Raw genomic sequence first — 48,224 nt, 5'->3', positions numbered from 1 at the left:
GCAAGCTCGACGCCCGAACCGTCCGGCTTCACCCGGATCTTCACGTTGTAATCAACCACCCGCTTCACGGGGACGAGAATCTTCATGGAATCCTTCCTTCAACACTGCGCCCAAAGAACATGGCCTGTTCAGCGCCACTCCGTTTGTCGAATGGCGACATGGATACGCGTTTTTTCCCCAAATACAACGCTTGCGCGGCGCAGAACGGCAAATCGGCTCAGGGGGCATAAATAATGCTTACGTTAACGTCAATACGGTAGGTTGCTGACAAACATAGTTTGCCTCACCTACCGATTCTTTCCCGGAACCCACAGCACATCGGCGCGTCCCTGATCATTCGCATGACGTGCGGCGACGAACAGGAAATCCGAGAGGCGGTTTATGTATTTCAAAGCCGCCGGGCTGACGCGCTCGCCTTCGCTGCGTGAAAGAGCCACCATCAGCCGCTCGGCGCGCCGCGCGACCGTGCGGGCGAGGTGCAGATGCGCGGAGGCGGGGCTGCCGGCAGGCAGGATGAAGGATTTCAAGCGTTCGAGAGCGGCATTGAGCGCGTCGATATCCTGTTCGATGCGTACGACCTGGCTGTCGATGATGCGCAGCGGCTCGTAGGAGAGCGGTTCGTCCGTTTCCGGTGTCGAGAGATCGGCGCCAAGATCGAAAAGGTCATTCTGGATGCGCATCAGCATGGCATCGAGTTCAAGCATATCGTTGGTGTGCAGCCGGACAATGCCGATGATGGAGTTGGTTTCGTCGATCGTGCCGTAGGCTTCGACGCGCAAATCGTGCTTCAGCCGGCGGGGGCCGGCGACCAGACCAGTGGTGCCGTCATCGCCGGTCTTCGTATAGATCTTGTTGAGCTTGACCATAATGATCCCGTCGTCAGGTCGGACGGCCGCCGCCGGTCAGCCACAGCGTCAGCATGATCAGGATGACCGCGATTGCCTGCAGCAGCACGCGAAGCTGCATCAGCCGATTGGAGAGGTTAGGATTGTCGCCCTTCATCATGTTGAACAGGCCGCGAATGAGAACGATCACGACCAGGCCCATGAGGATGATGGCGGCGATATAGGTAACGGTAGACATTGCTTCGGGCCTTCGTCGTTCAATCCAACCGGCGCATCAGACGATAGAAAAGGTTAGCCGGCAACAGCCTTTTCAAAACAACCCCCTGTTTTGCTGGCAGGGTCACCACATAATGCGGACGTGGATTTCTAGCGTTCAACGCGGATTTTAACACGTCATAGACCGCTTCGGGTCCCAATTTGTGCCTGTTGACTGGGCCTGTGCCATTCAGCCGCGCCAATTGCCGCCGATATTCAACCGCATGGGCCGAATGTTCGAGATCGATATGCTCCTCGATCTTGGCGAGCGCATTGGCGGTAAAGCGCGTGGCGATCGGGCCGGGCTCGATCAGGCTGACATGAATGCCGCTATCCTGCAGCTCCATTCTGAGCGTGATCGTCAGGCCCTCCAGCGCGAATTTCGAAGCCGTGTAAGCGCCGCGGAAGCGATAGGGGATCAGGCCGAGAATGGAGGATACGTTGACGACGCGGCCCTGGCCCTGCCTGCGCATCAGCGGGATGACCTGCCGCGTCAGCTCATGCCAGCCGAAGAAATTCGTCTCGAACTGCTCGCGGAGCACATCGGTAGAAAGGTCCTCCACCGCACCCGGCTGGCCATAGGCGCCATTATTGAACAGGGCGTCGATGCGGTCGCCGGTCCGTTCGCGAACGGTTGCCACCAGTGCGGAGATCGTTTCCGACCGGGTATAGTCCATCAGCAGCACTTCGATACCATCGGCTTCGAGGGAAGCACGGTCGGCCTCCTTGCGCACGGTTGCGAAAACCCGCCAGCCGTCCGCCTTCAATGCACGGGCGCAGAAAGCGCCGATGCCGGAGGAGCAACCCGTTGCGATGATAGTGCGTTGATCTGCCATGGAATGATTCCTGTACAAACGGGGAGACGTTTCCCATATTCAAGGACCCGACACAATCGACAACCGGCGGACGAAAACCGGGCTCAAGCGGAGATGGAATGCCGACATTCGTTCGTACGCTCTATAGGGTCGTCTACGACGCGGTGTTTCATTTCGTCGAGGATGACGGTTTCGCGATGGCAAGCCATGTGGCGCTGTCGACGCTGCTGGCCGTTTTTCCGTTTCTGATCTTCGGAACGGCGCTTGCGAGTTTCCTCGGGGCCAGCCAGTTTTCTTCGACAGCGGTGCATCTGATTTTCGATACTTGGCCGGAAGCGATCGCAAAGCCCCTGGCGGATCAGGTGGTGCAGGTTTTGACCATTCCGCGCGGCGGGCTGCTGACCGTTTCCGTGCTGGCCGCGGCCTATTTCGCTTCCAACGGCGTCGAGGCGCTGCGCATCTCGCTCAACCGCGCCTACCGCGTGCCGGAAAACCGGCCCTGGTATTTCAACCGCCTTGCGAGCCTCGGCTATGTGCTTATGGCGGTTCTGATCTTTGCCCTTCTTAGCATCATGCTGGTCGCCGTGCCGCTTGTGCTGAATTATACGCGGGAGTGGGTGCCGCAGCTTGCCGATATTCTGGTTGTCGTTTTCAGTTGGCGTATATACGGCACCGTCTTCCTGCTGCTTGCCGGACTGCTGATCCTGCATCTGTGGCTGGCAGCCGGACGACGGCGGCTGTTCGATGTCATCCCCGGCGTGTTCCTGACATTGCTCTGCTGGTCGCTCGGCGCCGTGATCTTTGCCTATTACCTCGCAACCTTCGCCAATTACACGGCCACCTATGCCGGCCTTGCCTCGGTGATGATCGTGCTCGTCTTCCTCTACATGCTGGCGGTGATCTTCATCCTCGGCGCGGAGTTCAACGCGGCGCTGATGAAGTTCAAGGTGCGGCGCATGCTGTTCGGCAAAGGAGCGGGTGGCCCCGAAGCGGCTAGAGAACGGTTGGAAAACCATTCAGAGACCGATGCGGCGACGAAGCTCCGCCGGTGACCAGCCCTGCCGGCGGCATTCGGCAATGCCGGTATCGCGCTCGCTCTTCGAGAGCTTCTTGCCGTCCTCGCCGACAATCAGCCGATGATGATGGTAGAGCGGCTGCGGCAGGCCGAGCAAGGCCTGCAGCAGGCGATGGACCGAGGTGGCGTGAAAGAGGTCGAGACCGCGAACGACATGGGTCACGCCCTGCGCCGCATCGTCGACGACGACGGAGAGATGATAGCTCGACGGCGCGTCGGAGCGCGACAGGACGACATCGCCCCAGGCGGCAGGATTGGCAGGAATATCGCCCCGCTCGCCATCGCCGCTTTCCTGCCAGTGCAGCGGCCTCCCGATCGCGAGGATGGCTTTTTCCATGTCGAGCCGCCAGGCGTGTTTGAGACCGGCGCCCAGCAATCGCTTCCTTTCCTCATCGTTGCGCAGGCGATCGTCCGGCGGATAAAGCGGCGTGCCGTCGGGATCCCTCGGCCACGGATTTCCGTCGATTTCGCCGGCTGCGACCCGTGTCTTCACCTCGCCACGCGTCAGAAAAGCGGGATAGACGAGGCCGCGCTCGATGAGCGAACGCAAGGCGTCTTGATAGGCAGGGAAATGGTCTGACTGCCGGCGCACGGGTTTTTCCCAGGAGAGGCCCAGCCAGGCGAGATCGGCAAATATGCCCGCTTCGAATTCGGGTGTGCAGCGGGCCTGATCTATGTCTTCGATGCGCAGCAGGAAACGGCCGCCGGCCTCATCCGCCATGTCGTGATTGAGGATCGCCGACAGCGCGTGGCCGAGATGCAGCGGGCCATTCGGGCTCGGTGCAAAACGGAATATCGGCTTTTGACGGGGAATCGCGTTCATGCTTTCTTCTGCCACGAATTTTAATCCCGGACTACGAGACGCCATGCACATCATCCGCGGTGAAGACGATATCAGGCAAGGCCTGGCGGCGCTGGTCGAGCTCGATCCGCGCCTGCGGCAGATTGTCTCCGAGGCCGGACCCGTACCGCTGCGCCTGCGCGAGCCGGGCTTCGAGGGGCTTGCCCATATCATCGTGTCGCAGGTCGTATCGCGGGCAAGCGCCGATGCGATCTGGGGGCGGATGATGGCGAGGATGGGACGGGTGAGCGCCGCGGCATATCACGGGCTGGAACCGGATGCCTGGCGCGCCTTTGGTTTGTCGCGGATCAAGGCGGATACCTTGCAGCGCGTTGCGGAGGCCGCGGTCAGCGGCCGCCTCGATCTTCACTCACTCAGCGCCGAAAGCCCGGAAAAGGCGCTTTCCGAGCTGACCGCCATCAAGGGAATCGGCCCCTGGACGGCGGAGGTCTATCTGATGTTCTGCGGCGGTCACGCAGATGTGTTTCCGGTCGGAGACGTCGCCCTGCAGGCGGCCGTCGGCATGGCTTTTGGGCATGAAGTCAGACCCCTGCCCAAGGCTTTGGCCCGGGAAGCGGCCGTGTGGACGCCCTGGCGCTCGGTCGCGGCCAGGCTTTTCTGGGCCTATTACGCCGTCAAAACCCGACGCGAGGCGCTGCCCATCGCTTGATGGACTGCTCCCGTCGATTCGACGCTATGCACTGAATTTATTGGACTTCACAATCCTGTAACAACCGGCCTAATATACAGATGTAGATGCCGAATCGATCAGGAGGGTTCCTTGACGATTGCAGTCTCACCGCAGTCTTTGCCAGCGCTCGTACTGAACGCTGACTATCGGCCGCTGAGTTATTACCCCTTGTCGCTCTGGTCCTGGCAGGACGCGATCAAGGCGGTCTTCCTTGACCGTGTGAATATCATTGCAGAATACGATCAGTCTGTATCGTCGCCGAGCTTCTCGATGCGGCTGCCAAGCGTCGTCTGCCTCAAGACCTACGTTCAGCCCTCCCGTAACCCTGCTTTCACCCGGTTCAACGTCTTCCTGCGCGACCGGTTCGAATGCCAATATTGCGGCGCTCATGACGATCTGACCTTCGACCACGTCATCCCGCGCGCCCATGGCGGCGAAACAACCTGGGAAAACGTGGTGGCTGCCTGTTCGCCCTGCAATCTGCGCAAGGGCAGCAAGCTGCCGAAGCAGGCCGGCATGTTCCCGGCGCAGAAGCCCTATCAGCCGACCGTGCAGGACCTGCACAACAACGGCCGCCTGTTCCCGCCGAACTATCTGCACGATAGCTGGCTCGACTATCTCTACTGGGATACGGAACTGCAGCCGTAAGGTTGCTCTTCTCTTTAGCGATTAAGTTCGCGGAGAGTGCGGCACCCCCCTCTGTCACTGTCGTGACATCTCCCCCACAAGGGGGGAGATTGGTAACTTATAGTACGCTCTCGCCTTAAGCGGATATCTAACCCGCAGAGACCAAGGTCCTGATTTTGGGACAGCGAGCAGCAAATTCCCAACAATCTCCCCCCTTGTGGGGGAGATGTCACGACAGTGACAGAGGGGGGGTCACAGCTACGGCACATGAGAGATCGCGGCCTCTGCCGACGATCATGCAGCCTTCTTCACGCCCATAAACGCAATTGCTGCCAGAATGACGCTGGCGATCACATTCCAGCCGGCCATCGACAGGCCGAGGACGCGGAGTGCAGCTTCCGTGCAGGAGGGGCCCTTGATGGTGCTGAGTTCGTTCAGCAGGTCGCCGGCGTTCTGCGTCATGCTGCTGGCTGTGGTGGAACAGGTGGTCGGGCCGGCCCAGAAGTGCCATTCGACGCCGGCGTGATAGACGCCGATGCCGCCGCCGACCACCATCATGATGCCGGCAATGGCGAGCAGCGCGCGGGTGATCCAGGAGGGCAGGCCGGCAGCCGCCGTCAGAGCGGCGACGATCGCGACGGGAATGCCGTAATAATAGGGCTGGCGCTGCTCGAGGCAGAGGGCGCAGGGAATATAGCCGCCGATATATTGGAAGCCGAGCGCCGAGCCGATGACGATGGTCATGCCGATCGCAAGCAGCGCGGAATAGGTGAGACCGGCGCGAGAGGTCAAAGTCTTAGACATGCAAGGGCTCCGTCTTCAGTGCGCCAGCACATAATGGAAGAGAATGTAGAGAAGAATGAGGACGGCGGCGGCCGCCATGGTGATCTGCCCCAGGCGCTTCTCGATGAAGTGCCGGATCGATTCGCCATAGCGGCGCAGCAGAAAGGCCAGGAAAAAGAAGCGGGCGCCGCGGGCGACGATGGCCGAGATGATGAACAGGCCGAGATCGATATGGGCGACGCCGGAGAGGATGGTGACCACCTTGATCGGCGGCAGATGCGCCAGGCCCGACGTGACGAGCAGCAGAACGACCCACCCGTAGGTGACGCCGGCGCTCATCTGGTTGAAGGCGTCGAGCTTGCCGTAGAAGATCAGGATCGGCTTGGCGATCGTCTCGAAGGCGTAATAGCCGAGCGCCCAGCCCGCAATGCCGCCGAGCACGGAGGCCACCGTCGCCGTCAGCGCATAACGCCAAGCGCGCTCGGGCTTGGCAAGAGACATCGGCAGGAACAGGACGTCGGCGGGCACGAGGAAGACCGAGCTCTCAACGAAGGCGATAATGGCCAACCAGATTTCCGCCGATTTGCGGCGAGCCAGCGACATGGTCCAATCGTAAAGTCTACGAAGCATTCTGCCCCCTTTTGCTGCGTTGCACACCTTTAGGGGGCAGGATTATGGCTGTAAATGGTCGGGGGATGACGGAAAGGGCACAAAATTGAAAATTTTCGTGATGCTTGGGCATCATGGCGACCTAAAGCGCATGGTAGATTTTCTTTAATGTCGGCGATCTATCATTCCTCGTGAATCGGGGGCGCGTCCTATGACCTGGTGTGATAAGCTTGCATCTCAGCCATCTGTTGGTTTTCAGCTTGACCCCTTTTATGGGGGTGGTGAAGCGATTCTGACAAAGTTAGCGGCGCTCATGATGACATGGGGAACGCCTGAACAGCCAGAATTTGTCGTTACGCCACAGCCACAAGACGTATTCAGGGTCGATATTCAGCGAGAGAATGGTTTCCTCTATTCCTTCGACGCCCTAAAGGCATCGGTTCAATTTCAGCATCGAATGCAGCTCAAGGCGATTAGTGGTGGTCTGCCAGTCGCGCAACTTATATCGAGCCCGAAGGTCTTTTCGTCGCTTTTGTCGGATGCGACTGAGATGCTTATTGAATCAACCCTTTTGCTTCCTGAGGCTGGTCGCCGCCATGTAATGAGGGTTGGAGTCGTATCTACGACAACCGTCTCCGAAGATGACCTACCCCCTGGCATCCTACGCTTTATTGAGTATCTCGGACGTCCATGGGCGGGAAAGCTTGAGGGCTTCAACATGGCCCTTACTGCCACCGTCCACGAAGATGAAAACGTGCGCGAGCGATGCATTCATCGAATAGCCAAAGCGGAAGAAGAAGACGGACTGTTGACTATTGTCTTCGACTGGCAAAGATTTCTGAAAAAGAAAATTCCTGTCACTCGGCGCGAGCTCGAACGGGCTTGTCAAGCTACACAGAAGACCGCTCTCGAATACTTTGAAGAGCTCGCTATTGGGAACGCCTTCGATGAGACCGCTTGAAAAGCTTGGCGAAGCCGCGAACGTCCAGCAGCCAGAAGGAGCTGGATCGGCCGAGATATCGTCTGACGCCACTGGCGCCGAATTCCAGATGCCCAATCTCGGCTCAAACTCTGCCTACGCTGTCACTGCAAAAGTGGCAGGACGGTTGAACGCGACGGCTGTATCTGCTGAAGAACACGATGCGTTGCTCAATGAGCGCCAAAAGCTGCTGGACAGGAAGTTCGAAGGAACTCTCTCGCGCGCCGAGGAAAATCGCCTTGCTTATGTGCGTTGGTCACTTGATCGAATTGAAGACGCCAAATACGGCGCAACGTTAGACGTCCTAGAAGAGCATGTTGCTCGATATGAAAACCTTTTAAGCGAGGTTACCAGCTTTCGCGCCCAACTCGCCAGCCAAAGTGGTCGGCGTCGCTGAATGTCAGACGATGAGTTGACGCAAGTTCAGCGATCAGATGTCGATCTCGTCATAAGATCAGGCGTGCCCGATGGTCGGCCCTATGATGAATACAAGCAGACACTTCGGCGAGACTTCCTTTATTCCTGCGCCTATTGCACGATGTCGGAGGCGGAAGCTCAAGCCATAAGGTTCACGATCGACCACTATGAGCCCAAGAGTGCCAGACCCGATCTGGAGTGCGTATACTCCAATCTCATGTACGCCTGTGATGAATGCAACACCCGGAAGGGACCCCGCACCGTCCCAGAGGTCGCGCGTGCTGACGGCATAAGGTTCTTTCGACCTGATCAAGATCAATTTGCGGACCATTTTGCCCGGCAAGGCCTTTTGCTCAAAGGCCTCACCAAACTGGCAGAGTTCACCGTCGACGCTGTTGATCTGAATCGGCTTAGCTTGCGGCGCATCAGAGAACTTCGAATTCGTCTGTCCAATTGTGAGGAGCTTGTTGCCGCTGGCATCCGTGGATTGTCTACATTTCGCATCGATCAACTGCCACCGCATATAAGGAAGCGGGCGCAGGAAGCCATCCAACAGTTATCAGATGCGAACGATTCCATGGAGGCCGCTATTAGGAAGATATTGCATGAGTATGCAAAGTCGGCTCTGATCGATGAAAATCCTGACGGCGAGCAAGAGCGGCAAGAGCGATTGCAGCGATTGAGAGGAACGGAGGCCTTATATCCAGAAGCATCTTGGCGAGCATCAAGTAAAAAATGATTTGCGACGAACACCATGTCCCCATCGAGTATCGCCGAACCCTCGCCGCGACTAGCGAGTGAGTGCGCCAACTGAGCGCTCGCTTTGACGATACCAAGAGCAGGCGCCATTCTCAGGGAGATACGTGCGCGCGGAGCCCTCCTGATATCGCGAGCTGCCAATGCAATCGCTTAGCCTGTCCGATGGTGCCCCATGCCGGAGTCGAACCAGCACTTCTTTCGAAACTCGATTTTGAGTCGAGCGCGTCTACCAATTCCGCCAATGGGGCAACGGATCGTAACGAGGCGGGTGTCTAACATGTGATTGGCCGGGCGCGCAAGACGGGTTGCGAAGGAATGCGTCTTGTTTTCCGGGGCTTGCAATTCGGCCCATGGCGGCAGCAGGCGCCATGGGCCGTTTTGCTCTCAAGGGCTGGCGTCAGTGGGCCAGTGCCGGGGCCTTGTCCGTCGAACCGGAGCGGTTGATGGTCAGCGCCAGGATGGCTGCGAGCACGCAGAAGGCGCCGGCGGTGAAGAAGGCGGGTAGGTAGGTGCTGAGTTCGGTGCGCGACAGGCCTGCACCATAAGCCGCTGTGGCGGCGCCGAGCTGGTGGGCGGCGAAGACCCAGCCGAAGACGAGGCCGGCTTTTTCTCGGCCGAAGCGGTCGGCGGCGATCTTGACGGTCGGCGGCACGGTGGCGATCCAGTCGAGGCCGTAGAAGACGGCGAAGATCGACAGGCCGTAGAAGGTGAAGTCGCTGAAGGGCAGGTAGATCAGCGACAGGCCGCGCAGACCGTAATACCAGAAGAGCAGCCAGCGATTGTCGAAGCGGTCGGACAGCCAGCCGGAGCCGATCGTGCCGAAGAAATCGAAGATGCCCATGACGGCGAGCACGCTGGCGGCAGCCACCGGCACGATGCCGAAATCGCCGCAGAGCGTGACGAAATGCGTCTGGATCAGGCCGTTGGTCGAAAGGCCGCAGATGAAGAAGGTGGCGGCGAGGATCCAGAAGGTGGAACTCGTCGAAGCTTCCTTCAGGATGACGAGGGGCGATGCCAGGGCCGCCTTGAGATTCTTGGTGGCGGGCGGCGTCGGCGAGACGTGTATTTCACCGACGAGCGGCAGATTGACGTCGGCCGGGCGGTCGCGCATCAGCAGCAAGACGACCAAGGCGGCAACGACGATCATGGCGCAGACGAAGAGCACGGTGGTGCGCCAGCCGTAGCGCTCCGTCAGCTCCGCCATCAGCGGCAAGAAAACGAGCTGCCCGGTGGCGGAGCTTGCCGAGAGCATGCCGACGACGAGGCCGCGATGCTTGGTGAACCAGCGGGCCGATACCGTTGCGGCCAGCACCATGGCGGTGAGGCCGGTGCCGAAGCCGATGATGATGCCCCAGCAGAGCAGCAACTGCCAGACCTGCGTCATGAACAGCGAGCCGACGAAGCCGACGCAGATGGTGATCAGCGCGAAGACGATGACCTTGCGGACACCGAAATGATTCATGAACGCGGCGGCGAAGGGACCCATCAGGCCGAACAGCAGCAGGCGAACGGCAAGCGCGGAGGAGATGGAGGATGTGCTCCAGCCGAACTCGTCTTCCAGCGGCTTGATGAGCACGCCAGGCGCGCCCATGGCGCCGGCAGTGACGAGCATGGTGAGGAAGGTGGCACCGACGACGACCCACCCATAGTGGATGTTGCGCCGGGCAAGCGTCGAAGCAAGGACTGTGGAAACCATGTGGTGCGTTCCAATAAGGTTGCGTGACTTAACGTCTGGATCAGAAGAGCTGCGAGAGCGCTCGATCGCGGACGGCGAGGAGTGCCGTGTCCGCTTCTAGCGCCATGCCGCTCTCCCGGCTTGAACGTTTGTGTAAAGGCATTTACATGATTGCTGTCATATTTGTTGCGTATTGATGATGGTCATCATATAAATTGTCAATACAGATTTATTGATGCTCTGATGGAGTTTTTTGATGAGAGTGAGCCGGGAAAAATTCGCTGAGAATCGCGAGAAGATCCTTGCTGTGGCAGGGGAGCTCTTTCGCGAAAAGGGTTTCGACGGCATCGGCGTCGCCGACATCATGAAGGCGGCCGGGCTGACGCATGGCGGCTTCTACGGCCATTTCGAGTCGAAGGACGAGTTGGCTTGCGAAGCCAGCAAGGCGCTGGTGGCGCGCTCGCAGGAGCGTTGGCAGGAGGTGGTCGAGGCAGCGCCGGAAGCGCCGCGCGACGCATTGCTTGCGCATTATCTCTCGCACCGCAATGTCGTCGAGCATGGCACCGGCTGCGTCTTTGCGGCGCTGACGCAGGAGGTCAGCCGTTACGGGCCGGAAATGCAGTCCACCTTCACCAACGGCTTGATGGGAATGGCGGCGATCCTCGAAGAGATCACGCCCGGAGAAACGCAGGAGGAGCGGCGGCGCAAGGCGCTGGCCGATCTCTCCACAATGGTTGGCGCGGTCATTCTTGCCCGCGCCATGGATACGCCGACGCTTTCCGAGGAGCTTCTGGCGGCAACCCGGCAGGAGCTCGCTTCGCGCTGACGATCAGTCGCGGAAGGCGAGCAGGCCGCTCGATTCGACGATCTCGGTGATTTTACCGTCGGGGGCCACTTCCAGCAGCTCGGCGCGCAACGCCGCCTCGAAATCGGCGAGCTTGTCGCCAAGCGCCTGCGGCGAGGTGGAAGACATCGAGAAGACTCGGCCGACAATATCCTCGATATCCTTCTGATATTCGTTGACGATGCCGATGCGCTCGAGGTTGCGGAAGGGCGAGGCGAGCAGCATGGCCTCATGCGGCGCCCAAGCCTTGCTCTTGCGCAGCAAACGCTGCTCATGGCGCTCCGGCGAAAAAGTTTCCGTCAGCTTATCAACGATGCTGCGCCAATCCGGGGTCGCCTCTATGTGTCTGTCGCCGAACAGCACGACCGCGCCGCCGGGCTCGATCAGTCTGTCGAGTGCCGCAAGGGTCGCCGGGCGATCCATCCAGTGGAAGGAGCGGCCCATGACGCAGAGGTGCAGCCTGCCGATATCCGGTCCGAGATCATAAGAGGAACCCTGATGCAGGGTGATCTTGGCGCCGGCTTCCCTGGCGCCGGCTTCAGCGGCGGCGAGCATTTCCGGCTCCGGGTCCATGGCTGTGACGGCGGCGCCCTGAAGCCGCGCAAAGGCGATGCCGAGCTGGCCGGGACCGCAACCGAGGTCCAGCACATGGCCGCCAGCCTTCAGGCCACTTCGCTCGGCGACACGGGCAATCAGGCTGTCCGGATAGGGGATGCGGTAGCGCAGGTAATAGGCCGCGGTCGATTGAAAGCGCCGCGCTTCGAAGGGAACTGTGATCATGGATTATCCTCGGGGCTAAGGAACTCTGATCTGTTAAGCCTCAACTGTGACCCACTCGTGAAGTAACTTCTGCGCGATTTGCCGCGAGCTTAACGCCATCGTTATTTTCTGCGGCTCAGGGCTGGAGGGGCTCTGTTGGCTTCAGAGGTTGGGACTGCCCCTCACCCTAGCTCTCCCCGCGTGGGCAGGGAAATCGCAAGTGCAGGATTATTGAAAAGTAGAGCCGCGGTTCCTCCTTCTCCCCTTGGGGAGAAGGTGCCCGAAGGGCGGATGAGGGGGACGTGCGGCAAAGTAAGGCCTCACGTAAAACAATAGTATTTTGCTCGGGGCGACACCCCCTCATCCGGCCCTTTGGGCCACCCTCTCCCCGCCGGGGAGAAGGAGTAACCCTCGCGGCAAACCGGCTATCATTCGATTCTTCAATAATCTCGCATATGCGATTCCCCCACATGCGGGGAGAGGGGCAAATAGATGCGGCATCGTCGGCCCAACCTGACCAGCGCCAAATCCTAGATCACTTGAAGCCGGCAACACCATGCGGGATGTACGGCGATTCCAGCGCCTCGATTTCCTCCGGCGTCAATTTCACCGACAACGAGGCGACGGCGTCGGCAATGTGGCTTGGCTTGGAGGCGCCGATGATGGGTGCGGTGATGGCGCTCTTCTGTAGGAGCCAAGCGGTGGCGACCTGGGCGCGGGCGATGCCGCGGGCCTTGGCGATGGTGCCGACGGCCTCGACAACCCTGCGGTCGGCGTCGACTGCTTGGGTGTAAAGCGTCTTGCCGAATTCGTCGCTTTGCGTGCGGGCCGTCGTCTCGTCCCAGTCGCGGGTAAGGCGGCCGCGGGCAAGCGGGCTCCAGGGAATGACGGCGATCTTCTGATCTTCGCAGAAGGGCAGCATTTCACGCTCTTCCTCGCGATAGAGCAGGTTCAGGTGGTTCTGCATGCTGACGAATTCGGTCCAGCCGTTGAGGCGCGAGGTGTAGATCGCCTTGGCGAATTGCCAGGAATACATCGAGGAGGCGCCGATATAGCGGGCCTTGCCGGCCTTGACGACGTCATGCAGGGCTTCCAGCGTTTCCTCGATCGGTGTCGTATAGTCCCAGCGATGGATCTGGTAGAGATCGACATAGTCGGTGCCGAGGCGGCGCAGGCTGTTGTCGATCTCATCGAAAATCGCCTTGCGCGACAGGCCGGCGCCGTTCGGACCGGGGCGCATGCGGTTGAAAACCTTCGTTGCCAGAACGATATCGTCGCGGCGGGCGAAATCCTTGATGGCGCGGCCGACGATCTCTTCCGACGAGCCGTTGGAATAGGTGTTTGCCGTATCGAGGAAATTGATGCCGGCCTCGATCGCCTGCTTGAGCAGCGGTCGGCTCTCCTCTTCCTTCAGCGACCAGGCATGCGTGCCCTTGCCGGGATCGCCATAGGTCATGCAGCCAAGGCAGATGCGGGACACTTCAAGACCGGTTTTGCCAAGCTTCACGTATTCCATCGATAGTCTCCATCCTGTTTAGGGTCTTACACGGAAACGCTCCGCCGCCGGACTGGAGGCAGAGTGGATGCGTTATTGCAGGCAGACTAGCGGAGCGCCGCTCCGCCGATTAGCGCAATAATTCGCAATAGGCTTTGAAGCGCGGCTAAACAACGACGGCGATTTCCGCGGAGACCGAGGCGACAATTGCAATTGTTTCCTTGAATCGCGGGAGCGACAGGTGTTAGCTGCGCCGCAGCATTTTTCCTGGATTCTGATATGAAACTGCCGCCGCGCAATAGCTATGAGGCCCTTTATCGCGATTTTCACTGGGACATTCCGGCGAAATTCAATATCGGGCGCGCGGTTTGCGACGACTGGGCCGAGCGGGAGCCGGACCGGGTCTGCCTGGAGGATTTCAGTCCGGACGGCAGCCATCTCGCGATGACCTATGGCGAGTTGCGGGACCGTTCCGCCGCATTTGCCAATGCGTTGACGACGCTCGGCGTGCGACCAGGCGATCGGGTGGCGCTGCTTCTGCCGCAGAGTTTCGAAACCGTCATCGCGCATGTCGCCATCTACAAGATGGGAGCGATTGCCCTGCCGCTGGCGCTGCTTTTCGGTGCCGAGGCGTTGGAATACCGGCTGGCGATTTCGGGGACGTCGGCGATCGTTACCAATCAGTTCGGCCTGTCGCGGCTGCGGCCGATCCGCGATCGCTTGCCGGACCTGGCGCATGTGATCAGCATCGATGGCGCCGGAGAGGGGATCGCCGGTTTTGCCGAACTCGTCGCGGCTCATCCGCCGCTTTTCGAAACGGCCGATACCGGGCCGGACGATCCGGCGCTGATGATCTTTACTTCAGGGACCACCGGGCCGCCGAAGGGGGCGTTGCATGGGCATCGCGTCTTGCCCGGGCATATTCCCGGCATGCAATTCGCCCATGAGGGTTTTCCGCAGGCGGGGGACAAGCTCTGGACGCCGTCGGATTGGGCCTGGGCGGGCGGGCTGCTGAACGCGCTGCTGCCGAGTCTGATGCTCGGTGTGCCTGTCGTCTCTTCGCCGGCGCAGAAATTCGATGCGCATATGGCCTTTCGCATCATGGCCGAAATGGGCGTGCGTAATGCCTTCATTCCGCCGACCGCCTTGCGGCTGCTGAAGTCGGTCAGCAATCCCCGGGCGCTTTACGATCTCAAACTGCGCACCGTCGGCTCGGCCGGCGAAGCGCTCGGGCGCGAGACCTATGAATGGGCGCGTTCCGCCCTTGGGGTCACCGTTAACGAGTTTTTCGGCCAGACCGAGTGTAATTTCGTTCTCTCCTCCAGCGCCGCCTTCGGCGTCAGCCGTGGCGGGTCGACCGGCAAGCCGGTGCCCGGTCATCGCGTCGCGATCGTCGATGCGGATGGCAGACAGATGCCGGTCGGCGAAAGCGGGCAGATCGCCATCCAACGGCCCGATCCGGTGATGTTCCTCGGCTATTGGCGGGACGAGAAGGCGACGGAGGCGAAATTCGCCGGCGACTGGCTGTTGACCGGCGATGTCGGCCGGCAGGATGCGGATGGCTATATTTCCTTTATCGGCCGCGACGACGATGTCATCACCTCATCGGGCTATCGCATCGGTCCCAGCGAGATCGAAGACTGTCTCGGCGGTCATCCAGCCGTGCAACTGGCCGCCGCCGTCGGCAAGCCGGATGCGGTGCGCACGGAGATCGTCAAGGCCTATGTGGTTCTCGCGCCCGGCTTCGAGCCAAGCGAGGCGCTGGCCGCAGAAATCCGCGACTGGGTGAAAACGCGGCTCTCCATGCATGAATATCCGCGCGAGATCGAGTTTGTTGACGCCCTGCCGTTGACGACATCGGGCAAAGTCATACGCCGCCTGCTGCGTGACCGCGCCGTGGCCGAGGCTCTGGAATCAAACCGGATGTCTAGCGCTTCGTAAGCGACAGTATCTTCTCGCGCAGCAGCTTCGCCATGTTGCGGGTGCTGCGGTACATATGCAGTTGCGTTGCCACCTGCCGCACGTCGCGGTCACCGTTCTGTGTCAGGCCGATGATCAGCGTGCCCATGTCTTCGCGCTCCTGCCAGAAGCGGCTCATGATCGGATGATCCGGCACGGCGCAGGAGTCGGAACGGACGATATTGGCGTCGTCGAGATGCCACTCGGTCAGCTCGCCCATCAGCAGCTTGCCCGGCGAATAGCGGGCGTAATCCTCGTTATAGGCTGTCTTCCAGGTGTAGGCTTCGCCGCCCATCATCAGCACGATCATCGAGGCGATGGCCTTGCCGTTGAGGTCGATGGTGTGAATGCGCACGGCATCGACGGCGGCAAGGTTGGAAACGGCCTCGCGGGCGAAGGCCGCATGATGGCGGTCGGTGACCAAGGCGCTGCGCTTTTTGCCCTTCCAGCCGCTCGCCTCCAGCGCCATGAATTCCTCCATGCGCAGGTGAATGTCGCGGGCCTGGCGGGCGACGCTATAAACCACCTCGCCATGATTTTCCAAAAGACGCCATTGGCGGCGCATTTCGCGCAGATGCGCGTTCGAAATCGTTCGCTTGAGATAGGCGAGCGCGTCCTCGCTGCTGTCGAGCATCGGCCGCTGATAGGGATTGGCGACGGTGAGGGGCAGGTTGCGGCCGATGGCGACCGCCTTTGCCATCTGCGCGAAACGGCCGTTCAATCGGATATCCGGCAGCACCAGCGTGGTCGGCAGGTGCAGTTCGCGCCGGGTCAGCGCCTCGAAGAGATTGTCGAGCGTCTCGCCGGCCTCTTCGGCATCCACCAGCGGCGTGCCGAGCGGACCGAAGGAATTCGACCAGACGCGGATAATCGAAGGACCGATCGCAAAACCCGGCTTGTCGACGGTAAACGGCATCAGGAGGCGCATGCGGCTGCGGGCGCCGTTGTCGTCGCGCATCAAGGCAAGGCGAATCTGCCGATCCTCCAGGCGCGGCATGGCAGGCGCCAGGAAGCGACCGGAGAAGAAGACATTCGGCTCCATGGCGCGATTGGAAAGGAAATCCAGTTCGTCCTGCAGCTCATAGCCGAGCTTGCCGGGATAGAGGCAGACTTCGCGGCCTGTCCGGCCGACTTCGACGCGCGCCTCGGCCTTCGGCGGTTCGAAATGCAGCGCTGCGAGCGTGTGCGTCAGGGCATTCACTTGGCTGTCGGTGCTTTCGGTAAAAGGAGGGCGCGCCATGGTCAGAGTGCCCCTTTCGTTGCCGACATCGCTGGCCGGCGGATGAGGGCGAAGAGCACGATGCCGAACGCACGGCGCACGGCGATATGTAGCAGCACGGCCTCGATCGTCATGGCGCTGGCCGCAGCAATGGCCGCGCCCTCGATGCCGAAATGCGGAATGAGAGCGACGTTGAGGCCGATATTGGCGATCAGCGCCGCAGCGTAGAGATAGACGCAGAGCATTTGCCGATCCGCCATCAGCAGCAGGACCTCGGCCGGCCCCACCAGCGCCTTGGCAAGAACGCCAGCAAGCAGAATGGCGATGACCACCTGGCCTTCGGTAAAGGCAGCGCCGAACAGCGAGAGCAGAAATTGCCCGGCCGCGAATACGGCAAGACCGACGGCAAGGGCCGGGAAGAAGGTCCAGCGCGCGGCTTCCGTCGCGAAGGCTGCCAGTTTTTCCCAGTCGTTCTCGGCGATGATGGCGGCAAAGCGCGGGCCGATGGCTGCCTTGACGGCGAAATAGATGAAATGCACCAGCGCCATGATCTTGGCAGCGGCGAAATAGACGGCGACTTCAGCGGGGTCGAGAAAGATGCCGACAACGACGACATCGGAATTGGTCAGGAGATAACCGACGCCCTCGACCAGAAAAACTGGGAAAGCGACGGCAAACCAGGCATTGAACTCGATCGTTTTCGGGCCGTTTGGATAGTGGCGGCGCAGGCGGAGGGTGACGGCGCAATATTGGCAGCACACGGTGACGAAAGCGGCGGCAAGGGCAGCCGCCATCGCCGTCACCGCACTATGGGCCGCGCCGGAAAGGATGGCGGCCAGCATGAACAGCAGGATCAGCGTCGGGCGGATAAGGAAAGTCGGGCTCAGCGCCATGACCGGCCAGTGATTGGCGCGCGCCGTCCCGTCCAGTACGTCGCCGAGCGCGATCATCGGTACGGCAATCAGGCCGAGAAAGATCGGCATGACGTAATAGTTTTCGATCATGCCGCTGAACGCGTAGAGCGCCGCCATGCCGATCAGCGCCAGTCCGCCGGCAACCGCCAGGACGAAGCGGCGCGCCGTAGCGGTCACCCCGCGAATGGCATCGTGATCGCCGCTCGCATCATATTGCGGCAGGAAACGGATGATGGCGGTCGGGAAGCCGAGGCAGGCCAGATTGCCGAACAGGATCATCAGCACCCAGACGAAGACGAAGACGCCATATTCGAAACGGCCCATCATCCGGGCGAGAACGATCTGAGAGACGAAAGCCAGGGCAGCGCCGGCAATACGGATGGCGAAGGCGACCAGCGCCATGCGCTGCGAGATGGCCTTTTCGTCATTGCCGGTGAAGAGAGGCGCGAGTTTGCGCAGATATGGCGACAGCACAGTCCGCAGCCCGGACGGCAGCATTTTCTCTGCTGTTTGAAAGACCGCCATGTCGATACGCAATACTTAAAACATGATCTAACCTAACGACAGTCTTCGCAGAGGGGGGTTAAGAATCGGTTCCTCGAACGGCGAAAAGCGTGTGAAGACGGGGTGGGCGCATCAATAAAAATGCCGCCCGAAGGCGGCATTTATGGATTGATAGGAAAGCTGCGAAGCCGTAAACGGCCTCATTGCTCCTAAACGCGCTGGCATTGCTTGCCTTAGCTGGCCGTGTGGAGGGTAATCCAGCAACCGGCCATTCGATGGCGTCATCGCGTCTTATCCGATACGAGCTGGCCGCCCTTGGCCCAGTGTTCGCGAGCAATCTCGCTGATCAGCACGTCGACGCTATCGGGCGGGCATGCAAGCGTCTCAGCGGTAACCTGAGTGACCTTGCGGACGAAATCACGCTTTTGCTCGAGTGTTCGGCCTGGATGCATTTCGAGGTGAATTGTTGGCATTGGAAGCTCCTGTTTGGCTTGCCTTCTCGGCTTGAGACGGCTGAGGCAAAGGAACTATGGCCGCTAGCTTCTCTGGAATAAACGTGCTCTATGTTCATTCATTTAGAACCTATAGGTTTATAATATGGACAAGTTATCCGCTATGGCCATGTTCGTGCGGGTGGTTGAACAGGGCAGCTTCAGTGCAGCCGCCGACGCTGCCGGAGTGTCACCGACCATGGCGGGCAAGCAAGTGCGGGCAATAGAGGCGCGCCTCGGAGCTCGCCTGCTGCACCGGACCACCCGGCGTCAGCAGCTAACGGAAATCGGCCGCCTCTATTACGAGCGCTGCAAGCAGGTCTTAGCCGACGTGCAACTGGCCGAGGCGAGTGCAAGCGAGTTGCAGGCTGAGCCTCGCGGCCTCCTGCGAATCGTCTCTCCCGTCACGTTCGGAAGTCATCGCCTGATGCCGGCACTTTCTGATTATCTTGCCATCTATCCTGCCGTGAGTGTGGACGTCATGCTGAACAACGGGCTGCCGGATCTGTCACGGGAAGGGTGTGAACTGGCAATTCGGATCGGCGAGGTCGCCGAGCTCGATCTGGTGGCGCGCCCTCTGCAGCCGTATCGAAGAATAATGGCCGCGTCCGCCGCCTATCTGGAGCGACGAGGTACGCCGGTGCACCCAAAGGATTTGTCCGATCATGATTGCCTTGGCCTCTCCTACTGGCGCCACCGGGACCAGTGGCGCTTGTTCGGCCCGGATGGGGAATGGCGGTCCGATGTGAGCGGGCGATTGTCTGCCGATAATGGTGACGCATTGCGCGTCGCAGCCTTGAATGGGGCGGGCATCGTGCTTCAGCCGGAAGTGATGCTTGCCGACGATCTCGCCAGAGGTCGACTTATCCAGGTTCTGCCCGAATGGACGCCTGTCGCCTCGCCGATGTACTTGCTGTATGCATCGGACCGTCGGCCTACCGCGAAGCTGCGCAGCGTGATTGATTTCTTGCTGAAACGTTTTGGCGCGCCTGCCGAATAGCTGCCCGTCATATATGCTCCAGCAAAATCGCACAAAAAATGCCGCCCGAAGGCGGCATTTTGATCATGTGGGGAAAGGCGAGATCTCAAACGACTTCGCTGCTTTCGAACGCCCCATGGCAATGCTTGTATTTCTTGCCGGAACCGCAGGGGCAGGTTTCGTTGCGGCCGACGCGGCCCCAGGTTGCCGGATTCTGCGGATCGCGGTTTTCCGGGGCAACGACGTTTTCGTTGACAAGGCTGAGCGGCGCAAATTCGTCTTCACCGGTCGTGGCATCGATATGGCGCGCCTGCATCGGCAGCGTCTGCGGCTCGGCCGGCTGCTGCACCAGTTCGACGCGCGACAACTGCGCGGTCACAGCCTGGCGCAGGTTGTTCAGAAGCGACTGGAAGAGTTCGAAGGCCTCTGCCTTGTATTCCTGCAGCGGATCGCGCTGGGCATAACCGCGGAAGCCGATGACCGAACGCAGATGGTCGAGGTTGACGATGTGCTCGCGCCAGAGATTGTCCAGCGTCTGCAGCACGATGGAGCGTTCGACATAGGTCATGATTTCGGGGCCGAAGCGCTCGGCCTTTTCCGTGGCGGCCTTGTCTGCGGCTTCCGTCAGGCGGGTGCGGATATCGTCTTCGGCGATACCCTCTTCCTTGACCCAGTCATGCACCGGCAGGTCCATGTCGAAGAAGTTGGCGACGGCGGTCTTGAGACCATCGGCATCCCACTGCTCGGCATAGGCGCGCTCGGGAATGTACTTGGAAACCAGATCTTCGATGACCTCGTGGCGCATGTCGCCGACGGTTTCGGAAAGATCGGTTGCGTCCATCAGCTCGACGCGCTGCTCGAAGATGACCTTGCGCTGATCGTTCAGCACGTCGTCATACTTCAGAACGTTCTTGCGGATGTCGAAGTTGCGGGCCTCGACCTTCTTCTGGGCGCGTTCCAGCGCCTTGTTGATCCAGGGATGGACGATGGCTTCGCCTTCCTTGAGGCCCAGCTTCTGCAGCATGCCGTCCATGCGGTCGGAGCCGAAGATGCGCATCAGGTCGTCCTGGAGCGACAGGTAGAATTTCGAGCGGCCGGGGTCGCCCTGACGGCCGGAACGGCCGCGCAACTGATTGTCGATACGACGGCTTTCATGGCGCTCGGTGGCGATGACGTAGAGACCGCCGGCGGTGAGCGCCTGCTGCTTCAGTTCCTTGATCTCTTCGGCGATTTTGGCGATCGCCGCGTCGCGCTCGGCACCGGGCTCCATCTCGTCCAGATCGCGTTCAACGCGCATTTCGAGGTTGCCGCCGAGCTGGATGTCGGTACCGCGGCCTGCCATGTTGGTGGCGATCGTGACCGCGCCGGGAACGCCGGCCTGCGCGACGATATAGGCTTCCTGCTCGTGGTAGCGGGCGTTCAGAACCTGGAAGTTGCTGAAGCCCTGCTTGCGCATGCGGTCGGCAAGAAGTTCGGACTTTTCGATCGAGGTGGTGCCGACGAGCACCGGTTGGCCGCGCTTGTGGGCGTCCAGAATCTCGGTGATGATCGCGTTATACTTCTCGTCATGCGTACGGTAGACTTCGTCGTCCTCGTCAATACGCTGGATCGGCAGGTTGGTCGGCACTTCGACCACGTCGAGGCCGTAGATGTTGCCGAATTCTTCCGCTTCCGTAGATGCCGTGCCGGTCATGCCGGCGAGCTTGTCGTACATGCGGAAGTAATTCTGGAAGGTGATCTGCGCCAGCGTCTGGTTTTCCGGCTGGATCTGCACCCGTTCCTTGGCTTCCAGCGCCTGGTGCTGGCCGTCCGAATAGCGGCGGCCCGGCATCATGCGGCCGGTGAATTCGTCGATGATGACGACTTCACCGTTGCGGACGATATAGTCCTTGTCGCGCTGGAAGAGCTTGTGGGCCTTCAGGGCGTTGTTGACGTGGTGAACGATCGCGACGTTTTCGACGTCGTAGAGCGATTCAGCCTTCAGCAAGCCGGCGTCACGCAGCATGTTTTCCAGCTTTTCGGTGCCGTCTTCGGAGAAGTTGGCCGAGCGCTGCTTCTCGTCGATCTCGTAATCGTCCTTCGACAGGCGCGGAATGAAGGCGTCGATCGTGGTATAGAGATCGGAGCGGTCGTCGAGCGGGCCGGAAATGATGAGTGGCGTGCGCGCTTCGTCAACGAGGATCGAGTCCACTTCGTCGACGATCGCAAAATTGTGACCGCGCTGCACCATCTGGCCGCGGTCGTATTTCATATTGTCGCGCAGATAGTCGAAGCCGAGTTCGTTGTTGGTGGCGTAAGTGATGTCGCAGGCATAGGCGTCGCGGCGTTCTTCGTCCGACAGGCCGTGAATGATCACGCCGGTGGTCAGGCCGAGAAAGCCGTAAATGCGGCCCATGTGGCCGCTGTCGCGCTGCGCCAGGTAGTCGTTGACGGTAACGACATGCACGCCCTTGCCGGCAAGCGCGTTGAGATAGACAGGCAGGGTCGCGACCAGCGTCTTGCCTTCGCCCGTCTTCATCTCGGAGATCGCATTCGAATGCAGGATCATGCCGCCGATGAGCTGCACGTCAAAAGGTCGCATGCCGAGAACACGCCGCGAGGCCTCGCGCACCACGGCAAATGCCGGTACAAGAAGGTCGTCCAGCGTCTTGCCGTCGGCAAGCTGCTGGCGGAACTCGACCGTCTTGGCGGCCAAAGCTTCGTCAGACAAAGCGCGCATCTGTTCTTCGAGCGCGTTGATCGCAACGACATTCGGCTGGAATGACTTGACGCGGCGGTCGTTGGACGAGCCAAACAACTTGCGGGCAATTCCACCTAGGCTGACCATATGACTGGTCCTTTCTGAGATTTCATCCTGTCGTTTTCTGCTTCATCCGCCCCTGAAAAAATCGGGAGTATAGCACAAAACGCCCGGAAACTGTTCTGGACGCGAGGTTGCGTGACAGATAAGAGGGGGGTCGATTGATGTCAACGGGATTTGGCCGATACAGAAAGGCCACATTCTCCTGCTGAAGGCTTTTTACGCCGGATTCATTACTTCGAGCCGGTCGAGACCACCGAAAGGTTATTTTATGTTGAGCTACAACAAACTTGCTGCGGTTGCGTTCGCAACATTCGTCACCTTGCAGGCGCCGGTCTTTGCCGCTGACGCCAAAGATCCCGTTGTCGCCAAGGTCGGCGATGTCGAAATCCATCAGTCCGAGCTCGATCTGGCGATCGCCAACCTCGACCCGCAGCTTGGCCAGCTTCCCGACGACCAGAAGAAAGTCGCGGCACTTTCGGCTTCGATCGACGTCAAGCTGCTCGCCAAGGACGCGGCTGCCGAAAAGCTCGACCAGACGCCGGACTTCCAGTCGCACATGGCTTACCTGCGCGACCGCGAGCTGCACAACGCCTATTTCAAGGCGCATGTCGCGGATGCCATCAAGGACGATGAGGTCAAGGCCCGCTATGACAAGGAAGTAGCCGCCCTGCCGAAGCAGGAAGAAGTCCATGCACGCCACATCCTGGTGAAGACCGAGGATGAAGCCAAGGCAATCATCAAGGAACTCGACGCCGGCAAGGATTTTGCCGAACTCGCCAAGGAAAAGTCGACCGACCCGAACAAGGGCGACGGCGGTGACCTCGGCTATTTCGCTCGCGGCCGCATGGTCAAGGAATTCGAAGACGCAGCCTTCGCGCTGCCGGTCGGCACCTACACCAAGACCCCGGTGAAGTCCGACTTCGGCTGGCACGTCATCAAGGTCGAAGACAAGCGCGTCGCTCCGCCGCCGCCGTTCGACCAGGTCAAGGACCAGGTTCGTCAGCTCGTCATGCGCGACAAGTATCTTGAACTCCTGAACAAGGCCAAGCAGGAATCGAAGGTCGTCATCAATGACCCGGCACTGAGCAAGGCCTATGATGATGCGCAGAAGCAGCAGGACCAGGCGCCGGCAGACGACGCGGTCGCCCCTGACGCTCAGCCGCAGCAGTAAGTCGCAGCAGTCAAACCATCAGGGCCCGGTTTTCCGGGCCTTTCACTGGAGCCGGATGATTTTAGGTCGCATCGACCTAAAATCTGAATCCGCTCCAGAATCAAAGAAGCAGAGGATGATGTCATCCGAAAAGCGCCTACACTTTTCGCATCATGCTCGTTCAGGTGGCCTCATGTCCGGTTGCGTCTCTCCGCTTGCTCCCAAATCCTTCGTTTCCATGCCGGCCCTGCGCGGCGTGCGCATGACCACGGCATCCGCCGGTATCAAATACAAGAACCGGACCGACGTCCTGCTCATGGTCTTCGACAAGCCGGCCGCCGTTGCGGGCGTCTTCACCCGCTCTAAGTGCCCGTCTGCTCCCGTCGATTTTTGCCGTAAGAACCTCGCGCACGGCAGCGCCCGCGCGGTCGTCGTCAATTCCGGCAATGCCAACGCCTTCACCGGCCTCAAGGGTCGTCAGGCGACCGAACTCACCGCCGAGTCGGCGGCCGCTGCCGTCGGCTGCGCCGAAAACGAAGTCTATCTCGCCTCGACGGGCGTGATCGGCGAGCCGCTGGATGCCACCAAGTTCGCCGGCGTGCTCGACACCATGGCGAAGGACGCGACCAGCGATTTCTGGTTCGAGGCCGCCAAGGCGATCATGACGACGGATACCTATCCGAAGGTTGCCACCCGCAGCGCCGAGATCGGCGGCGTCAAGGTCACCATCAACGGCATCGCCAAGGGTGCCGGCATGATCGCGCCGGACATGGCGACCATGCTGTCCTTCGTCGTCACCGACGCCGACATCTCTTCCGCTGCCTTGCAGACCCTTCTGTCGGAAGGCGTCGACCCGAGCTTCAATTCGATGACGGTCGACAGCGACACGTCGACCTCGGATACGTTGATGTTGTTCGCCACCGGTGCGGCTGCCGCTGACGGCCAGGCTCGCATCGAGCGCGCCGACGATCCGAAGCTTGCCGCTTTCCGCACGGCACTGAACGAACTCTTGAAGGATCTCGCCATTCAGGTGGTTCGCGACGGCGAAGGCGCCACCAAGATGCTCGAGATCACCGTGACCGGCGCCGAGAACGACGCTGCCGCCAAGCGCATTGCGCTCTCGATCGCAAATTCGCCGCTGGTCAAGACCGCTGCCGCCGGCGAGGACGCCAATTGGGGCCGCGTCGTCATGGCCGTCGGCAAGGCCGGCGAAATGGCTGACCGCGACAGGCTCGCCATCTGGTTCGGCGATGTCCGTGTCGCCGTCAATGGCGAACGCGACGCCTCCTATTCCGAGGAAGCGGCCTCCAATGTGATGAAGCAGCAGGATATTCCTGTGAAAGTCGACCTCGGGCTCGGCAATGGCCAGGCAACGGTCTGGACCTGCGACCTCACCAAGGAATATGTTGCCATCAATGGCGACTACCGGAGCTGATATTCTTCCAATGCATGCGCAGTCCACGATGAACAAGCTGCCTTTGGTGCGCAGGCTCGAAGCCGTTGGCTTTCGGGCATGGCCTGCCTCGTCCGTGCAGTATGACGGCAGTTGGCAGGTCCGGTTGACGGCGGGCCATCCGTCGAAGCGGCTGAACTGCGTCGTGCCGCTCGATCCCTCCGACCGTCGCGATCTGGAGATCCGGCTGGCGAAGGCGCAGCGCAAGTTCGAGGCTTATGGCCGGCCGATGGTGGTGCGCGAGACGCCGCTGGCCTCGCCGATGCTGATCGAGCTGTTGCAGCGCCAGGGCTGGACGCGGTTCGAAGAGACCATCGTCATGACCGCCGATCTCATCGATCTCGAACTCCCTGATACGCTGGATCATCTGCCGAGCCACGATGTCGGCCGCTATGTCGACGCGAGCCTTTTGGTGGACGGGGCCGACCCGATCCTGAAGCCCGCGCTTGCGGAAGTGGTGAGCGGGATCAAGCCGCCATCGGGTCTTTTCGTCATCGAGAATGACGAAGCCGGACCGGTGGCGACGACGCTTTGTGTCCAGGATAACGACCTTGCCGGCATCATGTCGGTATCGGTGGCGGCCGAGCACCGGCGTAAGGGATTGGCGATCGAGATTCTGACATCAGCACTGCGGTGGGCGCGCATGCGCAGCGCCCGGACCGCCTGGCTTCAGGTCGGTGCGTTCAACGAACCGGCGCTGGCGCTCTATGCTCGGTTCGGTTTCCGCGAGGCCTATCGTTATTGCTACTGGCGCTCGCCGGGGGAAGTATGAGCGAGACCGGCCGCAAGATCATTCTCGTCGCTGCCTGCGCGCTGATCGACACCGATGGCCGCATTCTTCTGGCGCAGCGGCCGGAAGGCAAATCGCTTGCCGGCCTCTGGGAATTTCCCGGCGGCAAGGTCGAGGCGGGCGAGACGCCGGAAGAGACTTTGGTGCGAGAGCTTCAGGAAGAGCTTGGAATCCAGACGAAGATCGCATGCTTGGCGCCGCTGACATTCGCCAGCCATACCTACGAAACCTTCCACCTGCTGATGCCGCTTTATATCTGCCGTCGCTATGAAGGCATTCCGCATGGCCGTGAGGGCCAAGCAATCAAATGGGTGCGGCCGCAGGCGCTGCGCGACTATCCAATGCCGCCGGCGGATGAGCCGCTGATCCCTTTCTTGCAGGATCTGCTCTGAGGTATCCTTGAGCGATGGCGCGGCTACGGCCTTTGCCTATAAACATGCCTTTGAAGCTGGCCGGTGGCGACTTCAGCTTTCTTCGATCAGCGCGTCGGTTGCGGATGTCTCCGAGCATTTCGGCAATGGCAAACCGCATATGAAGAGCTGTGTGAGCTGAGGTAGCGAAAGCCCTCGCATGGCACTTGCAAAGCGAGTGCTGGGTGGGCCGTGCAGTATCTCATCCCATAACGGGATCGTTACTACAGTTGTTGTTTGCGAAATCACAACCAGCTAAATGTAGTTAATTCCAATTAATATAATTATATCAATAGCTTATCTTCCGTAAAGCCCTGTCCCGCGACTCAACGCATATCTAATTTACATGTGGATATTAAGGGATCGTTTATGACCTTCTGGCATTGAATGATCTCAATCAAGCGGTTGGGTGTGCGTTAGAGAAGGCTTGACATTATGGACGACGATTTCTGGAAAGCTGTTCAGGAAAAAGAACAGTCATATTCCTCGTCGCGCAAGACGGGCGCGTTGAATATCGCCTTGCTGTTTGGAACGGCGGCGGTGGCGCTTTCGCTTATCCTGACGCCGATGCTTTCCGACAAATCCAAGTCCAGTGTGCTCGCCAGCGCGCCCGATTTCGACAATATTACTACTGGCTCCATTCCGCAGACGGAAAACGGCAAGCGTTACACGATCCGCCGTAGCGTGCTGCAGCAGGAGCCAGGTTCGGTCTGCATCGTCCAAGGCTATGGCGCCGACAGCGGCTGCTGATCATTTATATTGGTAAAGCCTATCGGGTGCATGAAGGCGCCGGATACGCTCGTTTTCAGATGTTGGGAGTTTGAAGCGTATGCGTTCCGTACGGCGTTTTTTTCGTGACAAGACCGGTGCCACGGTCATCGAATATGGCCTGATCGCAGCGCTGATGTCGGTGGCGATCATCAGCGGCGTCGGCGCTTTCGGCGGCAGCCTGTCGGCGATGTTCAATTACATCTCCAACACGGTCACCAACTCGCCTGCCAATTGACGCGGCTCGCCCAGGCGAGTGAGCCGGGTTCGATCCGTTCACTGTTTCAGCTTGTGCTCTTCGACCCTCAGCGCATCGGCTAGCCGCGCCTTGGCCGAGCCGGGCCGCAGCGGTTTCTGCTGGCTTTCATGCGGCGTCCAGCCGGACGCGTAGATGATCGAGAAGGTCGCCCTTATTCTGCCGTCGGGATCGGAATAGCGCTCTGCATAAAGCTCGGCAGCGCGCAGAAAGAAGGCGCGCGTCAGCGGTTTGCGGCTGCGATCGGCCAGCGGATTGGTCATGCCCATGGCCCGCAGGTCGCGCATGAGGGCAAAGAGATTGTCGTAGCGCACCGTGTATGTCTCGGCGTCGATCACCGGCAAAGTGAAGCCGGCGCGTTGCAGCAGCCCGCCGACATCTCGGACATCGGCAAAAGGAATGACGCGCGGGCTGGCGCCGCCGGTGAGTTCGATCTCGGTCGCAAGCAGCACGTCCCGCAGTTCCTGCAGCGTGCCGGAGCCGGGGATCGCGGCCAGAAACAGGCCATCGGCTTTCAGCGCGCGGCGGATCTGGATGAAGACGCCCGGCGTATCGTTGGTGAGATGCAGGCTGAGCGGCGACAGGACAAGGTTGACCGACTCTGCTTCGAGCGGCAGCTCTTCCAACGGGGCCTTGATCAGATCCTCACCGCTCACCGCAAAACCAGCTTCGCTTTCGATGCGCCTGATATGGCCGATCTTGCCGGTCGCGAAGGCTTCACGCGCGGCGATCCCGGTTGCACCGTGCAGCTCGACCGCCTCGTCGAAACGTCGCTCGATGACGGCAAGCCGTTCGGCGAGTTCGTGCGCGGCGATCTCCAGCAGGAAGGTCGCTTTCTGGTCTCCCTGGGCAAGCGCGCGGCGCCTGCGGGCGGCGAGCAGCGATTGGTCGAAGACGATTTCCATGGCGGTTTCCTGCGATCATTATTTCATTGATGGGCGTAATTTCATTGATGGGCGTAGCGGCCACGCGCGTTTTCCCTTCGCAAAGGCGCCAGGAAAAAGCTAGTGTCAACCATATGGGGATGATGGGACGCGAAATCACGGTATCGATGCTGCGCGCCGGCTTGATAAAGCCGTGGTCGGCGCTGGCCGATCTCATTTATCCGCCGGCTTGCGCCGGCTGTGGCACGTCGACGGGCGCGCATCGCAGCCTTTGCCCCGCCTGCTGGTCCGGCATCCGCTTCATCGAGCGGCCCTATTGCGAGGTGCTGGGCAGTCCATTTTCCCATGATCTCGGCAGGGGGATTGTGAGCGCCGAGGCGATCGCCGATCCGCCCGTCTTCGACCGGCTGCGCTCGGCTGCCATCCACGACGGGGTGGTGCGCGATCTCGTGCTTGGATTGAAATATCGCGACCGTACCGATCTGGCGCCGATGATGGCCGGTTGGATGCTGCGGGCCAGCGACGGTGCGATTGCCGCCTGTGATGCCATCATTCCGGTGCCGCTGCATCGGACGCGGCTCTTCTCACGCAAGTACAATCAGGCGGCGGAACTTGCCCGCCATCTGGCGCGGCTTTCGGGCAAACCGTTGCTTGCGGCGACATTGCTGCGCACCAAGCGGACGAGCCAGCAAGTCGGCCTTGGGGCGAGAGCGCGCCAGGACAATGTTCGCGGCGCTTTCGCAATCCCAGAAGGCAGGGCTGGCGATGTCTTCGGCCGTCGAATCGTGCTGGTCGATGACGTCTATACGACCGGTGCCACGGTTACCGCGGCGACACGCGTTTTGAAAAAAGCCGGTGCGGCCGACGTGACGGTTTTAACCTTTGCAAGGGCTGTGGGCGATCCTATATGACAGTAAACCTGTCTTTTTTCGGAGTGGATCATGGCATCCGTCGTCATTTATACGCGTGAATTCTGCGGCTATTGCTCTCGGGCAAAATCGCTGCTCGACTCCAAGGGAGTCGATTATGTCGAACATAACGCAACCTATTCGCCCGAGCTGCGCGAGGAGATGATTTCGAAGGCGAAGGGTCGTTCGACCTTTCCGCAGATCTTCATCAATGGCGAGCATGTCGGCGGGTGTGATGATATTCATGCGCTTGATCGGGCCGGCAAGCTCGATCCGCTGCTTGCTGCCTGAACCGGGCAAACGGGGAGAGAACAATGACCTTCAAGGCCGCCGCCATTCAGATGTGCTCCGGTGTCGATCCGGTGAGGAACGCCGCCGACATGGCGCGGCTGGTCCGCGAGGCAGCGGCAAAAGGCGCCGTCTATGTGCAGACGCCGGAAATGACCGGGGCGGTGCAGAAGGATCGGCAGGGTCTGCGCGCGGTGCTGCGCGACGAAGCCAATGATGTCATCGTCAAGACGGCCGCGGAGCTCGCTCGGGAACTCGGCATCCATGTACACGTCGGTTCGACCGCGATCGCACTTGACGACGGCAAGATCGCCAATCGCGGTTTTCTCTTCGGCCCGGACGGCAAGCTGCTCAGCCGCTACGACAAGATCCACATGTTCGACGTTGATCTCGACAATGGCGAGAGCTGGCGGGAAAGCGCGGTCTATCGTCCCGGCTCCGAGGCGCGCATTGTGTCGCTGCCCTTTGCCGAGCTGGGCTTTTCCATCTGCTACGACGTGCGCTTTCCGCAGCTCTTCCGCGCTCAGGCGGTTGCCGGGGCCGAGGTGATGACGGTACCTGCCGCCTTCACTAGGCAGACGGGCGAGGCACACTGGGAAATCCTGCTGAGGGCGCGGGCTATCGAAAACGGCATGTTCGTCATCGCCGCCGCTCAGGCGGGCACGCACGAGGATGGCCGCGAAACCTTCGGCCATTCGATGATCATCGATCCCTGGGGCAAGGTGCTGGCCTCGGCTGGAGGCACGGGCGAAGCGGTTGTCATCGCCGAGATCGATGTCGCCGCCGTCAAAGCTGCCCACGACAAGATTCCCAATCTTAAGAATGCGCGCGAATTTTCGCTGGAGAAGATCGCGACGCCGGCGGCTGGAGGCGTCGCTGCTTGATCCGCTATTCGCTGAGATGTGACAGTGCCCATGAGTTCGAGGGCTGGTTTTCGGAAAGCGCCGATTTCGACCGGCAGGTCGCAAGCGGCTTCCTGACCTGCCCCGTCTGCAATTCGGGTGCGATCTCGAAACTCCTGATGGCGCCGTCGGTCTCTACCGGGCGCAAGAAGGAGGAGCTGCAGACGCTTGCCATGGACACCGCCCGCAAGGAAGCCCTGAATAAACTCAAGGAAGCCGTCGACGCCATCAAGGCCAATGCTGAGGACGTCGGCACCAAATTCCCCGAAGAGGCCCGCAAGATCCATTATGGCGAGGCGGATGCGAGAGGCATCATCGGCAAGGCGACGCCGGATGAGGCGCAGGCGCTGGTCGAAGAGGGTATCGAGATCGGCGCTATCCCGGTACTGCCGGACGATATCAACTGATGCTGCGGACCGGCAAGCATCTTGCAATGTATAATTTCGGGCTGCATGTCGCGCCCTATAATAGCCCTGCTGTCGAAGGGTTTCGCCTGCGGGAGGCTGCGAATTTCGAGGCTGCTGCCCGCTCCCATGGGTTCATCGGCCGCTCCGGCTATGATGGCGACCCGGGACCGGCATGTTGGGGCAAGCAGGTCTTCCCGCGCTTCATCGAGGGCAGCGGCTTTGCGACAGCGCCGTCTTCTTTGTCTCTATGGACCGACATCGAATCGCTGATAGCCTTTACCTATGGCGGTGTTCATGCCGATGCGCTGAAGCATGCGCGGCACTGGAACGTGAAGCAACGTTGGCCGGCGCTTGTTCTGTGGTGGGTGGATGCCGAGGTCATTCCGGAATGGAAAGACGGTGCCGAACGGCTGGAACGGCTTCACGACCAGGGGCCGAGTGCGGCAGCGTTTTCGTTTAAGCAGCCTTACAACGCCGAAGGAAAGATGACGGCGATTGACCGCGAACGGGTAAAGCGGCTCGCCGCTGAGAACGCTGCAGGACAGGACGATTTATTGAAGCATGTGTCAGCGCTGAAGGTTTGAGTACGACTGGTGCTCGCCAAACCGGCTGCCTCCGCCATGGCCCATTTCAACGGTTGGATTCCTCGCAATATCTTTGGATAGTTCCGAGCACCGTGCAAGACGCGAGATACATATATCGTAGCGTCTTCAATTTCATAAAGATCAGATAGTTTCCAAAGGCATCTCGCCAAGCTCAACACATGCGTTATGAAGTTCATCCACAAAGGACAACGCTCTTTCAGGATTATGCTTGGCTATTGCGCGGCCGATGGCGGCCAGATCATGATATGCGGCATCAGAAATCGCGATTTTCATTTAGCGCGCAATTTGTGCGGCCGAGTTCCGCGCGAAGCTTAGCAAAAGCTTCATCCAGCGGCATGAATCGTCCCGCCTTGATATCCTCGTGTCCTACCGTTAAGGCGTCGGCGAGTTCCCGTTCCTGTCTCATCCGGTCATCTTCATAACGCTCACGCAGGATGTTCTCTATGTATTCGCTGTCTGAGGCAAATGAGCCGCGCTTAACTTCGTCGCGAACGAATTCTTCCAAATTCGGCTCCAAATTAATCACGATTTGTGCGGTCTTGCCCATGAACTGTCTCCATTCATAAGAACGCGGGCATTCTATCATTAGGTCTCGCGGCTTAGGAACTGCTCATTCTGTTCGTTTCGCCAGCAACATATAGTTCACGTCCATATCCTTCGACAGGTTCCATCGGTCCTGCAGAGGCGAATAGAAGACGCCGGTGCGGGCGATGATGTCGAGACTGTTTGCGGCGAGCGGCTTTTCGATCTCGTCCGGGCGGACCAGCTTTTCATATTGATGCGTGCCGCGCGGCAGCCAGCGCAGGACGTTTTCGGCGGCGAAGATAGCGAGCGCCGCAGCTTTCATCGTCCGGTTGATGGTGGCGACGAACATCAGGCCGCCGGGGCGCACCATCTTGGCGCAGGTCGAAAGGAAAAACTCGACATCGGCAACGTGCTCGACCACTTCCATGTTCAGCACGATATCGAAAGTCTCGCCGGCTTCGGCCAATTGCTCGGCGGTGACGGTGCGATAGTCGACAGGAACGCCGGAGGCTTTCGCATGTATCGACGCGATGCCGATATTCTTTTCGGAAGGGTCGGCGCCGACGACGGAGGCACCCATGCGCGCCACCGGCTCCGACAGCAACCCGCCGCCGCAGCCGATATCGAGCACGCGCAACCCGTCCAGCGGCCGCGCACTCTTCGGGTCGCGGCCGAAATTCTCGCACGCGCGGTCGCGGATATAGGCTAGCCGCACCGGATTGAACTTATGCAGCGGCTTGAACTTGCCGGTCGGGCTCCACCATTCCGCCGCCATTGCGGAAAAGCGGTCCACTTCGCTCTGGTCGATCGTGCTCTTCGCCGCTTCGGTCATGGTCTCGCTCCTTGGTCTACGCCGGACCGCCTGTCTGCACAATTGTACAGATGACGCCCGGTCGATGTGAAGTCGGACGATCGGAAGCCGATGTCAAGGGTCCGGCTGTGTTAACGGCCCTGGGCCACTATGCTAGCGCGCCGGAACGAGCATTCGGCGCAATGTTCCATTTTTCAACAGGAAGTGATGATAGAGGGCGCCGGCGGCATGCAGGCCGATGAGGATGATGAATGCGGGCTTGCCCAGCTCATGAATGTCGCCGAAGGGATCGGAGAAATAATAGGCGAGCAGGCCGGTCAGGGGAACGAGCAGCAGCAGCGCGTAGAATAGCCAATGTGCCGCGCCGGCAAGTCGTACCAACAGTGCAGAGGCCCCGGCTGGCCTGGGTGTTCCGAACGCGACGCGCAAGGCAAGGCGCAAAAGAACCAGCAACAGGACTGCGATCCCCGCCCAATAATGCGCCGTACCCATGGAACCATCCGCCGACGAGACGATGGTTCCCCTTGCCTGCGCGCGGATCACCCTCGTCATGCTTTCTCCGAACAGGAGCTGAAATAGAACCAGCGCTGCAATGATCCAATGCAGGGAGATCTGAGTGGTGGAATAGCCAAGGGCACGGTTTGAAGCCATGGGGAGCGCTCTTCGAGGTTGACGTGCCCGGACTATCCTTTCCGTGTCTGACATTGGCCTGAAGAAGGCATTGCCTGCTTTAATTTCAGTGCGCTCGGCGTTTTTGACGTTTTACGCTGTTCAAGACATCGGCCAGCAAGGCGAGGACGAGCGCTACCGCCCCGCAGAGGAAGATGATGCCATAGTTTTCGCCGGTGTGGATGAAGAGATAGGAATAGCCATAGCCGCCGAGCGCCTGGAAAAGAGCGAAGGCCGTGGTTGCCCGGCTCCAGGCGGCGCGTTGGGCGACGTGGCTGTCCGGCAGAATTTCCTGAATGCGGCCGAGTGCCAAGGGCACGATGCCTGGTGTAAAAATGCCGAGCAGCACCGTGGCAAAGCCGATCAGCCAAGGATTGCCGGATGCGGCGAGAATGGCATCGGCGACCGCCTGGAGCAGTAAAGCGCCGCGGTAGGCGGAGGCAAAGCCGATGCGATCGGCAGCATAGCCGGTCAGGACTGGACCGGTGATGGCGGCAACACCATAGAGCACCCAGCAGGCCGCTCCGATGTCGGCGCCGCGGCCGAGACCGCGGGCGACGTAGTCGACCAGCAGCACCATGGCGGGCACGAGGCCGAGGGCATTGGCGGCATATTGGCCATAGAGGATGCGCAGCGACCATTCGGTCTTTGCGGCGGCATGGTGGTGAGTGGTGGCGGTATGTGCCGCCGGCGGTGGATTGGCCGCGGGCCAGCCGAACCAACTGACGGCGGTCAGGATGAGCGACAGAATGCCCAAGCCGATCCAGGTTTCACGAAGACCGAGGCGCAGCAGCGCGGGCACCAGTGTTCCCGAGGCGGCGATGCCGAGACCGAGGCCAAGGAAAATCATGCCGCTGACGAAGCCGCGGCGGGCGACCGGGATGTGCGGCAGAATAGTGGTCGCGACGAGCACCATGATGGAGCCGCCGGCAAGACCGGAGAGGAAGCGCCAGACAAAGAACCAGGTGACGGAGAGCGGGAAGGCGCAGGCGAAGAAAGCGGCGGTCGCAGCGACCATCAGCAGCCGCAATGCCAGACGGTTACCAAGACCCGCGGCCAACGGCCGGCCGAGCAGCGCGCCGGCGAGGTATCCGGCAAAATTGGCCGCACCCAGCGTCACCGTATCGCCAGCCGAAAACCAGTGGGCGCTGATAAGCGGTGGGATCAGCGGGGTATAAGCGAAGCGGGCAAGACCGATCGCGACGAGGCTCCCGCAAAGACCGGCAATAGTGGCATACCAGGCGGCGGCGGTAAGCGGCGCTGGTTCGGCAACGGAATGAGAAGAATTCGAATGGCGTAAGGGAGCAGACATGGCACGAAGCTTTTCTGTTCGGAGCGCGCTTGCCGCATCCGGTTCGGTGTTTCGGGACGAAGAGGGCTATGGCGGAGGTTTACCCGTCCGGCCTGCTTTCGGGCAGCGGCCAGGGCAGGGTCAGCATGGCCATTGCTGGCCGCAGGATACCGTTCAGCAATTCGCGCTCGGGGCGGACGCGGACAAGGGCGCGCAGACCGAACTGCACCGAAAGCAGCAATTTGGCGACGTCTTCAGGCCGCAGATCTGCCGGAATTTCACCGCTCGCCTGCGCGGCAACGACCGATCGAAGGAAAAAGGCCTCGATCTCGGCCGTCTCATCGGCGACGACGCGCCGCATCTCCGGATCGTCGGAACGCGCCTCAAGCACCGTGTTGACGAGCATGCAGCCGCGATGCTCGGCATCGGCCAGGGAACGCTCGACGACTTCCTGGAAGTAGCCGACGATGGTGAGGCCCGGCGAATAAGCTGCCTCCATCCGTGCAATACGGCTGCGGAGGTTTCGATCGAGATAGTGCTTCAATGCCTTTAGATAGAGGCCGCGCTTGTCACCAAAGGCATTGTAGAGGCTCGCATGCGTCAGCCCCATGCGATCGGTCAGATCGCGAGTCGATGTCGCCTCGTAACCCTTGGACCAGAATATCTCGCCCGCGGCTTCCAAAACGCTGTCCTCATCGAATTGTCGAGGTCTTGCCATGGGAATTTTCGCAACCTGAATAATCTCGTTGTAGAGCGATCGCTCCAAAACAGGATATAGAGCATACGCTCCAAAATGGCAAGTCGATCAGTTCACGTTGAGAAAGAGGGCGCACTCCCCAATAAGCTCGGCTCGGAACGAAAGCGGAAGTATTGAGAGCGGAGGCCGGCAAGGCGATTACCCCGCTATTGCACCCGCCCGCCAAACTCGTTAAGAGACGCCCCCATTGAGATCAGGCTTTTCCGGCTATTATACCGGAAGGGCGATTTTGCATGCCGGGCTCGTAGCGTATCGGCCGCCCGGCGCTGGTACTGGTAGAGGCACATGGCACGCATCGTGATGAAATTCGGCGGGACATCCGTCGCGGATCTGGACCGTATCAAGAATGTCGCCCGCCATGTGAAACGTGAGGTCGATGCCGGCCATGAGGTTGCGGTCGTCGTCTCCGCCATGTCCGGCAAGACCAACGAACTGGTCGGCTGGGTGCAGAACACGCCGAAGGTCGCCGGCGCCGATCACTCGATTTATGATGCCCGCGAATATGATGCCGTCGTTGCTTCCGGCGAGCAGGTGACGTCCGGATTGCTGGCAATCGCGCTGCAGGCGATGGGCATCAACGCCCGCTCCTGGCAGGGCTGGCAGATCCCGATCAGAACCGACAATGCCCATGGCGCGGCGCGCATTCTCGAAATCGACGGCAGCGAAATGATCCGCCGTATGCAAGAGGGTCAGGTGGCCGTGATTGCAGGCTTTCAGGGCCTTGGGCCTGACAATCGCGTTTCGACGCTTGGTCGCGGTGGTTCCGATACCTCGGCAGTGGCGATCGCCGCGGCCGTGAAGGCTAATCGCTGCGATATCTATACCGACGTCGACGGCGTCTACACGACCGATCCGCGCATCGAACCGAAGGCGCGGCGTCTGAAGAAGATCGCTTTCGAAGAAATGCTGGAGATGGCCTCGCTCGGCGCCAAGGTGCTGCAGGTGCGCTCGGTCGAGCTGGCCATGGTCTTTAAGGTTCGCACCTTCGTGCGCTCCTCTTTCGAGGATCCCGATGCTCCGGGCATGGGCGATCTGCTCAACCCGCCCGGAACGCTGATTTGTGACGAGGAAGAAATCGTGGAACAGGAAGTAGTCACCGGCATTGCCTATGCCAAGGATGAAGCCCAGATCTCGCTGCGCCGTCTCGCCGACCGGCCGGGCGTCTCCGCTGCGATCTTCGGGCCGTTGGCCGAAAGCCACATCAATGTCGACATGATCGTCCAGAACATTTCCGAGGACGGTTCCAAGACCGATATGACCTTCACGGTTCCTTCGGGCGATGTGGAAAAGGCGCTGCGCGTTCTCGGCGAAAACAAGGACAAGATCGGCTACGACGTCATCCAAAACGAATCAGGTCTCGTCAAAGTCTCCGTCATCGGCATCGGCATGCGTTCGCACGCCGGCGTTGCTGCGACTGCTTTCCGGGCACTTGCCGAAAAAGGCATCAACATCAAGGCTATTACGACGTCGGAAATCAAGATTTCCATCCTGATCGACGGTCCTTATGCAGAACTGGCAGTCAGGACTTTGCATTCCTGCTACGGTCTGGATAAGAGTTGATTCAGGACTGCTTACGACGGACCGCGACGGAGGTGAGTTTCGGCCGGCCCTGACGTGGGCAAGACTGGCGTAATATCTTGATTTCGGGAGCTAGAGACGCAATGAGAGACCTATCCGGCGGTCCACGCGTTCTGCTCAAGCGGCTGCGCGAACTCATGGCGGAGCCGCTGGAGCCGCAAGAGCGTCTTGACCGGATCGTCCGCCAGATCGCTAGCAACATGGTCGCCGAAGTCTGCTCGGTTTACGTGTTGCGCGCAGACGGCGTGCTCGAGCTCTACGCCACCGAAGGTCTGAAGAAGGAAGCCGTCCACCTGTCGCAACTGAAGATGGGCCAGGGCCTGGTCGGCACGATCGCCGCTTCCGCCCAGCCGCTCAATCTCTCCGACGCGCAATCGCATCCTGCCTTCCGCTACCTGCCGGAAACCGGCGAAGAGGTCTATCACTCCTTCCTCGGCGTGCCGATCCTGCGCACCGGCCGCTCGCTCGGCGTTCTCGTCGTACAGAACAAGGCGAGCCGCAATTATCGCGAGGAGGAGCTGGAGGCGCTCGAAACGACGGCGATGGTGCTGGCCGAGATGATCGCGACCGGCGAGCTGAAGAAGATCACCAAGCCGGGCCTCGAACTCGATCTTACGCGCTCGGTCACCATTGACGGCGACAGCTACAATGAAGGCATCGGTCTCGGCTATGTCGTGCTGCACGAGCCGCGCATCGTCGTCACCAATCTCCTGAACGAGGATACCGAGAAGGAAATCCGCCGGCTGGCGGATGCGCTGGGTTCCCTGCGCATTTCCATCGACGACATGCTGTCGCGCCGCGACGTTTCCATGGAAGGCGAGCATCGCGAGGTTCTGGAAACCTACCGCATGTTCGCCCACGACCAGGGCTGGGTGCGCAAGCTGGAGGAGGCCGTCCGCAACGGCCTGACCGCGGAAGCTGCGGTCGAGAAGGTGCAGAGCGACACCAAGGCGCGGATGATGCGCCTGACCGATCCTTATCTGCGCGAACGCATGCATGACTTCGAGGATTTGGCGAACCGACTGCTCCGGCAGTTGATCGGCTATTCCGCCCGCACGGCAGCCGAGGGTTTCCCGAACGATGCGATCATCTTTGCGCGCGCCATGGGTGCTGCCGAACTGCTCGACTATCCGCGCGCCAATATTCGCGGTCTGGTGCTGGAAGAGGGTGCAATCACCAGCCACGTCGTTATCGTTGCCCGTGCCATGGGCATTCCGGTCGTCGGCCAGGCAGCGGGGATCGTAGCGCTCGCGGAAAACGGCGATCCCGTTATCATCGATGGCGATGGCGGCCATGTGCACCTGCGGCCGATGGCCGATCACCAGCGTTCCTATGAGGAAAAGGTGCGCTTTCGCGCCCGCCGGCAGGAACAGTTCCGGGCGCTGCGCGCGGTCGAACCCGTCACCAAGGACGGGCAGCGGATTTCGCTGCTGATGAATGCCGGTCTGCTGGTCGATCTGCCCCAGCTTGCCGAATCCGGCGCGGAAGGTATCGGCCTGTTCCGCACCGAGCTGCAATTCATGATTGCCTCGACCATGCCGAAGGCGGAGGAGCAGGAAGCCTTTTACCGCAATGTGATGAAGCAGGCAGGCGGCCGCGTCGTCACCTTCAGGACGCTCGACATCGGCGGCGACAAGGTCGTGCCCTATTTCCGCGCCCATGAGGAAGAGAATCCGGCGCTCGGCTGGCGCGCCATTCGCCTGTCGCTCGACCGGCCCGGCCTGCTGCGCACGCAGTTGCGCGCCATGCTGAAGGCAGCGGCGGACAGCGAATTGAAGATGATGGTGCCGATGGTCACGGAGGTCTCCGAGATCGAGGCGGTGCGCGAACTCGTGCAGAAGGAAGTGCAGCATCTGTCGCGCTTCGGCCATAGCCTGCCGCGGAAGCTGCAGTTCGGCGCGATGCTGGAGGTGCCGGCGCTGTTGTGGCAGTTGGATGAGCTGATGGCGGCGGTCGACTTCGTCTCGGTTGGCTCCAACGATCTCTTCCAGTTTTCGATGGCGGTCGATCGCGGCAATGCACGCGTCTCCGATCGTTTCGATCCGCTCGGACGCCCGTTCCTGCGTATCCTCAGGGACATCGTGCGCGCCGGCGAGCGCAACAGGACGCCGGTAACGCTTTGTGGCGAACTTGCCGGCAAGACGATTTCGGCCATGGCGCTGCTGGGTGTCGGTTTCCGCTCGGTGTCGATGTCACCAGCCGCCATCGGTCCGGTCAAAGCGATGCTGCTGGGCCTTGACCTGCAGGCCTTGTCGGCTGTCATGGAAGAAGCACTGAACGACACGCGCCCGACGACCTCGATGCGCGATATCCTTGTCCGCTTCGCCGAGAGCCACAATATTCCATTGTAGAACAGAACGAATAAGAAGAATCGGAGTGTGGGGTGGCGAATCTTCCCATTGAAAAAATGCGCGAATTGGAGCGCCGTTTCGGTGAGATCGAAGCGCGTATGTCGGCCGGTCCGTCGGCGGATGTCTATGTGAAGCTTGCTTCCGAATATTCCGAACTTCAGCCCATCGTCACCAAAATCCGCGACTACGAGAAGGCGATCGCCGAGGCTTCAGATCTTGAAACCATGCTCACCGACAAGTCCGTCGACCGCGAGATGCGGGATCTTGCCGAGATGGAATTGCCAGAGGTCAAGGAGCGGATCGAGACGCTGGAGCAAGATATCCAGATTCTGCTGCTGCCGAAGGATGCCGCCGACGAAAAGAGCGCGATCCTCGAAATTCGCGCCGGCACCGGCGGTTCGGAAGCGGCGCTTTTCGCTGGCGATCTCTTCCGCATGTATGAGCGCTTTGCGGCCAATAACGGCTGGAAGGTCGAAATCCTCTCGGCCAGCGAAGGCGAAGCCGGCGGCTACAAGGAAATCATCGCGACGATCAGCGGCAAGGGCGTGTTTTCGCGGCTGAAATTCGAATCCGGCGTGCATCGCGTCCAGCGCGTGCCGGAAACCGAGGCGGGTGGGCGTATCCACACCTCGGCGGCGACCGTCGCCGTGCTGCCGGAGGCCGAGGAAATCGATATCGAAATCCGCCCCGAGGATATTCGCATCGATACCATGCGCTCTTCCGGCGCCGGCGGCCAGCACGTCAACACGACGGACTCGGCCGTACGCATCACCCATCTTCCTTCGGGGATTGTGGTGACGAGTTCGGAAAAATCGCAGCATCAAAACCGCGCCAAGGCAATGCAGGTCCTACGGTCGCGTCTCTTCGACATGGAGCGTCAGCGCGCCGACAGCGAACGATCCGCCGACCGTAAGAGTCAGGTCGGTTCCGGCGACCGCTCTGAGCGTATCCGAACCTATAATTTCCCGCAGGGCCGGGTTACCGACCACCGCATCAACCTGACGCTCTATAAGCTTGACCGGATGATGGAAGGCGAAATCGACGAGGTGGTGGATGCGCTTTTGGCGGATTATCAGGCGAGCCAGCTCGCCCAGCTCGGCGAACAAGCATGAGCAGCGGGCAGGGGCCGACCGTCGGGGAGCTTTTCCAGGAGGTGCGCGCCCGCTTCATCGAGGCCGATCTTGATGATCCGGCCACCGAAGCCCGCATCCTCGTCGGTGGCCTTCTCGATCTGTCATCGACGGAGCTCGTCACCCGTGGTTCCGATATGGTGACGCCGGATCTCGTGGAAACGGCCCGTACGGCGGTGGCGCGGCGGCTCAACCACGAGCCGGTGCATCGCATTCTAGGCGAACGTGAATTCTATGGCCTGCCGTTGAAACTCTCGCCGGCGACGCTGGAGCCTCGGCCCGATACGGAAATCTTGATCGATACGATACTTCCGCATGCGCGACGTCTTGCATTAGAGGTCGGGAATATCCATATACTCGATATCGGAACGGGAACCGGGGCCATTTGCCTTGCTTTGCTCCACGAATGTCCGCAGGCGACAGGTATCGGTTCCGATATTTCCGGCGAAGCTTTGGAAACGGCGCGGGCGAATGCAGCGCGCAATGGCTTGGCGGCACGGTTTGATACTGTGCAGGGAAGCTGGTTTGAAGCCATCCACGGTCGATTTCACGTGATTGTCTCAAATCCGCCCTATATTGAGTCCAGTGTCATTTCCACTCTCGCTCCAGAAGTAAAGAATTTCGATCCTCCGGCAGCTCTCGACGGTGGCCTTGATGGGCTGGATGCATATAGAGCAATCGCAAAGGACGCGGCGCGGTTTCTACATCGGGATGGTATCATCGGAGTGGAAATCGGCCATAATCAGCGCAAAACGGTGACTTCGGTTTTTGAAGGAGCAGGATTTTTCCTTATCGACGCAGTTCGAGACTATGGCCATAACGACCGAGTTCTCGTGTTTAAACATCATGATTGACGCGACAATTTGCTGCAGGTCCGTTGGACCTTGTTGTTATCGCAAAGAAAAGGCTTGGATTTCCTGAGGAAGCAATATAGGTTGCGCTCACGCGTTGGGCGGCTGGGAATAGGCGAGACGATTCGCCTCTCTTGGACAGCCTCGGGGATCCACTCTCTGGTAAGAGTGTCAAAGGTTGAAGATAACCCAATGCGTGATCAGTTAATCTGACGTAGTCGAGCGGCAGACAGGCGCATAAGGCGCAGTTTGCTTGCGGCACGCAGGCCCTGGCTTGGAAGGTTCCGGCCACGGCGGCAGGTGCCGTGCATAATTTCATCCCAACTAAGAGAATTCAGGTGAAGGATCTATGAGGCCAGGACAGCAGAATAAGCGCGGTCGGGGGCGTGGTAACAACAACGGCGGCGGCGGCGGAAATAACAATAACAACAATTTCAACCGCAAGGGCTCGAACCCGCTGACCAGGACCTACGACAGCTCCGGTCCGGATGTGAAAATTCGCGGAACCGCGCAGCATATTGCCGAGAAGTATTCGGCTCTCGCCCGCGATGCGCAAAGCTCCGGCGACCGCGTCATGGCGGAAAACTATCTCCAGCACGCTGAACACTATAACCGGATCATCGCCAGCGCCCAGGCGCAGATGCAGGAACGCTATCAGCGTGACGAGCATCACAACTACAATGATCGTGACAATGCCGACCGCGACATCGATGATATCGATGCAACCGAGATGGATGACCAGCCGCAGATGGCTGCGCCTCAAGCACGCCAGCAGCCTGCTCCGGCTGCCGCTGCGGCTCCCGCTCCCGAGCCGGAAGTCATCGATGGCACCGGCCCGCAGCCGGTGATCGAAGGTATTCCGGCCGAAGTGGCGATCGAAGAAGAGACGCCTGCCGCTGCGACCGAGCGCCAGCCGCGCCGCCGCAACGCCGGCAACCGTCCCCGTCGCCAGCCGCGCCGTAGCGCCGATGGCGAAGGCAACGGCGAAGCTGCCGCGAGCGACACGCCCGCCTTGGCCGAAGCCGGTTCGGAATAAGAACTGTTCCGAGCGCAAAGGTGGCCGCGATAGGCGCGGAGTATCTATTCCATATCTGCGAAACCCCGGTGTGAGGCCGGGGTTTTTTCATTTCTGTTGCTCTTTAAACTTTTCAAAACTCCTCCCATATTCTCCCCAGTTGCTTTGCCGCAAATCCCAATAGGCGGCGGGCGGGGTCTGCCTTTTCAGGGGGCTCAATCTCAGTCATCGGTCTGCGCCATTAAGGGCAGAACGATTCATGGAGGTCCGATATGAATATTGAAAAATACTCCGAGCGGGTGCGTGGCTTTTTGCAATCCGCACAGACCAATGCGCTGGCGCAGGGTCACCAGCAATTCACTCCCGAGCATGTGCTGAAGGTGCTTCTGGACGACGATCAGGGTATGGCCGCGTCGTTGATCGAACGCGCCGGCGGCGATGCCAAAGCTGCGCGCCTTGCCAATGACGCCGCACTTGCCAAGTTGCCGAAAGTGTCCGGTGGCGATGGGCAAGTCTATCTTGCGCAGCCGCTCGCCAAGGTGTTTACCACGGCCGAAGAAGCCGCCAAGAAGGCTGGCGATAGTTTCGTCACTGTCGAGCGCCTGTTGCAGGCCCTGGCGATGGAGCCCTCGGCATCGACATCAGCCACCCTGAAGAAGGCCGGCGTTACGCCCGTTGGCCTCAACCAGGTCATCAACGATATCCGCAAGGGTCGTACCGCTGATTCCGCCAATGCGGAACAGGGCTTCGACTCCTTGAAGAAATATGCCCGCGACCTTACTGGCGAGGCTCGCGAGGGGAAGCTCGATCCGGTGATCGGCCGCGACGACGAAATCCGCCGTACCATCCAGGTCCTGTCCCGCCGCACGAAGAACAATCCGGTTCTGATCGGCGAGCCCGGCGTCGGCAAGACGGCGATCGTCGAAGGGCTGGCGCTGCGCATCGTCAACGGCGATGTGCCGGAATCGCTGAAGGACAAGAAACTGATGGCGCTCGACATGGGTGCCTTGATTGCCGGCGCGAAATTCCGCGGCGAGTTCGAAGAGCGGCTGAAGGCCGTGCTCAACGAAGTGCAGTCCGAAAATGGCGAGATCATCCTCTTCATCGATGAGATGCATACCTTGGTCGGCGCCGGCAAGGCCGATGGCGCCATGGATGCTTCGAACCTGTTGAAGCCAGCGCTTGCCCGTGGCGAGCTGCATTGCGTCGGCGCTACCACGCTCGACGAATACCGCAAGCATGTCGAGAAGGATCCCGCGCTCGCCCGTCGTTTCCAGCCGGTCATGGTCGAAGAGCCGACGGTCGAGGATACGATCTCGATCCTGCGCGGCCTTAAGGAAAAATACGAGCAGCATCACAAGGTCCGCATCGCCGATGCCGCCCTGGTGGCCGCTGCGACCCTGTCGAACCGCTACATCACCGACCGCTTCCTGCCGGACAAGGCCATCGACCTGATGGACGAAGCCGCCGCGCGTCTGCGCATGCAGGTGGATTCGAAGCCGGAAGAACTCGACGAACTCGATCGCCGCATCATCCAGCTCAAGATCGAGCGCGAGGCGCTGAAGAAGGAAACCGACCAGTCCTCGGCCGACCGGCTGAAGCGGCTGGAGACCGACCTTGCGACGCTTGAAGAGGAAGCCGATGCGCTGACCGCGCGGTGGCAGGCCGAGAAGCAGAAACTGGGCCTTGCAGCCGATCTGAAGAAAAAGCTCGACGAAGCCCGGAACGAATTGGCGATCGCGCAGAGGAAGGGTGAATTCCAGCGCGCCGGTGAGCTTGCCTATGGCGTGATCCCGAATTTGGAAAAGGATCTTCAGGCTGCCGAAGAGCAGGACGGCGGTCGCGATTCCATGGTGCAGGAAGTCGTCACCGCCGACAATATCGCCCATGTCGTTTCCCGCTGGACCGGGATTCCCGTGGACAAGATGCTGGAAGGCGAGCGCGACAAGCTGCTTCGGATGGAAGACGAACTCGCAAAATGGGTCGTCGGACAGGGCGATGCCGTGCAGGCGGTCTCGCGCGCGGTTCGCCGCTCGCGCGCAGGTCTGCAGGATCCGAACCGCCCGATCGGCTCGTTCATCTTTCTCGGCCCGACCGGCGTCGGCAAGACGGAGCTCACCAAGGCGCTCGCCCGCTTCCTCTTCGATGACGAGACGGCGATGGTGCGCATGGACATGTCGGAGTACATGGAGAAGCACTCCGTCGCCCGGCTGATCGGTGCTCCTCCCGGCTATGTCGGCTACGAGGAAGGCGGCGCGCTGACCGAATCCGTCCGCCGCCGGCCCTATCAGGTCGTGCTGTTCGACGAGATCGAGAAGGCGCATCCCGATGTCTTCAACGTCCTGCTTCAGGTTCTGGACGACGGGCGTCTGACGGACGGCCAGGGCCGCACGGTCGATTTCCGCAACACGATGATCATCATGACCTCCAACCTGGGCGCCGAATACCTGACCCAATTGAAGGAAGGGGATGACAGCGACCTAGTGCGCGAGCAGGTGATGGACGTGGTCCGGTCGCATTTCCGGCCGGAATTCCTGAACCGTGTCGACGAAATCATCCTGTTCCATCGTCTGAAGCGCGATGAAATGGGTGCCATCGTCGACATCCAACTGGAGCGGCTGTTGAAGCTGTTGTCCGAACGCAAGATTACGCTCGAGCTCGACGAGGATGCCCGCCACTGGCTCGCCAACAAGGGTTACGATCCGGTCTATGGCGCAAGGCCGCTGAAGCGGGTGATCCAGAAATATGTCCAGGACCCGCTTGCCGAGCAGATCCTTTCCGGTCAGGTGCCGGATGGATCGGTGGTCAAGGTCACCGGCGGTACGGACAGGCTGCTGTTCCGCCCGCGTCAGCCGGTCAGCGCCGCGGCATAAGCGGCTGTACCAACGCATCGATCCATGAGATGGCGGCTTTCGGGCCGCCATTTTGTTTTTCAGACCTATTCGAAGCCGCCTTGCAGCAACGGTCCGCTTCTGTGATGTTACGGTGGACTTTGGAGGATGTTCGGAGGGGGGATCATGCTTGTCATCTTCGGCGGTTTGCCGGGCAGCGGGAAAACCACGACAGCGCTCTCGCTCGCGAAGCGGTTGCAAGCGGTGCATGTTCGGGTGGACACGATCGAGCAGGCATTCCGAGATTCGGACATGCTGAAGGCCGAGGTAGGCCCCGCCGGCTATATGGCTGCCTATGGGATCGCTGAAGACAATCTGCGTCTCGGAAGAACGGTGATCGCGGATTCGGTCAATCCGATAGGCATAACGCGCAATGCCTGGCTGCAGGTCGCAAAACGAGCCGGTACACGCGCGATCGAGGTGGAAGTCGTCTGTTCCGACAAGGTCGAGCATCGCCGACGTGCCGAAACGCGCGTGACGGATGTCGAAGGTCTCGTAAAGCCGTCCTGGGATGAGATCGTCAACCGAACCTATGAGGATTGGGGCGGACGACAGATCGTCGTCGATACCGCCTACAAAAGCGCGGATGATGCCGTTGCCGAGCTGGTCGCTCTGCTGGAGCGCGAGGTCCTTTAGAAAATCCTTATCAGGATATCAATCCTTGCTCGCGACCTGCTTGGACTTGTCGTCGCTCAGGAGCGTGTCGATACGCTTGCGCTCCTCCTCGAATTTGGCGAGCGCGTCGCCATCCAGCGTCTTGCCGCCGGGCAGGCGGATGCGTAGCGGGTCGACCTTGGTGCCGTTGACGATCAGTTCGTAATGCAGATGCGGTCCGGTTGCGAGACCGGTCGAGCCGATGAAGCCGATGACTTGGCCCTGCACCACCTTCGCGCCCGGCACGATGCCTTTGACGATGGCGCTCTGGTGGTTGTAGGAGGAGACGTAGCCATTGGCGTGGCGGATCAATGTTTGATTGCCGAAGCCGCCGGAATCCCAGCCGGCCTTTTCGACGATGCCGTTGCCGGCGGCGATGATCGGCGTCCCGCGGGGTGCCGCCCAATCGACGCCGGTATGCATGCGCGCAAATCCGAGGATCGGGTGACGGCGCATGCCGAAGCCGGATTTGAAGATGCCGGTCGGGACGGGATTGCGCAGCAGGAACTGGCGGATGCTCTTGCCGCTTTCGTCGAAGTAATCGATCGAATGATCGTCCGGATCTTCGAAACGATAAAAACGGGTAACGGTGTCGCCGAATTTGGCGTTGACGTAGAGCAATTCCGAATCCGCCGTCGCCTGGCCGTTTTCGTCCTCGACGGAGAAGAAGGCTTCGAGCGAATCCGTAGGCTTCAACTGCGCCTGGAAATCGACGTTGCTGGCAAGCAGCTTGATGATCTGCGCCACCATCTCCTGGGTCATGCCGTAGGAGAGGGCAGCCCGATAGATGCCGTCATAAACGCTCGGCAAATCGCGGCCGGCGGCGGTTATGGGCGCGTCATTGTCAAAGGCAGTGGCGATGGCGTCGAGCATCGGGGGCTCGCTGCCAGCGACGAAATCGCCGTGGTCATTTTCGGCGACCGTCAGCACATGCTTGGTGCCGCGGTAGATGCTGGCGCGGATGATCTTTGCTTGCTCGCCCTTCTGCAGGATGCCGATCCGCAGCACGTCGCCGCCCGAAAGATCGGAGGAGCCGAACAAAGGCTCGATCTTGGCCGCAATGTCGGCGGCATCCGCTTTGAGATACCCGGCATTGATGAGCGCCGTTGTGATCGGCGTGTCTTCGCGCACCGGAATGATGTCGTCGGCAAATTCCTGCGTCTGCGGCGTGACCGCTTCGGGAGCGGATACCGACATGTTCTCCTCGACGATGCGGGCGGCAAGCCCGGCCGTCAGATCGACATCGGTGTCATCGGTCGCGAAACGGCGCGGATCGACGTAATAGAGCGCGGAAAGCTGGGTATTGCCGTCGATCAGCACGGAACCGTTGGAGCGAACATTCGCCTCGACTTCATCGAGCGACATGGAACCGGCAAGCGGAAAGGGCACGTCCTTGGCCGGAAACGGCACGGTCTTCAGACTGACCTCGGATTCCACGTCGGAACCATAGATCGCGCCGGTGCGATTGGCGGCCGGCGGAATGTTTTCATCGGCGGAAAAGATCGCCAGGGGATCGAAGGCGGGATAGCTTTCGGTGGCGACGCGCTTGGTGGCGAGTGCGATCTTCACATGCGCGAAGGGCTGGCGACGGACCACTTCCTTGTCGCCATCACGCACCACCGTCGAGACTTCCAGTATATTGCGGTCGGAAGGCTTGGATGCGATTGCCGTCGGCACAAGGCGGCCGCCGCGCGTCACCTGATCCTCCGCGCTGTCATGCTTGCCGCTGTCGGACATGGCGTAGGCTTCGGCGGGAATGGCGAGCTGCTGGCGTCCATCGAGGGCCGCAAACAAAGCGACGCCCATCAAGATGCTGGAGGTGATACCGGTAAGGAAGGTGCCCGAGAGCCAGCGGATGGAAACCTCGCGCCGGTCTGGCGCTCGCCTGCCGTCGGCCAGGATTGGCGGCTCGTTGCCGAGCGATCGGAGCATTATTTTGTCCGTCATCATGCCAATCGAGATCCGGTTCCTTTATGCGAGCCGTATGGCTGGGGCGAAGATGTGCATATTTATGACGGGCGAGTCAAATCGGACGCATCTCGCTTGTGGAGTGTTTGAATGCCGCAAGTGCCTGGTTCCGGCGCTGGCCGGCGATATCTGGTGTCGGCGGACTTGGGTTCAAGAGCCGAGCATTGTCATTTTTTACGACATTCTGCGTGCAATAGGGCGGCAGCAGCACACGGCAGTGGCGATATCAGAGGATTTTGGTGCCCGACTTGGCCGATTACAGGCGGCCTTCATAAAACTCTCATAAGAATCAAGCATTTGCATGTTTTTTGATTTTTTTCAAAATCGCCTGTTGACTATGCTCGGGGCTGGGGTCTATAAGCCCGATCACTGACGAGGGCGGCGGCGCTGCTGGCGACGAAGTCTCTCGCTCTAGAGTTTCCTGGATTGGCTGCGATGCTGATTGATGGTTCTGGGCTTAGGTGCTTGGGCTTGCGGGAAGGATATTCGACCGGGTTTTCTGGTCTGTTATTTGACAATTGAAGATAGGAAGAAAGAGAAACGTGGGCGGCGGAGCTTGCGGGATTGGCAGAGA

48 protein-coding genes, 1 tRNA gene and 1 pseudogene are annotated in these 48,224 nt (G+C 60.3%); 27 read left to right on the top strand and 23 right to left on the bottom strand.

Annotation, left to right across the window (positions count from 1 at the left end; all coding sequences use genetic code 11):
- From QDY28_RS26230 to QDY28_RS26215, 4 genes and pseudogenes are all read right to left on the bottom strand, one after another.
- Positions 1-86 (bottom strand): annotated as a pseudogene (locus QDY28_RS26230) (electron transfer flavoprotein subunit beta/FixA family protein); the annotation flags it as partial.
- A 201-nt stretch (positions 87-287) separates the two neighbouring features.
- Positions 288-866 carry a cob(I)yrinic acid a,c-diamide adenosyltransferase gene (locus QDY28_RS26225; RefSeq protein ID WP_331384298.1) on the bottom strand — a complete coding sequence of 193 codons (579 nt, stop codon included), beginning with the start codon at positions 864-866 and terminating at the stop codon, positions 288-290.
- 13 nt (positions 867-879) lie between these two features.
- Complete coding sequence (locus QDY28_RS26220; RefSeq protein ID WP_028754832.1) at positions 880-1,083, bottom strand: twin transmembrane helix small protein; 204 nt, start codon at positions 1,081-1,083, stop codon at positions 880-882.
- A gap of 19 nt (positions 1,084-1,102) precedes the next feature.
- Positions 1,103-1,936 (bottom strand): SDR family oxidoreductase, encoded by an 834-nt coding sequence (locus QDY28_RS26215; RefSeq protein ID WP_331384297.1) that lies wholly within the window; start codon positions 1,934-1,936, stop codon positions 1,103-1,105.
- 98 nt (positions 1,937-2,034) lie between these two features.
- On the opposite strand from QDY28_RS26215, the gene QDY28_RS26210 reads away from it, so the two are divergent.
- On the top strand, positions 2,035-2,967 hold the full coding sequence (locus QDY28_RS26210; protein ID WP_331384296.1) for a YihY/virulence factor BrkB family protein: 933 nt from the start codon (positions 2,035-2,037) through the stop codon (positions 2,965-2,967).
- Here the strand turns inward: QDY28_RS26210 and gluQRS are convergent.
- The gene (gene gluQRS / locus QDY28_RS26205) at positions 2,932-3,813 is read right to left on the bottom strand and encodes a tRNA glutamyl-Q(34) synthetase GluQRS (protein ID WP_331384295.1); all 882 of its coding nucleotides are present in this window, start codon (positions 3,811-3,813) and stop codon (positions 2,932-2,934) included. The two genes, QDY28_RS26210 and gluQRS, sit on opposite strands and share 36 nt — an antisense overlap.
- Positions 3,814-3,856: 43 nt before the next feature.
- Here gluQRS and QDY28_RS26200 point away from each other — a divergent pair, with 43 nt between their 5' ends.
- Positions 3,857-4,501 (top strand): DNA-3-methyladenine glycosylase family protein, encoded by a 645-nt coding sequence (locus QDY28_RS26200; RefSeq protein WP_331384294.1) that lies wholly within the window; start codon positions 3,857-3,859, stop codon positions 4,499-4,501.
- A 111-nt stretch (positions 4,502-4,612) separates the two neighbouring features.
- A complete protein-coding gene (locus QDY28_RS26195; protein ID WP_104824507.1) occupies positions 4,613-5,170 on the top strand; it encodes an HNH endonuclease in 558 nt (185 codons plus the stop codon).
- Between the two features lie 273 nt (positions 5,171-5,443).
- Here the strand turns inward: QDY28_RS26195 and QDY28_RS26190 are convergent, their stop codons facing one another.
- Both QDY28_RS26190 and QDY28_RS26185 read right to left on the bottom strand, forming a co-directional pair.
- Positions 5,444-5,953 carry a disulfide bond formation protein B gene (locus QDY28_RS26190; RefSeq protein WP_331384293.1) on the bottom strand — a complete coding sequence of 170 codons (510 nt, stop codon included), beginning with the start codon at positions 5,951-5,953 and terminating at the stop codon, positions 5,444-5,446.
- A 15-nt stretch (positions 5,954-5,968) separates the two neighbouring features.
- Entirely contained in the window at positions 5,969-6,562 is a 594-nt protein-coding gene (locus QDY28_RS26185; protein ID WP_331384292.1) for a YqaA family protein, read from the bottom strand.
- 190 nt (positions 6,563-6,752) lie between these two features.
- On the opposite strand from QDY28_RS26185, the gene QDY28_RS26180 reads away from it, so the two are divergent.
- From QDY28_RS26180 to QDY28_RS26170, 3 genes are read left to right on the top strand one after another with little or no spacing between them, the layout of a single operon-like run.
- Complete coding sequence (locus tag QDY28_RS26180; protein ID WP_331384291.1) at positions 6,753-7,502, top strand: hypothetical protein; 750 nt, start codon at positions 6,753-6,755, stop codon at positions 7,500-7,502.
- Positions 7,489-7,917: a hypothetical protein gene (locus QDY28_RS26175; RefSeq protein ID WP_331384290.1), complete on the top strand. Its 429-nt coding sequence runs from the start codon at positions 7,489-7,491 to the stop codon at positions 7,915-7,917. Before QDY28_RS26180 ends, QDY28_RS26175 begins: the two co-directional genes overlap by 14 nt.
- Entirely contained in the window at positions 7,918-8,676 is a 759-nt protein-coding gene (locus QDY28_RS26170; protein ID WP_331384289.1) for an HNH endonuclease, read from the top strand.
- A 183-nt stretch (positions 8,677-8,859) separates the two neighbouring features.
- Here QDY28_RS26170 and QDY28_RS26165 read toward each other — a convergent pair.
- Both QDY28_RS26165 and QDY28_RS26160 read right to left on the bottom strand, forming a co-directional pair.
- A tRNA-Leu gene (locus QDY28_RS26165) sits at positions 8,860-8,944 on the bottom strand.
- Between the two features lie 149 nt (positions 8,945-9,093).
- On the bottom strand, positions 9,094-10,392 hold the full coding sequence (locus QDY28_RS26160) for an MFS transporter (RefSeq protein ID WP_331384288.1): 1,299 nt from the start codon (positions 10,390-10,392) through the stop codon (positions 9,094-9,096).
- 235 nt (positions 10,393-10,627) lie between these two features.
- Here QDY28_RS26160 and QDY28_RS26155 point away from each other — a divergent pair, with 235 nt between their 5' ends.
- Positions 10,628-11,197 carry a TetR/AcrR family transcriptional regulator gene (locus QDY28_RS26155; RefSeq protein WP_331384287.1) on the top strand — a complete coding sequence of 190 codons (570 nt, stop codon included), beginning with the start codon at positions 10,628-10,630 and terminating at the stop codon, positions 11,195-11,197.
- Positions 11,198-11,200: 3 nt separating this feature from the next.
- Here the strand turns inward: QDY28_RS26155 and QDY28_RS26150 are convergent, their stop codons facing one another.
- Positions 11,201-11,995 (bottom strand): class I SAM-dependent methyltransferase, encoded by a 795-nt coding sequence (locus tag QDY28_RS26150; RefSeq protein WP_331384286.1) that lies wholly within the window; start codon positions 11,993-11,995, stop codon positions 11,201-11,203.
- Between the two features lie 514 nt (positions 11,996-12,509).
- Positions 12,510-13,490, bottom strand: coding sequence for an aldo/keto reductase (locus tag QDY28_RS26145; protein ID WP_331384285.1), 981 nt, complete (start codon positions 13,488-13,490; stop codon positions 12,510-12,512).
- A 258-nt stretch (positions 13,491-13,748) separates the two neighbouring features.
- Between QDY28_RS26145 and QDY28_RS26140 the strand changes: the two genes are divergently transcribed.
- Entirely contained in the window at positions 13,749-15,410 is a 1,662-nt protein-coding gene (locus tag QDY28_RS26140; protein ID WP_331384284.1) for an AMP-binding protein, read from the top strand.
- On the opposite strand, the gene QDY28_RS26135 is transcribed toward QDY28_RS26140, so the two are convergent.
- The 3 genes from QDY28_RS26135 to QDY28_RS26125 all read right to left on the bottom strand — a co-directional run bounded on the left by QDY28_RS26135 (position 15,397) and on the right by QDY28_RS26125 (position 18,538).
- Positions 15,397-16,668: a GNAT family N-acetyltransferase gene (locus tag QDY28_RS26135; protein WP_331384283.1), complete on the bottom strand. Its 1,272-nt coding sequence runs from the start codon at positions 16,666-16,668 to the stop codon at positions 15,397-15,399. The genes QDY28_RS26140 and QDY28_RS26135 overlap by 14 nt on opposite strands.
- 2 nt (positions 16,669-16,670) lie before the next feature.
- The gene (locus QDY28_RS26130; protein ID WP_331384282.1) at positions 16,671-18,086 is read right to left on the bottom strand and encodes a lipopolysaccharide biosynthesis protein; all 1,416 of its coding nucleotides are present in this window, start codon (positions 18,084-18,086) and stop codon (positions 16,671-16,673) included.
- 260 nt (positions 18,087-18,346) lie between these two features.
- The gene (locus QDY28_RS26125) at positions 18,347-18,538 is read right to left on the bottom strand and encodes a 4-oxalocrotonate tautomerase (RefSeq protein WP_331384281.1); all 192 of its coding nucleotides are present in this window, start codon (positions 18,536-18,538) and stop codon (positions 18,347-18,349) included.
- 124 nt (positions 18,539-18,662) lie between these two features.
- Between QDY28_RS26125 and QDY28_RS26120 the strand changes: the two genes are divergently transcribed.
- Complete coding sequence (locus tag QDY28_RS26120) at positions 18,663-19,556, top strand: LysR family transcriptional regulator (RefSeq protein WP_331384280.1); 894 nt, start codon at positions 18,663-18,665, stop codon at positions 19,554-19,556.
- 85 nt (positions 19,557-19,641) lie between these two features.
- Here QDY28_RS26120 and secA read toward each other — a convergent pair whose 3' ends face one another.
- Positions 19,642-22,362 (bottom strand): preprotein translocase subunit SecA, encoded by a 2,721-nt coding sequence (gene secA, locus QDY28_RS26115; protein WP_331384279.1) that lies wholly within the window; start codon positions 22,360-22,362, stop codon positions 19,642-19,644.
- 244 nt (positions 22,363-22,606) lie between these two features.
- Between secA and QDY28_RS26110 the strand changes: the two genes are divergently transcribed.
- From QDY28_RS26110 to QDY28_RS26085, 6 genes are all read left to right on the top strand, one after another.
- Positions 22,607-23,509 (top strand): peptidylprolyl isomerase, encoded by a 903-nt coding sequence (locus QDY28_RS26110; protein ID WP_331384278.1) that lies wholly within the window; start codon positions 22,607-22,609, stop codon positions 23,507-23,509.
- A gap of 172 nt (positions 23,510-23,681) precedes the next feature.
- The gene (gene argJ, locus QDY28_RS26105; RefSeq protein WP_331384277.1) at positions 23,682-24,923 is read left to right on the top strand and encodes a bifunctional glutamate N-acetyltransferase/amino-acid acetyltransferase ArgJ; all 1,242 of its coding nucleotides are present in this window, start codon (positions 23,682-23,684) and stop codon (positions 24,921-24,923) included.
- Positions 24,904-25,713: a GNAT family N-acetyltransferase gene (locus tag QDY28_RS26100; RefSeq protein ID WP_331384276.1), complete on the top strand. Its 810-nt coding sequence runs from the start codon at positions 24,904-24,906 to the stop codon at positions 25,711-25,713. Before argJ ends, QDY28_RS26100 begins: the two co-directional genes overlap by 20 nt.
- Positions 25,710-26,123 carry an 8-oxo-dGTP diphosphatase MutT gene (gene mutT, locus QDY28_RS26095; RefSeq protein ID WP_331384275.1) on the top strand — a complete coding sequence of 138 codons (414 nt, stop codon included), beginning with the start codon at positions 25,710-25,712 and terminating at the stop codon, positions 26,121-26,123. Before QDY28_RS26100 ends, mutT begins: the two co-directional genes overlap by 4 nt.
- Positions 26,124-26,576: 453 nt before the next feature.
- On the top strand, positions 26,577-26,891 hold the full coding sequence (locus QDY28_RS26090) for a hypothetical protein (protein ID WP_028754944.1): 315 nt from the start codon (positions 26,577-26,579) through the stop codon (positions 26,889-26,891).
- A gap of 79 nt (positions 26,892-26,970) precedes the next feature.
- Positions 26,971-27,147 (top strand): Flp family type IVb pilin, encoded by a 177-nt coding sequence (locus QDY28_RS26085; protein WP_331384274.1) that lies wholly within the window; start codon positions 26,971-26,973, stop codon positions 27,145-27,147.
- Between the two features lie 38 nt (positions 27,148-27,185).
- On the opposite strand, the gene QDY28_RS26080 is transcribed toward QDY28_RS26085, so the two are convergent.
- Positions 27,186-28,070, bottom strand: a complete 885-nt coding sequence (locus tag QDY28_RS26080) for a class I SAM-dependent methyltransferase (protein WP_331384273.1) — start codon at positions 28,068-28,070, stop codon at positions 27,186-27,188.
- 113 nt (positions 28,071-28,183) lie between these two features.
- Between QDY28_RS26080 and QDY28_RS26075 the strand changes: the two genes are divergently transcribed.
- The 5 genes from QDY28_RS26075 to QDY28_RS26055 are packed head-to-tail and all read left to right on the top strand — an operon-like array spanning position 28,184 to position 31,138.
- Positions 28,184-28,960: a ComF family protein gene (locus tag QDY28_RS26075; RefSeq protein WP_331384272.1), complete on the top strand. Its 777-nt coding sequence runs from the start codon at positions 28,184-28,186 to the stop codon at positions 28,958-28,960.
- A gap of 30 nt (positions 28,961-28,990) precedes the next feature.
- Positions 28,991-29,248 (top strand): glutaredoxin 3, encoded by a 258-nt coding sequence (grxC, locus tag QDY28_RS26070; protein WP_331384271.1) that lies wholly within the window; start codon positions 28,991-28,993, stop codon positions 29,246-29,248.
- 23 nt (positions 29,249-29,271) lie between these two features.
- A complete protein-coding gene (locus QDY28_RS26065) occupies positions 29,272-30,129 on the top strand; it encodes a carbon-nitrogen hydrolase family protein (RefSeq protein WP_331384270.1) in 858 nt (285 codons plus the stop codon).
- Positions 30,126-30,554, top strand: coding sequence for a DUF1178 family protein (locus QDY28_RS26060; RefSeq protein ID WP_331384269.1), 429 nt, complete (start codon positions 30,126-30,128; stop codon positions 30,552-30,554). Before QDY28_RS26065 ends, QDY28_RS26060 begins: the two co-directional genes overlap by 4 nt.
- Positions 30,554-31,138: a DUF3291 domain-containing protein gene (locus QDY28_RS26055; RefSeq protein ID WP_331384268.1), complete on the top strand. Its 585-nt coding sequence runs from the start codon at positions 30,554-30,556 to the stop codon at positions 31,136-31,138. Before QDY28_RS26060 ends, QDY28_RS26055 begins: the two co-directional genes overlap by 1 nt.
- Positions 31,139-31,279: 141 nt before the next feature.
- Here the strand turns inward: QDY28_RS26055 and QDY28_RS26050 are convergent, their stop codons facing one another.
- From QDY28_RS26050 to QDY28_RS26025, 6 genes are all read right to left on the bottom strand, one after another.
- A complete protein-coding gene (locus QDY28_RS26050; RefSeq protein WP_331384267.1) occupies positions 31,280-31,432 on the bottom strand; it encodes a type II toxin-antitoxin system RelE/ParE family toxin in 153 nt (50 codons plus the stop codon).
- On the bottom strand, positions 31,413-31,706 hold the full coding sequence (locus QDY28_RS26045) for a ribbon-helix-helix domain-containing protein (protein ID WP_331384266.1): 294 nt from the start codon (positions 31,704-31,706) through the stop codon (positions 31,413-31,415). The genes QDY28_RS26050 and QDY28_RS26045 overlap by 20 nt, the downstream gene beginning before the upstream one ends.
- Before the next feature lie 63 nt (positions 31,707-31,769).
- Positions 31,770-32,516 carry a bifunctional 2-polyprenyl-6-hydroxyphenol methylase/3-demethylubiquinol 3-O-methyltransferase UbiG gene (gene ubiG, locus QDY28_RS26040; RefSeq protein ID WP_331384265.1) on the bottom strand — a complete coding sequence of 249 codons (747 nt, stop codon included), beginning with the start codon at positions 32,514-32,516 and terminating at the stop codon, positions 31,770-31,772.
- Between the two features lie 132 nt (positions 32,517-32,648).
- Positions 32,649-33,146, bottom strand: a complete 498-nt coding sequence (locus QDY28_RS26035) for a cytochrome b (protein ID WP_331384264.1) — start codon at positions 33,144-33,146, stop codon at positions 32,649-32,651.
- An 85-nt stretch (positions 33,147-33,231) separates the two neighbouring features.
- Positions 33,232-34,476 carry a YbfB/YjiJ family MFS transporter gene (locus QDY28_RS26030; RefSeq protein ID WP_331384263.1) on the bottom strand — a complete coding sequence of 415 codons (1,245 nt, stop codon included), beginning with the start codon at positions 34,474-34,476 and terminating at the stop codon, positions 33,232-33,234.
- 79 nt (positions 34,477-34,555) lie between these two features.
- Positions 34,556-35,173 (bottom strand): TetR/AcrR family transcriptional regulator, encoded by a 618-nt coding sequence (locus tag QDY28_RS26025; RefSeq protein WP_331384262.1) that lies wholly within the window; start codon positions 35,171-35,173, stop codon positions 34,556-34,558.
- Between the two features lie 324 nt (positions 35,174-35,497).
- On the opposite strand from QDY28_RS26025, the gene QDY28_RS26020 reads away from it, so the two are divergent.
- The 7 genes from QDY28_RS26020 to QDY28_RS25990 all read left to right on the top strand — a co-directional run bounded on the left by QDY28_RS26020 (position 35,498) and on the right by QDY28_RS25990 (position 45,664).
- A complete protein-coding gene (locus QDY28_RS26020) occupies positions 35,498-36,772 on the top strand; it encodes an aspartate kinase (RefSeq protein ID WP_331384261.1) in 1,275 nt (424 codons plus the stop codon).
- Between the two features lie 101 nt (positions 36,773-36,873).
- A complete protein-coding gene (ptsP, locus tag QDY28_RS26015) occupies positions 36,874-39,141 on the top strand; it encodes a phosphoenolpyruvate--protein phosphotransferase (protein WP_331384260.1) in 2,268 nt (755 codons plus the stop codon).
- A 32-nt stretch (positions 39,142-39,173) separates the two neighbouring features.
- A complete protein-coding gene (gene prfA / locus QDY28_RS26010) occupies positions 39,174-40,253 on the top strand; it encodes a peptide chain release factor 1 (RefSeq protein ID WP_331384259.1) in 1,080 nt (359 codons plus the stop codon).
- Positions 40,250-41,125: a peptide chain release factor N(5)-glutamine methyltransferase gene (prmC, locus tag QDY28_RS26005; RefSeq protein ID WP_331384258.1), complete on the top strand. Its 876-nt coding sequence runs from the start codon at positions 40,250-40,252 to the stop codon at positions 41,123-41,125. Before prfA ends, prmC begins: the two co-directional genes overlap by 4 nt.
- Positions 41,126-41,471: 346 nt before the next feature.
- Complete coding sequence (locus QDY28_RS26000) at positions 41,472-42,158, top strand: DUF4167 domain-containing protein (protein ID WP_331384257.1); 687 nt, start codon at positions 41,472-41,474, stop codon at positions 42,156-42,158.
- 251 nt (positions 42,159-42,409) lie between these two features.
- Positions 42,410-45,010 (top strand): ATP-dependent chaperone ClpB, encoded by a 2,601-nt coding sequence (gene clpB / locus QDY28_RS25995; RefSeq protein ID WP_331384256.1) that lies wholly within the window; start codon positions 42,410-42,412, stop codon positions 45,008-45,010.
- Between the two features lie 144 nt (positions 45,011-45,154).
- The gene (locus QDY28_RS25990; protein WP_331384255.1) at positions 45,155-45,664 is read left to right on the top strand and encodes an AAA family ATPase; all 510 of its coding nucleotides are present in this window, start codon (positions 45,155-45,157) and stop codon (positions 45,662-45,664) included.
- Between the two features lie 18 nt (positions 45,665-45,682).
- Here QDY28_RS25990 and QDY28_RS25985 read toward each other — a convergent pair whose 3' ends face one another.
- Positions 45,683-47,632, bottom strand: coding sequence for a M23 family metallopeptidase (locus tag QDY28_RS25985; RefSeq protein ID WP_331384254.1), 1,950 nt, complete (start codon positions 47,630-47,632; stop codon positions 45,683-45,685).
- Positions 47,633-48,224: the final 592 nt, after the last annotated feature.

This window comes from Rhizobium sp. BR 362 (assembly GCF_036528765.1).
Classification (GTDB): Bacteria; Pseudomonadota; Alphaproteobacteria; order Rhizobiales; family Rhizobiaceae; genus Rhizobium.
Note: the sequence above shows the minus strand (reverse complement) of the source record. Positions and strands in the feature narration are given on the sequence as shown.

Excerpts from the sequence above, each read along its gene's own strand:
- QDY28_RS26225 (WP_331384298.1), bottom strand. The coding sequence starts at position 866 with ATGGTCAAGCTCAACAAGATCTATACGAAGACCGGCGATGACGGCACC.
- QDY28_RS26220 (WP_028754832.1), bottom strand. The coding sequence starts at position 1,083 with ATGTCTACCGTTACCTATATCGCCGCCATCATCCTCATGGGCCTGGTC.
- QDY28_RS26215 (WP_331384297.1), bottom strand. The coding sequence starts at position 1,936 with ATGGCAGATCAACGCACTATCATCGCAACGGGTTGCTCCTCCGGCATC.
- QDY28_RS26210 (WP_331384296.1), top strand. The coding sequence starts at position 2,035 with ATGCCGACATTCGTTCGTACGCTCTATAGGGTCGTCTACGACGCGGTG.
- gluQRS (WP_331384295.1), bottom strand. The coding sequence starts at position 3,813 with ATGAACGCGATTCCCCGTCAAAAGCCGATATTCCGTTTTGCACCGAGC.
- QDY28_RS26200 (WP_331384294.1), top strand. The coding sequence starts at position 3,857 with ATGCACATCATCCGCGGTGAAGACGATATCAGGCAAGGCCTGGCGGCG.
- QDY28_RS26190 (WP_331384293.1), bottom strand. The coding sequence starts at position 5,953 with ATGTCTAAGACTTTGACCTCTCGCGCCGGTCTCACCTATTCCGCGCTG.
- QDY28_RS26185 (WP_331384292.1), bottom strand. The coding sequence starts at position 6,562 with ATGCTTCGTAGACTTTACGATTGGACCATGTCGCTGGCTCGCCGCAAA.
- QDY28_RS26180 (WP_331384291.1), top strand. The coding sequence starts at position 6,753 with ATGACCTGGTGTGATAAGCTTGCATCTCAGCCATCTGTTGGTTTTCAG.
- QDY28_RS26175 (WP_331384290.1), top strand. The coding sequence starts at position 7,489 with ATGAGACCGCTTGAAAAGCTTGGCGAAGCCGCGAACGTCCAGCAGCCA.
- QDY28_RS26170 (WP_331384289.1), top strand. The coding sequence starts at position 7,918 with ATGTCAGACGATGAGTTGACGCAAGTTCAGCGATCAGATGTCGATCTC.
- QDY28_RS26160 (WP_331384288.1), bottom strand. The coding sequence starts at position 10,392 with ATGGTTTCCACAGTCCTTGCTTCGACGCTTGCCCGGCGCAACATCCAC.
- QDY28_RS26155 (WP_331384287.1), top strand. The coding sequence starts at position 10,628 with ATGAGAGTGAGCCGGGAAAAATTCGCTGAGAATCGCGAGAAGATCCTT.
- QDY28_RS26150 (WP_331384286.1), bottom strand. The coding sequence starts at position 11,995 with ATGATCACAGTTCCCTTCGAAGCGCGGCGCTTTCAATCGACCGCGGCC.
- QDY28_RS26145 (WP_331384285.1), bottom strand. The coding sequence starts at position 13,490 with ATGGAATACGTGAAGCTTGGCAAAACCGGTCTTGAAGTGTCCCGCATC.
- QDY28_RS26140 (WP_331384284.1), top strand. The coding sequence starts at position 13,749 with ATGAAACTGCCGCCGCGCAATAGCTATGAGGCCCTTTATCGCGATTTT.
- QDY28_RS26135 (WP_331384283.1), bottom strand. The coding sequence starts at position 16,668 with ATGGCGCGCCCTCCTTTTACCGAAAGCACCGACAGCCAAGTGAATGCC.
- QDY28_RS26130 (WP_331384282.1), bottom strand. The coding sequence starts at position 18,086 with ATGGCGGTCTTTCAAACAGCAGAGAAAATGCTGCCGTCCGGGCTGCGG.
- QDY28_RS26125 (WP_331384281.1), bottom strand. The coding sequence starts at position 18,538 with ATGCCAACAATTCACCTCGAAATGCATCCAGGCCGAACACTCGAGCAA.
- QDY28_RS26120 (WP_331384280.1), top strand. The coding sequence starts at position 18,663 with ATGGACAAGTTATCCGCTATGGCCATGTTCGTGCGGGTGGTTGAACAG.
- secA (WP_331384279.1), bottom strand. The coding sequence starts at position 22,362 with ATGGTCAGCCTAGGTGGAATTGCCCGCAAGTTGTTTGGCTCGTCCAAC.
- QDY28_RS26110 (WP_331384278.1), top strand. The coding sequence starts at position 22,607 with ATGTTGAGCTACAACAAACTTGCTGCGGTTGCGTTCGCAACATTCGTC.
- argJ (WP_331384277.1), top strand. The coding sequence starts at position 23,682 with ATGTCCGGTTGCGTCTCTCCGCTTGCTCCCAAATCCTTCGTTTCCATG.
- QDY28_RS26100 (WP_331384276.1), top strand. The coding sequence starts at position 24,904 with ATGGCGACTACCGGAGCTGATATTCTTCCAATGCATGCGCAGTCCACG.
- mutT (WP_331384275.1), top strand. The coding sequence starts at position 25,710 with ATGAGCGAGACCGGCCGCAAGATCATTCTCGTCGCTGCCTGCGCGCTG.
- QDY28_RS26090 (WP_028754944.1), top strand. The coding sequence starts at position 26,577 with ATGGACGACGATTTCTGGAAAGCTGTTCAGGAAAAAGAACAGTCATAT.
- QDY28_RS26085 (WP_331384274.1), top strand. The coding sequence starts at position 26,971 with ATGCGTTCCGTACGGCGTTTTTTTCGTGACAAGACCGGTGCCACGGTC.
- QDY28_RS26080 (WP_331384273.1), bottom strand. The coding sequence starts at position 28,070 with ATGGAAATCGTCTTCGACCAATCGCTGCTCGCCGCCCGCAGGCGCCGC.
- QDY28_RS26075 (WP_331384272.1), top strand. The coding sequence starts at position 28,184 with ATGGGGATGATGGGACGCGAAATCACGGTATCGATGCTGCGCGCCGGC.
- grxC (WP_331384271.1), top strand. The coding sequence starts at position 28,991 with ATGGCATCCGTCGTCATTTATACGCGTGAATTCTGCGGCTATTGCTCT.
- QDY28_RS26065 (WP_331384270.1), top strand. The coding sequence starts at position 29,272 with ATGACCTTCAAGGCCGCCGCCATTCAGATGTGCTCCGGTGTCGATCCG.
- QDY28_RS26055 (WP_331384268.1), top strand. The coding sequence starts at position 30,554 with ATGCTGCGGACCGGCAAGCATCTTGCAATGTATAATTTCGGGCTGCAT.
- QDY28_RS26050 (WP_331384267.1), bottom strand. The coding sequence starts at position 31,432 with ATGAAAATCGCGATTTCTGATGCCGCATATCATGATCTGGCCGCCATC.
- QDY28_RS26045 (WP_331384266.1), bottom strand. The coding sequence starts at position 31,706 with ATGGGCAAGACCGCACAAATCGTGATTAATTTGGAGCCGAATTTGGAA.
- ubiG (WP_331384265.1), bottom strand. The coding sequence starts at position 32,516 with ATGACCGAAGCGGCGAAGAGCACGATCGACCAGAGCGAAGTGGACCGC.
- QDY28_RS26035 (WP_331384264.1), bottom strand. The coding sequence starts at position 33,146 with ATGGCTTCAAACCGTGCCCTTGGCTATTCCACCACTCAGATCTCCCTG.
- QDY28_RS26030 (WP_331384263.1), bottom strand. The coding sequence starts at position 34,476 with ATGTCTGCTCCCTTACGCCATTCGAATTCTTCTCATTCCGTTGCCGAA.
- QDY28_RS26025 (WP_331384262.1), bottom strand. The coding sequence starts at position 35,173 with ATGGCAAGACCTCGACAATTCGATGAGGACAGCGTTTTGGAAGCCGCG.
- QDY28_RS26020 (WP_331384261.1), top strand. The coding sequence starts at position 35,498 with ATGGCACGCATCGTGATGAAATTCGGCGGGACATCCGTCGCGGATCTG.
- ptsP (WP_331384260.1), top strand. The coding sequence starts at position 36,874 with ATGAGAGACCTATCCGGCGGTCCACGCGTTCTGCTCAAGCGGCTGCGC.
- prmC (WP_331384258.1), top strand. The coding sequence starts at position 40,250 with ATGAGCAGCGGGCAGGGGCCGACCGTCGGGGAGCTTTTCCAGGAGGTG.
- QDY28_RS26000 (WP_331384257.1), top strand. The coding sequence starts at position 41,472 with ATGAGGCCAGGACAGCAGAATAAGCGCGGTCGGGGGCGTGGTAACAAC.
- clpB (WP_331384256.1), top strand. The coding sequence starts at position 42,410 with ATGAATATTGAAAAATACTCCGAGCGGGTGCGTGGCTTTTTGCAATCC.
- QDY28_RS25990 (WP_331384255.1), top strand. The coding sequence starts at position 45,155 with ATGCTTGTCATCTTCGGCGGTTTGCCGGGCAGCGGGAAAACCACGACA.
- QDY28_RS25985 (WP_331384254.1), bottom strand. The coding sequence starts at position 47,632 with ATGATGACGGACAAAATAATGCTCCGATCGCTCGGCAACGAGCCGCCA.